Origin of the sequence: Noviherbaspirillum album (assembly GCF_035916955.1) — a bacterium.
In the GTDB taxonomy this organism is placed as follows: domain Bacteria; phylum Pseudomonadota; class Gammaproteobacteria; order Burkholderiales; family Burkholderiaceae_D; genus Noviherbaspirillum; species Noviherbaspirillum album.
Genome location: NZ_JAWIIV010000014.1, coordinates 114,457 through 162,626 on the forward strand (window position 1 = coordinate 114,457; position 48,170 = coordinate 162,626).

Here is a 48,170-nt window from a genome sequence, read left to right on the forward strand (position 1 = left end):
GGCGACGACCTCGACCTGAGGATTGAGTTTGCGCGCATGTTCGATGATCTGCCCGGCTTCCAGTACCTGGGGAATGGCGAGCAGCAGCCAGCGGGCATCCGCCGCATGTGCCGCCTCCAGCATGCCGGGCGCGGCGGCATTGCCGTAAAGGGCTGGAATACCGTCGGCCCGCAGCGCTTTGACGACGTCAGGGTGGTCTTCGATGACAACGAAGGGGCGTTGCTGCTCGGTCAGCGCGGCCGCAATCAGATGTCCGACCCGACCGAAACCGACCAGAACGACATGGTCCCGCAGCGGCGGCCAGGGATTGTCTTCCATGCCGGCCGGAGATGGAAGGCTGCCGCTAGCGACACCCTCTAGCCGTTTGAGCCGGGGCGCCAGGCGATCCAGCACGCCGAACAGCAGCGGATTGAGAAGAATGGATAGAATTGCCCCGGCCAGAATGAGGTCGCGTCCAGTGTTGGACAACAATTCCAGCGACATGCCGAGCGTGGCCAGGATGAATGAAAACTCGCCGATCTGCGCGAGGCTGACGGAAATGGTCAGCGCGGTGCGCCACGGGTGTCCGAAAAAGCGCACGATGGCGGCGGCGGCCACAGATTTGCCGACCACGATCACGAATACGGTGGCGAGGACCAGCAACGGCTCGCGAATCAGGATGGAAGGGTCGAACAGCATGCCGACCGAGACGAAGAACAGGACGGCGAACGCATCCCGCAGCGGCAGGGATTCCTCGGCGGCGCGGTGACTGAGCTCGGATTCGCTCAGGATCATGCCGGCGAAGAAGGCGCCGAGCGCGAATGACACGCCGAAGCCATAGGCCGCGCCGAGTGCGAAGCCGAGCGCAATGGCCAGTACGCCCAGGCGAAACAGCTCCCGGTTGCCGGTGCTGGCTATCCGTTCCAGCACCCATGGAATCAGGCGGCGACCGACGATGAGCATGACCGCGACGAAGGCGGCAACCTTGCCAAGCGTCAGCGCCAGCGTCAATAGCAGCTGCTGCGTGGTGAGTGCTTCGCCCTTGCCGCCGAGCAGGCCGCTCAATGCGGGGATCAGCACCAGGGCCAGCACCATCGCGATATCCTCGACAATCAGCCAGCCTATCGCGATCTGGCCGCGCTTGGTTTCAACCAGGCGGCGTTCCTGCAACGCGGTCAGCAATACCACGGTGCTGGCCACCGACAAGGCCAGGCCGAAGATCAGGCCTTCGCCGATCGGCCAGCCGATGACCCATGCCAGCCCGATGCCCATGATGGTAGCGAGCGTGATCTGGCCGATGGCACCGGGAATCGCAATATTTTTCACCGCCAGCAGGTCGTCCAGGGAAAAATGCAGGCCCACGCCGAACATGAGCAGGATCACGCCAATTTCCGCCAGCTCTGCCGCAAGATCCATATCGCCGACGAAACCGGGCGTAAACGGCCCGATAGCGATACCGGCCACCAGGTAGCCTACCAGCGGCGGCAAGCGTAGTCGATTCGCAAGCGCGCCAAAAATGAAAGCGAGCACGATGCCGGCGACGATGGTGGAAATAAGCGGGGTGTGATGGGGCATGGAACAGCCGTTTCCTTTCAATTGTGTATGGCATTGCGCGGCCTTGGGGATTGCATGCAGGGCAGGCAGGGCGAACGGCCGCGGGTGGTCATTGAACCATGGGTAAGCAGCCCGGCTTATTCTAATGGCAAATGCCTGTCGGTACGCGGCAACGGCGCGCATGCCGCCCTGCCGGTAAGGCAGGGCGGTATCCCGGTTCTCAGCAGATATCGAGACTCAGGAATTTGAAGGGGAGGGTGCGGCGGACGATGTATTCCCGGCCGGTTCGGAGGATTCGGCGGGGACGGCTTGCTGAGGAGACGGTACCGGGTAGGCAACGTCGAAGGCCTCGTCAAACGTCTTGTACGTCATGCCGTTCGCGGTGAACCCGCCCTGCGACTCGGGACGGGCTTCGAGTTGAGCCTTCATGCGCAAGTGACGTTCAGCCGCCGGTTGCAGCAGGCGGACTATGTTTTCCAATTCGGCAATACGCTGAATTTGCGATTCGAGTTGCGCCACGGAGCGTGCCGCTTCGGCCTGGCTGCGATTCGCCTGTTCAGTGAGCTCCGCGTTGCGGGTGCGCAGTTCAGCGATGGTTTGCGCCGCTTTTGCGACCAGTGCCACCAGATCATCGAGCGCAGCGCCGTGGTTGATGGCTTGCTGTTGTGTTTCTTCCATTCTTCTATCCAATTTGTTACTGCATGGAACGTTTAGGCGCAAGGGCTGCAGTTCGGTTCCTCTACAACCATTTGACCTCGCACTTCCATTACGGTTTGCGATTATTGCAGGTTCCTGCAGACGGAGCGATTTCCCGCGCCTGATACTTGCATCAAAACCGCATATTTTGACAGGAAGACAAGCATTTTTCTAATCGTTGTTACCAGCGCCGGCCAGGTGTGTGGCGGTCGGGCGGAAGCGCAGGCCGGGGATGACGGAACGGAAGTCATGGTTCCTTCCTTAAAAGGAATTGATTGAGCCGTGACTCGCGGTCCTTAACATCCGCGCAATAAAGTTTTAATGAATATGAAAATAGCTTCAAGTTCATAGGCTGAACATCACTACGGTACCTAAGACAAAAGGCTACATCAATTAAACCGATTTTAATATCTCGGCTTTACATAAATTTAAGATGAATAATGTGTCGCTTTAATCACAATCAATCAGGTATTGATTTAAAGCCAATCGCACCGTTCATTGAAATCACATTCTTGTACCTCTTCAACGGATAACAAGGAGCGGAACATGAAGAAGAGGTCTGTAGAGCCTGTATTTGCAAAGCCCGTAAGCGCGGCGCTGGCGGCAGTGATAGCGGCTTTCCTCATGACCGCCGCGATGCTCCTGCCCGCGCGGGCGCAGGAATGTCGATGGGACGGCACCTCGCCTTTCTGCGGCGGCGCATGCGGTCCCAATGAAACCGAATTGACGCGACTGGGTGGAATCCCGGACTTCTGGGTGCCTCCCTTCGTCAACCAGAATCCGCCCTTCGGCGCGAACTGCCTGACGGGTACCAAGGCGTTGTGCTGCAAGACGCGCGGACGCAGTTGCCGCTGGGACGGAACCGCGCCGTTCTGCGACGGCGAATGCCGGCAGGGCGAGACGGCATCGACGCCTCCCGCGGGTTCCTCCAGCGGCAGTGCCTGCTGGACCGGGTCCAAGGTCTATTGCTGCAGCAGCACCGGCAGCACCGGGCAGGGCCTCACGGAACGGAACTGCTCGTATGGCCCCGGCACCTGCGTGCAAGGCTTTGTCTGGAGAGAGGCGGCATCGGGAGACCGTGTTTGCGTCACGCCGGAGACGCGCGATCAGACGCGCAGCGACAATGCGCAGGCAGCGCAGCGCCGCAGCCCGGCCGGCGGCGCCCATGGCCCGGATACCTGCGTGCCGGGATTCGTCTGGCGCGAAGCCTTTCCCGGAGACCACGTGTGCGTGACGCCGCAAATGCGTGAACAGGCTTCGCAGGATAACCGCTGGGCAGCAGTCCGCAATGCGTGTCCATGAAGCGCCTGGAAACGTCGGAAGGCAGGGACGCGGTTCGCGAACCGGATGAACCATGGCCACCGGGCCGCCTCTAACTGTTTATCTTCTATACATCAAGTCACAGGACCCGCCATGAAAATGAAACCCGTGAATGCATTCTTCGCAAGCGTCTTCGTACTGGCATCAGCGGCAGCCGGACCGGCAGTCGCGGCCGACACGTCGGCTGCGGCATCCGGCAGCAAGAGCAAGCAGTCTCAGTCTCAGTCGTCAGCCCAGAAAAAATCCTCGCAGCAATCCCATGACGCACATGAGAAGACCACCATGGACAAGGCGCGGCCCGCGACTTCGGGAAGCGGCAGTGCCGGCGGCGAAACCGGCGGGCCGGCGGCCACCGGCGGGCATACCGGCACCACGACCAACAAGTCGAACAGCCCGGGCAAGTGACGCGCCGGGCTGGCCGGAAGAAGCCTTGACCGGTCCCGATCAGCCTTGGTCGGGATTCAGGTGCAATGCCAGTTGCGACGCGCACAGTTCCACCGCAGCATTGGCTTCGTCAATGACCCTGCCCATGGTGATGAAGCCGTGAATCTGCCGCTCGAAGCAAATATGCGTTGCACGGCTGCCGGCTCCGCTGAGCCGCTGCGAATACATCAATCCTTCATCGCGCAGCGGATCATAGCCGGCCGTCAGCACCAGGGCCGGGGGCAGGCGCCCGAGGTCCGGATGCAGCAGCGGCGATGCGCGCCAGTCAAGGTCGTGCGCGGCATCGTCGATGTAATGATCATGGAAGTAGTTGATCGTGTCGCGCGTCAGCAGATAGCCCTGACCGTTGGTGGTATGCGAGGGGGCCGTGCGCCGCATGTCGGTCGCCGGATAGATCAGAAGCTGGAACGCGATCGGCAAGTCGCCCGCGTCGCGCGCCGCGATGGCGACCACGGCTGCGAGATTGCCGCCCGCGCTGTCGCCACCGACGGCAAGTCTAGCCGCATCGATGCCAAGTGCCTGTGCCTGCCGCCGCACCCAGTAGGTCGCCGCAATGCTGTCATCGACGGCCGCGGGAAAGCGATGCTCGGGTCCGAGCCGGTAGTCCACCGACACCACCGCGCAACGCGACGCATTGGCGAGATGGCGGCAAAGCGAGTCGTGGGTATCGCGGTCGCCGATCACCCAGCCTCCGCCGTGGAAGTACACCAGGACGGGCAATGGTCGCTGACCAGACTTTAGCGGGAAGTACATTCGCAGCGGTATCGGACCATTCGGTCCTTCTGCCTGGAGCTCGCGCACTTCCCCGACCTCGGCGGGATCGGGCTGGGTAAAGAAACGCCGCTCGAGATAAAACCTGCGGGCATCCTCGACGCTGAGAGTGTGCGTTGGCGGTACGCCCCGCTGTTCGATCAAATCAAGCAATGCCTTGGCCTGCGGATGCAGCATGTCGTCTCCTTGTCTTTTCGTTTGAACGGGTTTGTCCTGGGCGGATTCATGCATGCGCGGGATCATTCGCCATGAGCCGCGCCGCGATCTGATGTGGATATAACTTGTCGAGTATCTGCAGGGTCATGTTCGCGAGCACGCCGGCAAATGTGTCGGCAAGTGCGCTTCCCGCCTGTGCCTGCATGTCCTGCGAACGGGCCGAGCGCCAGGTGTCGGTCAGCGCTCTTTCATTGCCTGCCACCGCGGCTTCGACTTCGCTGGCCCAGAAGACTGGCGCCTCGTCCTCGGTGAAGTTGCCGCGCCCGCGGCCGAAATGGGCGACGGCCAGATAGCGCAGCAGGGCCCCGGCCGCGAGCGTGCGCATGAAGTCGTCGGAAAACTGCACCTTGGGTTCGTTGCGGTCGGTCGTGGCATTGAAGGTCCAGGCGGCGCCGGTGAAGGTCAGCGCGCCGACCAGTGCACCGACCAGCGCTCCCGCGCCGAAGGTCAGGCCGCCGGCCATGATGTCGGCTGACACGCCGGTGGTGGCACCCGAAATCAGGGCGCCGAGCAATCCCGCCTGCCGGGTGTCGACCGGTGCGCGCACGATCACGTTCTTGCCGACGCGCTCGTTGATGGCCGATGCCGCGCCTGCGTCGAGCCGATGCAGCTTCAACAGTTCAATGGTGGCGTCATGGGTGCTGTCGTTCAGGCGCTTCATCAATGCGTTCATCGCCTTGTTGACGCGCACGTTTTCGCGCTGCTTGCCCATGCCTATCATCTTGAGCAGCGAGCCGAAGGTGGCGTTTCCCGACATGTCGACGGCTTCGCTGTCGCGCGCCGCCGCAAGCAGCTGACCGGCGACTACCTTCATTGCCGCTTGCAGGCGGGCCTGGTTATCGTTTTCCCATGCCTGCAGCAGATGCCGGTATGCATCCTTGCGTTCGTCGGGAACCAGGTCGCCGACGGCTTCGTAGAACACCCGCTCATGCACCCAGCAGCGCGCGAAGGCATCGAGCGCCAGCACCTTGCGCACCACTGGATATTCGGCGAGGTAGTCCTTCCATCGTTTCTGCTCGACCTCTTCCTCGGCGAACGGGCGCGGGCGTCCCATCTGGTTCAGGAGAACGATCACCGGCTTGTTCAGCCATTGCAGGATCTTCATTTCCGGCGCGAGATAGCCGGTGTCGCGCGGATTCTCGGAGGAGTTCACGAGGTAGAGCACGATGTCGGCCTCGTCGCGGGCCGTGCGCATCGCCTGCTGGCTCAGCCAGAAAGGCCGGTCGCGGTATCGGTCGATGATCTCGCGCAGGAACCAGCCGATCGGGTTGTCCGCTATGCTCAGGCGCTTGAGCAGGCGCACCGAGTCGCCGAAGCCAGGCGTGTCCCAGAGCCGGAGTTCTTCGCCGGTCGGCGCGGCAAGCAGGGTGTGCGCTTCGGACAGCGCGGTGACATGCGGCGCGTCGCGCACCTCGCCGATGTCGATTCCGACCAGCGTTCTTGCGAGCGTGGTCTTGCCGGCATTGGTATGCGAAATGAGGGCAAGCTGGATGCGGGGGGAAGCGTCGTTCATTGGGCTCTGTCTAGAGTTGCAAGGGTGGCGAGTCCGCGCTCGATGTCGACCGCGCGCGACTGCGGGTTGAGAAGATTGACGACAATGGCTGGTACCTTGTGCATTTCGCAGAACTGCAGCCAAAGCGCGGCGCGCTCCCGGAGTCTTTGCTCCCCGCCAGCCTGGCCGCCGATCCGTTCCAGGTAGGAAGATTCATCGATCAGGGCCAGGAAGGGCGCGGCACCGGTGGCACCCTTGGCACCCGTACCGCCCGGACGTCCGCGCGCGAGTTCCGCGAGGAATGCACCGTGGTTTTCCTTCTCGGGCGTCGCGTTCATGTTGAATAGCGCGGCGGTAAGGGCAATGTCCTTGTCGGCGGCCGCGTCCTGCGGCAGGTCCCCGTAGGCAGTGGACGGCCTCAGCATCACGCGGCTCTGTTCGCCGATCAGCATCTGCGCCACGGCTGCAAGATTGCGGTCGCGGGTTTCGTCGACGGTGAAGCTGTAGGGAAAGATGCGCAGGATCGAGGCATCGCTGCGGCCGAGGTGTGCGGTCAGCTTGCGGAAATAGGGCTGGCCGATGTCGATGGGAAAGCGGCGCGCCAGTCTTTTCGCCTTCCATCCGGCGGCGAGCGAGAGCAGCGTCCGCGGCAGCACGACGAACAGCAGCAGGGTCGCGGCATACAGGTGAACCCAGCGCGCGCCGCCTGCGGCCGATGCGACCTGAGGTGTCTGCAGGGCCTGAACGTCGGACAGCGTGAATCCTTCGATGCCGAACAGCATTGTCGCCGGTGCGAACAGGTAGCTCAGGATCGCATGCACCTGCGCCGCGTCGAGAAAAGTGCTTTCCCATCCCGCCCGGTATTCGGTGAGCAGCCCTCGCACATACAGCGACAGGATGGCGCCGACGGCAAGGGCGGCCGCGGCCAGATGCATGGTGCGCTTGAAACGGGCGGCGCTCAGCGGCATGCTCAGCCTGGTCCATTCCTCGCCGAAGCGGGCCAGTGCCGTGCCTAGCGCCTGCGGCAGCTTGCGCGGCATGGTCAGCCGGCCGCCGGCAAAGCGCGTAAGCATGCTGCGCCCGCCCGCCTGCCGCCTGCCTGCCAGCGGCAGGAGCAGCAGTCCAAGATAGACCAGCAAGTTCCATCCCAAGATGAACAATAACGGCGGCGAAAGAAGATCGACGCGGTGAGGATCGGCGACGCGGTCGGCAAGGAATCCCGCCAGCACCGCCGCCAGCGGCAGGACGATGCCGAACAGCCGCCAGCCGCCGGGCAAGCCGGTAAAGCGGGAAAATGCCGGATGGCGGTCGGCGACCTTCTTCAAGACCTGTTCGGCCCGCTTGGACAGGAACAGCTCGGCATGCGCATCCGCGGCAAGTCCGGTTCCCTTGCCCGCCTTGTCGGCCAGCTCCCATTGGCTGAGCTCGTTGGCGCTGCGGCTGGCATACGTCCTATCCTCGTCGGAAAGAATGCGCCGCTCCTGGTCCGCATTCTCGATCGCCGACATCAGCACCACGTCCCGTGCCATCCTCTCGTTCATGTTGTTCCTTCCGCGCCTCTCCAATGCATGCGCATCATGTTGACTTTACTGTTGCAGACAGAAAAATTTAATACTGGTTGCGTCGACCGCATGCAAGCTTGCGCAAAGCCGACGGCGGCTAAGCTCGAATGCGGGAAAACGCGGAAAAACGCCGGTTCGGGTCGCAGGCTGCGATGCCTGTGCGCAATCTTCGGCCATGCATGTTATACCAATGTCAAGTCATGACAGGGTATGGCTTGGAATTCGTATAGGTTTCTGACGGATACTCTTGCCATGCCCAGCCTCGGTACGGCTTTCCTGCGTCTCTTCGTGCACATCGTCGAACAAGGTTCGATCGCATCCGCCGCCCCGGAGAAATGATCCGCAGCCGGGCGGTGCAGCGATGCTTCACATACCCTACAAGGGTACCGGACAGGCGGTTGCCTATATAATCGGCGGCAATGTCGACATGAGCTTCGCCACCGCGTCGCCACTGCTGGCGCATATCAGGGCAGGCAAGATGCGCGCGCTCACGGTGGGCGCGCACTACTAGAGCGGATTACGAATGGGTGGTCGGTCGCCTCGGCCTGCCTTGGGCCCACTTCACCATGGCAGCGTTGTTCGTCGCTTGTGTGGCCCGCCACACGGCGCTCCTCTTGCCTTGCCCTGCATCCCAGGACAAATCGATTCTTCCCTACACCCTCCCGCAATCCGCTCTAAGGATTTCGCGATTGCACCATGACATTTCGATTTTCGAATCCGAAAAGCAGAACGGCCTCCAGGNTGCCTTGCCCTGCATCCCAGGACAAATCGATTCTTCCCTACACCCTCCCGCAATCCGCTCTAAGGATTTCGCGATTGCACCATGACATTTCGATTTTCGAATCCGAAAAGCAGAACGGCCTCCAGGGAGGCCGTTCTGCCGCATCTGCTGCATCTACTGCATATGCCGGGAGCCGGCGGACTCTTCATTCAGCCCGCTCGGCTCATTGGATCCATCAATCCACCTTGGCGCCGGAATCCTTGACGACCTTTGCCCATTTCTTGGTCTCGGCCTGGATATGCGCCTGGAACTGCTCCGGCGTATTGCCGACCGGTTCCGCGCCTTGCGCAATCAGCTTTTCCTTGACCGCGGGCGAGGCCAGCGACTTGCTGATCTCCTGCTGGAGCTTGGACACGATCTCTTTCGGCGTGCCGGCCGGTGCCAGGATGCCGAACCAGGAACTTGCGTCATAGCCGGTCAGCGATCCGCCGGCCGATGCGATCGTCGGCACCTGCGGCAGGGCCGCAGAAGGCTTGCTGCTGGTGACGCCGAGAGCGACCAGCCTGCCGGACTTGATATGACTCATCGCGGACGGCAGGTTGTCGAACATCAGTTCCGCCTGGCCGCCGACCAGGTCGGCGATGGCCGGCGAGGAGCCGCGATAAGGGATATGCACCATGAAGGTCTTGGTCATGGTCTTGAAAAGCTCTCCCGCCAGGTGAATGGACGTGCCATTGCCGGCCGACGCCATGTTCAGCTTGCCAGGATTGGCTTTGGCATGGTCGACGAAGCTCTTTATATCGGTGATCTTGTTCTTCTCGGCAAATGCGGTGTTGAGCACCAGCACGTTCGGCACTGCGGCCACCAGCGTGACGGGCGCGAAATCCTTGATCGGATCGTAGGGCAGCTTCGGGTACAGCGACTGATTGATGCCGTGCGTGCCCACCGTGCCCATCAGCAGCGTATAGCCATCCGGCGCGGCGCGCGACACGATCTGGGTGCCGATGTTGCCGCCCGCGCCTGGACGATTGTCGATGATGACCGACTGGCCGAGGGACTTGGTCAGCTCGGCGCCGACGGCGCGTGCCAGGATGTCGGTGGCGCCGCCGGGTGCGAAGGGCACCACGATGGTGATCGGCTTGGTCGGGTAGTTCTGCGCGTGCGCGGCGGACATGCCGGCGACGGAAAGCAGGCTTGCCGTGCCGGCGGTGGTCAGTGCGGCGCCCAGCAGTTGGCAGAGACGGCGGCGCTTGTTGCTGTTGTTGGTATGCATGCTCATGTTTGCTTCGACTTTCGGTTTCAATTACTGGATGGAGAATGGTTGATTAGACCGGGTTTGTCACGGGTGATTCTTCGTGCACCGCCGAGGCCGGCTTATTTCTTCACCAGCGGGCAGGTCGACGCGGACAGCGGCTGGAAGGCCTTGTCCGCAGGAACGACGGCAACTTGCTTATAGTAGTCCCACGGGTATTTTGACTCGGATTTCTTTTTCACTTCGAACAGATACATGTCATGCACCATGCGTCCATCCTCGCGGATGCGGCCGTTCTTGGCGAAGAAGTCGTTGACGGGCATCTGCTTCATGCGCGCCATTACGTCAGCGGTATTGTCGCTGCCGGCGGCTTGCACTGCCTTGAGGTAATGCATGACCGAGGAGTACAGTCCGGCCTGGCTCATGTTCGGCATCTTCTTTGTCTTTTCGAAAAAGCGGCGCGCCCATTTCCGGGTTTCCTCGTCCCGGTCCCAGTAAAACGCGGTGGTCAGCAGCATGCCTTGCGCCGCGTCGAGGCCCAGGGTATGCACGTCGTTGATGTAGACCAGCAAGCCTGCCAGACGCTGCTTGCCGCCGGCGGTCAGCTGGAATTCATGCGCACCCTTGACGGCATTGATGGTATCGCCGCCGGCATTGGCCAGGCCGACCACTTTCGCGCCCGACGACTGCGCGCGCAGCAGGAAGGAGGAAAAGTCGGAGGCGTTGAGCGGATGCCGCACCGCGCCGAGCACCTTGCCGCCGCTGGCATTGATGACATCGGTCGCATCCTTTTCCAGGGTCGAGCCGAAGGTATAGTCTGCGGTCAGGAAAAACCAGGAGTCGCCGCCATTGCCGACTACCGCGCGCGCGGTGGAATTGGCCAGCGCATAGGTATCGTACGCATAATGCACCGTCACCGGCGTGCAGGCATCATTGGTCAGGCGCACCGAACCGGGGCCGCTGAACACCGCGATGCGGTTTTTCTCCTTGGCGATCGGGGCCACCGCCAGCGCCGGGCCGGACGCCGCGACGTCGAGGATGGCATCCACCTTGTCGCGGTCGAACCATTCGCGCGCCTTGTTGGCGGCGATGTCGGCCTTGTTCTGGTGATCGGCGTAGACCAGCTGCACCGGTTTGCCGTTCACCTTGCCGCCGAAATCGTCGATGGCCATCTGCGCCGCAGCCACGCTGCCGGTGCCGGTGATGTCGGCATACAGGCTGGTCATGTCGAGCAACAAGCCGATGCGCACGGCGTCATCGGAAATGGCATTCTGCTGGGCATGCGCCGATGCCGAGCAAAGCAGGGCGCCTAAGGCGGCGATCAATGTCTTTTGCATGCTTGTCTCCTTGTTGATTCTTGCTGTTTGGCTGCCATGAGAGGCTGGCGGTTGTCTTCTGCTTGTGGCGCTTACACGGTGGCGATCGGCGTCACCGGCGAGCCAACCGCACCGGGCAGGCGCAGCGGCGGCGCGGTCAGCATGAAGCGGCTTCGCTTGTTCGCATGCAGCCAGTCCGCAAGCTCGCGCAGGTACCAGAGTTCGCCGAGAGGAATGCCGAGCTTGAACAGGCAGTGATGATGCAGGGGCAGGATGGATTTGCGGCCCTGCATGTCGGTCGCCGGATACGCTTCCACCGCATAGTTATCGGCGCACAGCGCGGCAATGCCGGAATCGCTGATCCACTCGAGCAGGCGCGCGTCGCGCCCGTTCAGGACGCTGCAGGCATGGTGGAGAACCTTGGGGTCGGGATTGCCGGCCATGCGCAGCACCGCTTCCGCGAAGCCGGTGCGCAGCACCAGGACATCGCCGGCCTCGACCTGGACGTCGTCCATCCGCATGACGGCCTGCAGTTCATCGTAGCCGATCAGCTTGCGTTCGTCGCCGAAATGCCGCGCCAGGTCCAGTAGCACGCCGCGGCCCTGCACGCCGTGAACGGCCATGTTCTCGATGCCGAGCGCTTCCGCATGGGAAAGATGCGGACCGTCGCAGCCGCAGGCGCCTTCCTCTCCATGTAAGCCGTACTCCACCGGCCCCTTGATGTCGTGGCCGGCGCGAAAACCGTTGTAGTAGACGATCTCTTCATTGCCGTCGCCGTTGGCGTCGAAACAAGCGCCGACGTGCGCCAGCGAATCCCATTGCGTCGAGTACTGCAGGGTGATGCGCACCTGGTCGTCGGAAATTACATCGACGCTGTCCTGGTCGACGCGCACCATCGGAAAATTCAACACCGGTTTGCCGTCATCGCGATAGGTCGGTTCCAGACGGGGCGGGTGGCGGCGGGGATTAAGGGCGTTTCCACCTGGCAGGTCCAGCGGGAGGGAAAGGCAGAAGCTGCGTCCCTCGCGGATTTCGGCCGCCCCCTTGAGCACTTGTTCGCGGCCGATGAGATTGATTCTGCCAAGCTGATCGTCGGGGCCGAAGTCGCCCCAGTTGGAACCCGGCGGTCGGTTGTTCCAGCGCATGGTGTTGTCTCCTTGTTCGTATTGTTGTTGACTGCGGCCGCCGGTATGTGCCGGGCATCCGGCACGGCGGAAGTGGCTGTCGCTAAACGCTATCGGAACGAGGAGAGTCAGTCAACATTTTCGAAACAATGTTTTGCTATGCGAAACTATCGAGCGCCGGCTCACCTTCTTCAGGCGCCCGGGTTCCTGACGGTTTCATCAGCCATTCATGCCGGATCCATTGTCTTCAGCGGCCGAAGCCGACAATGCCTCGATGCCCTTCGAGAGACTGGAGACGCTGGGATTTTCGACGAACATGCAGCGCGTACCGGTGCGCTTGCAATGTTCCTTGACCCGCCAGTAGGCATTGTGACTGATGCACCCGGTCTGGCAGATCACCAGATCGGCGGCGGCAAGGCTCGTGTCGAGCTGCTTGATATTGTCCTGCCTCCCGCCGTCGTGATGCGAGAATTGACCGCCCACGTCTTCGATCAGCCGCCGGTAGGCGGCAATGTTGCCCTCCCTGCCGCCGACGCAGAGTACGGTTTTGCGTTCGAGCGCAGCGCGCGCCGCCTCGGCATTTTCCTTGGTCGGCATGCCGGAATCTTGCATGACGATGCGTCTTTCCGCGAATGGCACCGGTGCGGCCGCCTCTGGGAACGGAGTCGGAAGGCCGGCGCCGGACATCCTGAACACGGCATTCTGCCGCTCCAGCAATGCAATTCTTTCCTGCAGGCGCATGTTCTGTTCCCGCAGCTGCAGGCGGTTCGGCAGGTCGGGAAGCGATTGCCGCATTTCGTCCAGTTCAGCTTGCAGGCTGCCGATCATCGTATCCTTGGCAATCGATTCTGCACGGGTACGCATCAGCGCTGTTTCCAGCCATTCCAGCTTTTCCGTCTTTTCCGCCTGCATGCGCCTAGCCTTGTCCTGCGCGCGCTGGAATTCTTCGGCCAGCGCCACGTTTTCCTTTTTCAGCAGGGAAACGCGGTTGCGCGTCTCCCGCATGTCTGCGCCTGCCTGGTGCTGCAGCATATGAATGTCGCGGCACATCTGCTCTTCCAGTGCTGGATTGCAATGGCCATGCGTAAGGCCGGCCCAGAATGCGCCAGCGACATCGCCGGCCTGCAATGCCTCCGACCAATGGCGTCCAAGTTCTTCCGCGGATTTGATGTTCCGGTACTGGCGTACGATCAATGCATGGCGCTGATCGAGTTCGCGCTGGAGCGCATTGGAAATCGGATTGCGGGTAGTGCATGCGGCGACCGCACCGGTATGCGACTCGTAGTCGCCGAGGGCGCTGCGGCCGTCGAGGAAACGGGACAGTATCTTGCGCAACGTTCCCAAGGGCAGGCAGACGCCGACGACCGGGCAGTGGCAATGGGTGCACAGATCCCACAATCGGCGCCGTGCGGAGCCGACGGGCTTGTCAAACGATGGCAAGGTGTTGCGGGAAAGCAGGGGCGATGCTGGTGTATTGCACATAGACGGGCTCCATATCGAAACAATGGCGCGACGGCTGCTGCGGCTGATCGCATGAGATGAGGAACAATTATAAATGAGAATAATTCTCATTTGTATAATAAAGTCAGAGCAAAGTCATGCGTTCGCCATGCGTTTCCTCGCCATGCCGTTCCCCATTCTCTCCGGCTCCAATTCCAGAAACGGCAGCTTCATATACGATTCCGGGCCGAGAATCGATTGACGGCAAGTGCCAAAACGATTCCAATCATCGCTGCCGTGCTTCGGCACCCTAAAGTTCTTTCTATGAAACCCAAGTATCCGTTGCTGCCAAGGATCGCCGGCAGCCTGCTATGCCTGCTCAGCCTGTACGTGCTTACAGGATGGACGTTCGAACAGAGCGACATGATCCGGATCGTGCCGGATAGCCCGGCCATGGCCATCAATACGGCGCTCATGTTCCTCCTTTCCGGCAGCTGCCTGCTGCTGGCGGAAAGTCGCGGACTTCTGCTGCGGCTGTACCGGGCCGCCGCGCTTGCCGTCGTCCTGCTGGCCGCAGCCATCCTCAGCCAGTATGTCTTTGGCATCAGCCTGGGCATCGACCTACCCGCCGTGCACGCCGCGCTCGGCGACGGGCATGAGAGGCCCGGCCGTACCGCCCCAAATGCCTGCATCGGATTCATCATGGCCGGCCTGGTTTTCCTGCGACGCACATTTGTTGCAGGCGCGCTGACCGCCACGGCCCGGCGACGCAAGATGCGGTTTGAAGCGGCCTTCGCCGCCGTGACGACGCTCATCGGCGCCACGGCGCTGCTGGTGTATCTGCTCAACCTGGGAGCGATGTACTACTGGGCTTCCTATAACCGCATGGCAACCATGACAGCCCTTGGCATCATGGTCCTGGGAGGTGGGCTATGGGGTCTGTGCCGCATCGAACAAGCGGCTGAAGCCAGGACGGCCGAAGAGCGTGCGCGGAAGATCACCACCCTGGCCGGCGGTTTGCTCACCGTATTCGCCATTGCCGCAGGCCTGGGCAGCTTTGCGCTCCTGCGCCACGGCTTCGAGGAGTCGGCGCGCGACAACCTCGTGGCCGATACCAACACGACCGGCTTCAGCATCGCCTCCTCGCTGGACCACGTGATGCTGCTGTCCGGTGCAATTGCCAGCCAGCCCGCGTTGAGGCAAAGACTGCTGGCGCTCGAACAGGCTGCGTCGGAACAGTCTGCGTCGGAACAGGCTGCGCAGGGAAAGGCGGGCCTGACCGCCATCGCCACTTTCAGGGCTTTCGGTCAGGGTTACATGGATCTGGGATTCAGCTCGGTGCGCATCTTCGGTGCCGGCAGCGAACCGCTGTTTGCTTCGGGGCCGAGCATCGGCGACGACTCGCCGATTGAAATCCGGCTGGGGCCGAACGGCAGCCTGCTCTGGGACGAGGGCCTTCTGCTGAGACTCCGGCATGACATATTGCATGAAGGCCGCCGCGTCGGACAGGTAGTGACCGAACGCCATCTTCACGGCATTACGGCGCTGATCGTCGAGGCGCAAAACAGCGGACGAACCACCGATGTCGTGCTTTGCGGACGTTCCGAAGCAGGCCTGTCATGCTTTCCCGGCCGCTACGAGCGCGAACCGGTGCATTACCGCATCGGCGCAAGCGCGGAAAACGCGCGAACTCATCCCGCGATGCTTGCACTGGAAGGAAAGACCGGGGTCATTACAATCAAGGATGCGCGCGGCGCTGCGCTGCATGCCGGCCATGTGCCGCTGTCCCGGTATGGGCTTGCGCTCGTCACAAGGAAGGAAGTCAGCGAGCTGTACGCGCCGTTGCGTGAGCGGCTGAACTGGCTGTTCGGCTTGCTTGCCTTATTTATCGCCTCCGGCACCTTCCTGATGCGGCGCTGGGTGCAGCCGCTGGTGAAGCACATATTGTCGGAACAGCGCAGGATGAAAGCCATCCTGGATAACTCGAACGATGCATTCATTGCCGTCGGCCCCGACGGCCGCATCTCGGACTGGAACCTCCAGGCCGAACGCACGCTCGGCTGGAACGCAAACGAGGCCATCGGCAGCGATCTCGCGACGCTGATCATCCCCGAGGAACAGCGCCTGCTTCACGACCGGGGCATCCTGAGTTTTGTTTCCACCGGCACGGGTCAGGTGCTCAACCGCCGCATTGAAATGAACGTGCTCGACAGACAGGGAAGGCTGATCCCGGTGGAAGTCTCGATCGCTCCATTCCGAAGCGGGGAGGAATTCGGAGCCAGCGCTTTCCTGCGCGACCTGAGCGAGCAAAAGGAAGCGGAACGCCGGGCCGCGGAACGCACGCGTGAACTCGAAGCGGCGCAAGCTGCGCTGGTGCAGTCGCAGAAGCTGGAAGCAGTGGGCAAGCTCACCGGCGGCGTTGCCCATGATTTCAACAACGTGCTGCAGGTTATCAAGGGCAGCCTTCAACTGATTGAGAGCGAACCGGGACATGCCGGCAAGGCGGCGCGGCGCATCACGGTTGCCATGAGCGCGGTCGACCGCGGAGCGACCCTGGCTGCACAGCTGCTGGCATTCGCGAGGCGACAGCCCTTGCAGCCGAGGGCGATTCATCCCGGCCGCATATTGTGCGGCATGGAGGAATTGCTGCGGCGGGCGCTGGGCGAAGACATCGATATCGACCTGCAGGCGCCGGAAGAGCTGTGGAATATCCTGGCCGATCCGCACCAGCTGGAGAACGTGATTCTCAACCTGGCCATCAATGCCCGCTATGCGATGAAAGGCGGCGGCAGGCTGACCATCGTCGCGGCCAATGTCGAGCAGGATGCGCGCGATGCGGTGCTCGAACCGGAGCTTCAGGCCGGGCAATACGTCGTGCTCGAAATCCGCGATACAGGCACCGGCATGACGGCGGAAACCAGGGAGCGCGCATTCGAGCCATTCTTCACGACCAAGCCCGAGGGCGAGGGTACGGGATTGGGCCTGAGCATGGCGTATGGCTTCGCCAAGCAGAGCGGAGGACACATCTCGCTTCACAGTGAAGTCGGCCGCGGCACCTCGGTGAAAGTGTATCTGCCGCGTTCGTTCGAGCAGGAAGGCGCCGCGCCGGCCACCGCACCGGACTCCGTCATTGAAGGCGGCACCGAAACCATCCTGGTTGTCGAGGATGACCCGGCGGTACGCGCAACGGTGGTGGACATGCTCGGCGGCCTGGGGTATCGGGTGCTGTTGTCCGGCGACGCATCGTCGGCGCTGGATATCCTCAAGGCGGAACCGTCGATCGCGCTCCTGTTCACCGACGTCGTGATGCCCGGACCGTTGCGCAGCACCGAACTGGCCAGGCAGGCAAGCTTGCTGAATCCCGGCATCAAAGTCCTATTCACTTCGGGCTATACGCAGGACGCAATCGTTCATGGTGGCAGGCTCGATCCCGGCGTGCACCTGCTGAGCAAGCCTTACGGGCGCACTCAACTCGCGCACAAGCTGCGCGAACTGCTGTCGGACGGCCCGGTCCGCACGGCGAAGCCAGCAGGAGGGTTCGCGAGTGCCTCAGTCCTCGATGCAGGCACAGGCCTGCGCATAGCGCTGGCGGAAGACAACGACGATTTTCGCGTGATCGCGATGGAAATGCTGAACATGCTCGGCCACAGGACCATCGGCTTCGGCAGGGGCGAAGACGCGCTCGCGGCGATGCACAACAATACGATCGACGTGCTGCTGGCGGATATCTCCCTGCCCGGCATGAGCGGCATCGAACTTGCAAGGGCGGCTCTGGTGATCCAGCCAGCGTTGCGCGTGGTCTTCATATCCGGCCGCGCGGATTTTCACGTCCGGGATTTCGAGTTCCCATGCGACATGCTGGCCAAGCCGTTCACCATGCAGCAGCTCAGGCAGACGCTCGATACGCTGCAGGCCGCATCCGCAGCGGCGGAGTGAGATGATTACTGCCCCATTGCGGCGGTGGCCGCAGGCAGCCGGATATCAGCCGGCTTCCACCAGGTAGCGCCGCACCAGCGGCGCGGTATCGCCGACATGGAAAGCCAGCTTGCGCTCGCGCAGCGCAACGTCCGACGCGGTAACGCGGTCGAAGCGGCGCAGGTGCTCTATCCATGACTCGTCCACGATCTGCTCGACATAGCGGCCCGGGTCGGAAATGTCGTGCAGAAGATCCCACTTGAGCGCGCCCTGCCGCAGCCGGCTGCGCCGGCTTTCCAGCATGATCGCGCGGAATTCCTGTTCATGCCGGGGGTCGATGATGTATTCGATGGTCACCACCACATGGTTGCGCTGCGGCGGCAGGTCGAAGACTGGCGCCTTGAGTTCCCGCGATGGCGTAAGGTCTTCCTCGATGCCGCGGTCCACCACCAGTCGTTCCGCAACCAGCATGGCGAGCGTTCCCGTCACCGCCGCCAGCGCCAGGCTGATCTGGACCGTCTGCAGCGTTGCCACCTGTCCCCATGCCGCCGCGCCGGCTGCGCTCGCACCCATGATGGCCATCTGGTACATCGACATGCCGCGCGCCCTTACCCAGTCCGGCAATCCCAGCTGGGCCGACACGCTCAGGGAGTTGGCCGTCGTGATCCATGCGGTGCCGGCGAAGAACATGGCGGCCACGGCCACATAGACGTTCGGTGCGAAGGCGACCACGAGTGTGGCGAGGGATTGCAGCATGGTGCCCCGCACCACCAGCACGTCGCGCGTCATCCTCCGGCGCAGCCGTGGCAGGAACATCGCGGCGGCAATGGCGCCCGATCCCATCGAAGCCAGCAGCAGGGTGAAGGTGCCGGCGTCCCCGCCTTCCAGCCCGCGTGCAACCAGCGGCAGCAAGGCGAGCAGCGCTGTCGAATGAAAGAAGAATAGTGAAATGCGCAGCAGCACCGCCTTCAGCCTCGCCGATTGCCTCACGAATTGCACGCCCACGCGCATGGCGCTGACCAGCCGTTCGCGTCCAAGCGGATTGGGTGGGCGTTCGTAGCGCCAGCGCATGATCACGAAGGCGCACGCCAGCGACAGCAAAGCGTTGAGCGCGAACACATAGACGCTGCCGGCGCTTGCAATCAGCGCACCCGCGATCAGTGGACCGACGATGCGCGATGCATTCATCGCTATGCCGTTGAGCGCAAGGGCGAGCGGCAATTCGTTGCGCGGCACCAGTTCCGGGACAATGGCGGCAAACACCGGCCACCGCATCGCCAGGCCGATACCGTTGGCGAAGGTCAGCAGGAGCAGCAGCCAAGGCGTCATTACGCCTGCAACAATGGCGACTGAAAGGATCACGGAGACTGCGGCCACCCAGAACTGGGTCAGGATGAAATAGCGACGGCGATCGAGAATGTCGGCAAATGCGCCGCTCGGCAAGCCAAGCAGGAATACCGGCAGGGTGGACGCCGTCTGCACCAGCGCCACCCAGATCGGCGAAGCCGTCAGCGAAGTCATCATCCATGCCGACGCAACGTCATTCATCCACATGCAGATGTTGGCGGTCAGCCATACGCTCCAGAGCATCCGGAAAACCGGGCGTTTCAGAGGCAGGAAGGGGGACAGCGAATCAGTGGCCGCACTGGGCGGCAGGCTTTGTTCGGGCGAGGAATCTGGTGAAGGCTGGGGTTGCATCAGGGAATCGAGGCGGACGGTTATGCTCGCTTCGAGTATTCCACAATTCTCCGAAACGGACTGTACTTGCCTCAACCGTGCAGGAACAAGTCCGAATGGCGGCGCCGAATCATCGCCTGCATTCACGACGACGGGATTCCTGGCCGCTGTCGATATGGCTCGTCAAACTGCTGAGCAAGCAACTGTCAACTAACGGTTGCCATTGCGTAAACGGCAAGTGTGAATTTAGCGACAAGTCGACACAAATTCTTTCCTTTCGGAATTCAAATCCCATCGCGTTCGATAAAATACCGGCATGCATAAAGCTCTCCGCAACGGGAGCGGAAGCTAGTCTCGCTGACGCATCGGAATCGAAGAAGCCATGGGTATCACGAACATACATAATGCGGCCTCCTTCCAGGAGGAAGTTCTTGCTTCTCTGAAGGAACTGGATCGCCTCAATCAACGCAAGACCTCGACCCTCGCCACGCTGGCCAAGCATTTCTCGCAATTGCTGAACGAGAAACTGGTGCCAGGCGCGGTGATCGATCTCAGGGATTTCAACGGCGGCGCTTACAAGGCCAAGGTAATCAACGGCACGCATGTACAGAACACGCCGTTCTTCCGCGTCGACCAGGCGCCGGTCATCGCCGTGGACGACAGGCCGCTCAACTCATCGTGGACGATGGTGGCCACGCCGCTGCGGCCGGCCGACATGAAGCCTTATTTCAGTGCGGTCACGCTCCAGGGCTATGTGTTCCAGGGACGCGCCGAGATCGACTTCAACGCTCCGGACAACGACAACATCCTTCATCATCTCGACACCTGGGAACGCGCGCAGCGCTCCAAGGCATCCTGAGCGCCCTGATTGCGCCGGGCGGCGCAGTCGCACTTGCCAGTGCCGTTGCAATTGCCGTCGCCGAAGAGCGCGGCCATGTCCAGCATGTCGGCCATGGCCTTGTACCCGGCGTCGCCCGGATGGAGATGATCTCCGGAGTCGAACGCCGGACTCAGGCGCGCGGGACGATCGGGATCGCGCATCAGTGCATCGAAATCCGCAATCGCATCGAATTCGCCGGCGCTGCGTATCCAGTGGTTGACGGCCTGGCGCAGTCTTTCCTTTTCAATACTGTAATGCCCTTCGAGGGGCGTGCCGCGCAATGCGCCCTCGAACGGGAGCAGTGTGGCGCCCACGATGCGGATATCGTGCATTCGCGCCTGGGCGATCAGCTGGCGATAACCGGCGATCAGCTCGTCTGCCGTCACCGGAGCTTCATGCGGCGCGAAGGGGCCGCCAGGCCAGCCGATGTCGTTGATGCCCATCAGCAGAACCACCGTGCGCACACCCGGCTGCCCCAATACGTCGTGTCCGAAACGCGCCAACGCATTCTCGCCCATGCCGTTGGTAAGCAGGCGGGCACCCGATATGCCGGCATTGGCGACGGCGACCCCGGCGCCGGCGAATCGCTCGGCGAGGAAATCCGGCCACCTGCGGTTGCGGTCGGGCGTGGAACCATTGCCGTCGGTGATGGAATCGCCGAAGACGACCACGGTGCGCGTTTCTGGTGCCGCATCGACCAGCACGCCCGTGAGAAACATCCTGCCCTTGAGCAGGCGCTGCGCGTCGATACGCGGCGAACCCGTGGCATTGCCGGCGGCGATATAGCCGATCTGCTGGTCACCCCAATGAAATGTCTCGGGGCTCGTCGGCCGCGGGAAGTAGCTCGACACCGCCAGGCGAGACAGCGGCCGGACTTCCAGGTCAACCGGATCGCTCACTACCGTGGCGCCGGGCGGCACGGTGACGGAATGTCTCCCGCCGAAGCTCAGCCGCCTGTCCGATCCTTCGACGATAGCCGAGCCGTCGCCGGCTTCGGCCACATGGACTTCGCCGAACAGTACCGGCGCCTTGCCGTAGCTGTTTGACAGCGAAACGCGAAGGCGGCCGCCGCCGCTGCTGATCCTCACCGTCTCCCTTACCGTCTGCTCATGCAGCAGTTCCGGCAGCTGCGTCGGCAGCGGGAAATCCTTCCGCCATACCGGCTGCGGACTGGCATACCAGGATGTCACCCAATGGCTTTTCTTCGCGCCTTCGGCGGCGAGCGTACTTGCCGTCGCGGAGAGCAGCATCGCCGCGACATACAGTCGATGAAATTTCATGTCTTGCTCCTTGTCGATATGTCCAGCCCAACGATAGGTTATGCGGGAAACTTGCGGAAGATGGTTAAACTGACTAGGCTTTATTCCAAACTGGAATAAGGGAAGGCGATGGACTCACTCCGTTCCATGAAATACCTGGTGCGCGCGATTGAACTCGGCAGCCTGTCCGCAGTAGCCCGCGAGCAGGGAACGACGCAACCGACGGTATCGAAGATGCTGGATGCGCTCGAGAGGAGCCTTGGCGTCCGCTTGCTGGAGCGCAGCACCAGCGGACTGGCGCCAACCGACCAAGGAATGCGTTTTTATGAACGCGCCAAGATCGTGCTGGAGGAATTCGACAACGCGGTGGCCGATGCACGGGGGCTGACTGAAAAACCGGCAGGGCTGCTACGCATCAACGCGCCTGTCGCGTTTGGCCAGTTTCGCCTTAATGCAATGGTGCAGCAATTCCTGACGCTCCACCCCGACATCGACATCGAGCTGATACTCAACGACCGCTTCGTCGACCTGGTCGAGGAAGGTGTTGATATTGCCCTGCGCCTCGGGGATTTCCTGCCGCCAAACGTCGTCGCGCGAAGAATCGCGACATCCGAGCGTCTCCTGGTGGCGGCGCCGGACTATCTGAAGCGACGGGGCAATCTTCGCCAGCCCGACGATTTCGACCGGCATGACTACATACGCTTTGCCTGGGCGCCAGCCGGCGACACGATCCAGCTGCACGGCCCGGGAGGCATGGTCGAGGTCAAGACCCGCGGCCGCTACCGGGTCAACAATGCGATCGCCATCCGCGAGAGCCTGGCAATGGGCGCGGGAATAGGACTGTGTCCCGCTTGGCTGGTGCATGATCTGTTACAGTCGCGCCAGCTGGTTCGCGTGCTGCCGGATTGGAGCGCCGCGCCGCAGGAACTATTCATGCTGATTCCTTCGCGGCGATATTTTCCGCTGCGCGGCAAGCTGTTCATGGAATTCATTGAATCACAGCTCGGTCAACTGCCGGGTTTCAGAACCGCAGACAAAAGAACGCTTCCCTGAACCCTCTTTCAAGCAACTTCCACCGCACGCAATGGTCAGTTCTACAACAAATCAATTAGCGAAATGCAATGTTAAAAAATGAATCGGGTGCGGGTGAGAATGCAGGCGCGGAGGCGGACAAGGAGGCGGCCGGGCAGGCAGTCCTGCTTCAACTGGAACAGTACAGGTTCCTGGCCGAACTCGATGATGCAATCCGTCCCCTGGTCGATCCCGACGAGATAACCCATACCGCCGCCACCGTGCTGGGGCGCCACCTCGATGTAAATCGATGCGCCTATGCCCATGTCGATGCCGATATGGGCAGATTCACGGTCACCGGCAACTATATCAACGGCGTTTCCAGCATTAAAGGTGAATACCAGAGCGCGGCATTTGGCGCCGAATTCGTGCGCTTGAGCCAGCTGGGCATACCTTATGTCGTGGAAGACACTGAAACCGATGAGCGGGTCCGTGACATTCGGGAAGCCTATCGGCAGACCGGCATCCGCGCCGTTATCAGCGTGCCTATCCTGAAAGCCGGCAAGTTTGTCGCCGGCATGGCGGTACACCAGGCAGCCGCGAGGCGCTGGCGCGACGATGAAATCAAGCTGCTGACCATCGTAGCCAACCGCTGCTGGGAATCGATCGAGCGAAGCCGCATGGCCGACGAGCTGCGCGGTGCCGAGGAGCGCATTCGAAGCAGCCGCGACTATCTGCGCTTGCTGATCAACTGCACCGAAGAAGGGTTCTACTCCGTCGATCGCGAAGGCGTGACGATCATGTGCAATACCGCGTTCCTGAGGATGCTCGGTTTCGAGCGCGAGGAAGACGCAGTAGGAAAGAAACTGCACGACGTCATTCACCACTCCCGGCATGACGGATCGCATTATCCGGTGGACAGTTGCCCCATCTACCTGGCCGCGAAGCACGGCCGGCCTGCGCACGTGCAGGATGAACTCTTCTTCCGGCAGGACGGCTCAAGCTTCCTTGTCGAATACCGTGTGCAGCCGGTGTGGCGCAACGGCCAGCTGGAAGGAGCGGTGTGCACCTTTGTCGACTTGACCAACCGGAGGAATACGGAAAGGGCGCTGCAGAAAAGCCAGGCGCATCTGCAGTCCTTGTTTGAACAGACCGCGGCCGGTCATTGCGAGACCGATCTCACCGGAAAAATCTTGCGCGTCAACGACCGGTACTGCCAAATCGTTGCGCGTACCCGCGAAGAATTGCTCACCCTTCGCATGCAGGACATCACGCATCCCGACGATCTTGTCGGGAATATTCCGTTGTTCAAAAGAGCGGTCATGCACGGCGAAGCGTTTGAAATTGAAAAGCGCTACGTGCGGCCGGACGGCACCTCCGTCTGGGTCAACAATTCCGTCAGCCTCATCCGGAGCGCGGGTGACGACGCTGATTCAACGATTCTGGCGGTCACTCTGGACATCAGCGCGCGCAAACGCGCCGAAGAAGCGCTGCGCGAAGCGGACCGGCGCAAGGATGAATTTCTTGCCATGCTGGCGCATGAACTGAGGAACCCGATGGCGCCCATCCTCGCCGCGGCCGAGCTGATGGAAGTGGCCCAGCTGGATGCGGCGCGGGTGAGGCAAACCAGCAGGATCATCTCGCGCCAGGTCCGGCACATGACCGGGCTTGTCGACGACCTGCTGGACGTGTCGCGAGTCACGCGCGGCCTGGTCAAGCTGGTGATGGCGGACCTCGATGTCAAGGATGTCATCGCCAGCGCCATCGAGCAGGTCCGCCCGCTGCTCGAAGAGAAGCGCCACCGCCTAAGCCTGGAATTGGACGCGGAGCCGGCCCATGTAATGGGCGACCAGAAGCGCCTGGTCCAGATCTTGACGAATCTGCTGAACAACGCCGCCAAGTTCACGCAGGAAGGCGGCAGCCTGCGCCTGGCCATGCAGGCGTCCGACCGCCATGTCATCCTGCGTGTGGCAGACAATGGGACCGGAATCGGTCCGGACCTGCAGCCGCGCATCTTCGATCTGTTCACGCAGGGCGAGCGCAGCTCGGACCGCTCCCAGGGCGGCCTGGGCATCGGACTTGCACTGGTTAAAAGCCTGGTGGAAATGCATGGCGGTACGGTCGCGTCGCACAGCGAAGGCGTGGGAAGGGGCAGCGAGTTTACCGTTTCCCTGCCGCGCATCCGTAGCCGGGATACGTCGGCCGCGAAGCGGCATGAAATGACGAGGATCATCGCGACGGGCCGCAAGAGGCGCATTCTCGTTGTCGACGACAATGCCGATGCCGCGCAGATGCTGGCCATGTATCTCGAAGTCGCGGGGCACGAGGTCCTGGTCGAGAATAGCTCGGTGCGAGGCCTGGAGCGTGCCAGGATTGAATTGCCCGATGTATGCATCCTCGACATCGGTTTGCCGGAAATGAATGGCAATGAACTCGCATTGCACCTCAGGGCGCACACTGGAACGGCCAGGACCTTGCTGATCGCGGTGACCGGCTATGCTCAGGAGCAGGACCGCGAGAGAGCCATGGCATCAGGATTCGATCATTATCTGGCCAAGCCGGTGGATGCGGGAAAGCTCCTCATGCTGCTTTCCTGAGGAAGGCGAAAGGTCCCTGGATCCCTGGAGACAGGCCAGGATTCCGGAAATCTCTGCGATTTCCGCGATCTCCGCAATCTCCGAGACACCGCTGATTCATTCTTCCAACATGTTCAGATAGTCGGCAATCCTGTCCGCCACGATGCGTACCGAAGGCAGTTGGCCGCGGCGATGCGGCATCAGCAGCGTCGTGGTCACGGACCCGGCGGTCCAGTCGTTCAGCACGCGCACCAGGCGTCCGTCGCGCAGGGCGGCGGCGCACAGGCGCCAGGGCAGGCACGCCACTCCGAGTCCCGCGCAGGCGGCGTCCAGCAGAAAGCTTGACTCATCGGCCGACATGACTGCAACCGGGCGGACTTCGATTTCCTCCTTTTGCTCATTCCGCAGGCGCCAGGTGCTTCCAGCGCCATGCACCATGAGCCCGTCGTGCATCGCCAGGTCGGAAGGATGGATCGCCGTTCCGCGACGGGCGACGTACTCCGGAGAGGCAACCAGGTGAATGTCGTCGGCGCCTATCCGGCGCTGGACGAGGCCCGAGTCGGGAAGAGTCGCAAAATGGTCGCGCACCGCGATATCGAACCCTTCCTGCACCACGTCGACGAAACGGTCGGAGGCATGAAGCGCGATGTGGATTTTCGGGAATTCCCTGGCGAGTTCTACCAGCGGCTTGCGCAAGGCGTTCTGCGCCGTAGGAATGGATGCCGTAATCCTGACCATTCCGCTGGGTTCCGCGAGCCTGCCCCTGACCACATCTTCCGCGGCTTCCGCTTCGATCACCATCGCCATGGCATGACGATAGAACTCCTGTCCTAGTTCCGTGACGGTGAAGCGTCGCGAGGAGCGTTGAATCAGCCGCACCTTGAGTTCGCTCTCGAGTTCGGAGACCCGCTTGGCCAGCGTGGATTTCGGTATGCCAAGGCGGCGCGAAGCCGCGGCGAATCCGCCGTGGTCGACGACGCGCACGAAATAGTGAAGATCATTAAGGTTCAACATGAGCACTATCGTCCATATTTGGAGACGATGATTCTACATTTACCCATATTTCGCTTCAACGTCCATGCAGCTACGATGACAACCCATGGATGACTTTACTTGCACACTCAACCCATCTTGAAAGGAATCAGCAATGGAACCCGTTTTGTTTTATGGCGTACCCAGCGGATGCTCGTTGGCGAGCATCATCGCTCTGGAATGGCTGGGGCGGCCGTATCGATTAAGCCGCGTGGAAATGATGGAGCAGCCCTGGCCATCTGCTTTCGCGCGCATCAATCCGAAAATGAAGACGCCCGCGCTCGTGCTCGGGGACGGCGATACGCTGACCGAAAGCCTGGCGATACTGATGCATATCGCCCGCCGAGGGCAAGAAGGCAGCGGAACCACTGAAAGGATACCGTCGCGTGCCGCCGGCGCGAAAAGTCCGGACGATGGGCTTGCCGAAATGCTGGCATACCTGACCACGGATTTCTTCAATGCCTTCGGGCCGCTGTGGCTGGCCTATGAATCCGGCGAGCTTGACGCCGGCAGCAAGGCCATGCTGCGCAAGCTTGGCGAAACGGACGTCAGGCGCGAGTTCGCATACCTGAACCGGCATTTGGCGAAGAAGGACTGGCTGCTCGGCGGTGAAGTCCCGACGGTCGCCGACGCCTATCTGTATGCGGTTGCCCGATGGGCGGATTATCACGACATCTTCAACTTGGAACGGGAGTATCCGGAAGTTTTCAGATTGCTCTCGAAACTGCGGCAAGAGCCTGCGGTGCAATTTGCGGTTGCGATTGAAAACGGCGAAGACGTGCGCGGCAACGGCGCGTTCCTGGGGCATGTGACGCTGCAGGATGCACTGAAATGAAATGAGATGAATGAGATGAAATGAGAGCAGGCATCAGCCAGATGGCCGCGGCTGCCGGCATGATGCCCCAATGCCCCGATGTCAATGCGCGATGAAATTGCCGCTCGCTTCGCGCACCCAATCAGCCGGTCAGCCGGTCAGGCCGTGGACCCGACTATCGGCCTGACAGCGCAGCACAATGTCAGGACGGATGCCCGGCATGATTGCCTGCATCGGATGCAAGGGCAGGCATGCCAGGCCGGGGCAAAGACGATATGCGCGATCGCGTTTCCCGCAACGACAGATCAATGGTGATGGCCGTGGGGGCCATGCACGTGCCCGTGCGAGATTTCTTCCGTGGTGGCTGCACGCACATCCGTGACGTTGAGGTCGAAGCGCAGCGAAAGACCCGCGAGCGGATGGTTTCCATCCAGGGTCACTTGCTCGTCGTCGAATTCGGTCAGGGTGAACACAACACGTTGAGCATCGTCCCCGGCCTCTACCATCCCTTCGAACTGCATGCCGACCTCAAGCTGCTCCGGCAGACGATTACGAGGCTCGACCTTTACCAGCTCTTCATCGTAGTGTCCGAACGCATCGGAGGGCTCTACTGCAACCGTCGCCGTATAGCCTGTCTCCTGGCCTTCCAGCGCAGCTTCGATCTTTGGCAGAGTATTGCCGTATCCGCCATGAAGGTACACCATGGGCTGCTTGCTCTTGTCAATCTGGTTGCCGTCTGCATCGGATAAGGTGTAGTGGAGCGAGACCACGGTATCTTTCGCTATCTTCATATTGAAGCCCTTTCGTTGTGAGGCATCTATTGTAACGCCGGCCGTGGCGGCGCCTGATGTTGACGCAACGTAAGCAAGCGCACGTCTGGAAATGGCTTGAATGGCGGGAATAGTGCAAAGATGACCACATCCGAACATGTTAAAGCGGAGTGATATGCAAGCTACATGACATAGTATCTTGAGCATTGATCGCATGCCCAGTAAGTTAAAGACCGTCTTCTTGCGTACATAATTCGATATCGGCACTTCAATTTTAAGCAAGCCGTTAGGCTAAAATAAGAAATCCGGCTAGTCGGGTTCTACAACGCCAGCCCATTTTTAGAGCTCCCATGCGCACTGCTAGAACTTGGCATCTCCGACAACTATTGATTCTTCTCGCGGCCATCGCATTGCTGCCCGTCCTACTGGCGAGCGGTTGGGCGGTCCGGATCACAATGGAGCAGCACCGCGCGGAAGTCGAGCGTTCAGCGCTCGATCTTTCCCGCGCTCTCGCAACGTCGGTCGGCACCGAACTCGAAGCGACAATTGCTTCCTTGCGGACTCTTTCGCAATCGCCGGCACTCGTTGATGACAATCTGCCTGCGTTCTATCAGACCGCGCTGACGGCTCGGCGGTCTCACCCGTCATGGCAATCGGTGATCCTTGCCGATGCACAGGGACGGCTGTTGTTCAACACGGCCCGGCCCTACGGCGACAGGTCCGCTCGCATCGTCGACTCCGAAAGCCTTCGCAAAGCCCTGGAGACTGGCCAACCGGCGGTAGGGAGTGCCCTCGTCGGCCCGCTTGGAATTCTGGCGTTTCCCGTGCGCGTACCCGTTCATCGCGACTCGGAGGTTAGCTACGTGCTCAGCGCCGCCGTCGTTCCGGAGCGTATTCTCGAGATCCTGCGTCAGCAGAAGGTGCCCGACGATTGGGTGATTGCGGTGTTCGACGCTTCGGGGCAGCGTGTGGCGCGAACAAAGGAACACAATAGCAATGCTCCATCGCCTTCACTCTCGAAACTCCTGGCCAGTGCGAAAACCGAAGGAGTCGGAATCACGACAACCCTGGAAGGCAAGGAGTCGGTCACAGCCTTCACTCGCGTTCATGGACACAGCTGGTCTGTTGCGGTCGGCATTCCTGCATCGGGTTTTGGTGAACAATTCTTCCGCGGCGCCTACCTGTATCTAGCCGGTGTCCTTGCTTCGCTGGCCGCCTGGGTGGTCGCCGCGTCCTGGCTTTCCAGCCGGATTGCCGGCGCCGTGGACCAGTTACAGAAGCGCGCGACAAAACTGGGCCGTGAGGGAGAAGTTCTGTCGCCGGCAAACAGCCAGATCCATGAGATAGATAAAGCTGACGCGGCACTGATTGCGCTGTCCCGGGAACGGGCGCAAGTCGAGCTGGAGCGGGAACGACTGCTTGCATCGCTGAATTCGGCGCTCGAAGCCTCGCGGCTGGCATTGTCGCAAGCCGAGGAAGCCGGACGGGCCAAGGATAACTTCCTCGCCATGCTTGGCCATGAAATGCGCAATCCGCTTGCTCCGATTGTTTCCGCGCTTGAGCTGCTGGATCTTCGCGGCGATGAAAGAAGCGCCAAGGAGAGGGCGATCATGCGCCGGCAGGTCGACCGTCTGCATCGTCTGGTTGACGACCTTTTGGATGTGTCGCGCATCGTCCAGGGCAAGTTGCAGATCCGCAAGGAAAAAGTGGACCTCAGGCAGATCGCAGTGAGCGCGCAGGAATCCGTTCGTCATGCGGCGGAGGCGGCAGGTACGCGTCTCGAGCTCGATCTTGCAGACCTGCCGCTGACGGTCGAGGGGGATCCGGGAAGACTGGAGCAGGCTGTCACCAATCTATTGTCCAATGCAATAGGCTTTGCCGCGGGCGAAACGGTAAGGCTGAGGGTTACGCGCGAGGGCATGGACGCCATCCTGGTAGTCGAGGATAGCGGAGCAGGAATGGATGCGGCGACGCTGGCGCAGATATTCCAGCCTTTTTTCCAGGCGCCGCAATCACTGGCTCGCTCACGAGGCGGCCTCGGCCTCGGGCTGACGATTGTCAGCACCATCGTTGAACTGCATAACGGCCGGATCGAGGCAAGCAGCCGTGGAATTGGTTTGGGGAGCCGTTTCGAGATACGCCTGCCAGTCGCATCGCTGGAACAGGGGCCGGCGTGCGACCTGGCGGAGGCCTGCATGAAAGTGGGCCGCAGGGTGCTCGTCGTCGACGATAACATAGATGCCGCCGAGTTGATTGCGGCCGGGCTCATCGCGGCAGGCCATGAAGTACGTATGACGCATTCGGGTCGGGATGCGCTCGCACTGATCAGTACCTTCCAGCTTGAGGTCGCGATCCTGGACATCGGCATGCCGGAACTCGATGGCTACCAGCTGGCTCGCATGATGCGCAGCGATGACATTGCCTGGAACGGCCATCTGATCGCGTTGAGCGGTTACGGGCAAGCTCAGGACAAGGAGCGAGCCCGAGCCGCGGGGTTCGACCATCATTTCACCAAGCCTGTCCGCCTTGACGAGCTGGACCGGGTCATCTCCACGCTGTTGAGGGTATAGGCGAATTGCGGATCGAGCCGGCTTAGGCGCGTCGCATGGCTGTCGTCAGTACCGAACGGATAGCGCCGGCACCCGGTTTGGCCGGCTTGTTCATGTGGCCTCGGCTCAGTTGGAGCTGGTCTGGTCCATTCCGGAAGGCCTCGTCAATCCTTGGGGTCCATTCCCGATGATTGCGAGTGATGCACCCATGCCGGCCGCGAAATATTGCGGCAGGATAACGACGGCTGCCCGTGCCGGACGCAGCAGGTTCTTTGAAGACCGTTCAAGATATCGAAACACTCCTTGTACCTTCGCCGTCGCTAAAAGACACTTTCCGCATCTACATACAAGGAACAGACATGACAGCGACTCGCTCGGGCACATCGGCGGCCTCCGGGCCTCTTTCCGGCATACGCATCCTCGACATGGCGACGGTCCTCGCGGCGCCTTTCAGCGCAACGCTCTGTGGCGACATGGGAGCCGAGGTCATCAAGCTCGAGCTTCCGGATGGCAGCGACTCGCTGCGCACGCTTGCCCCCGTCGACCTTTTCTGGAAGGTGACCAATCGCGGCAAGAAAGGCATCACTCTCGACGTGCGCAAGCCGGAAGGCAAGGCCGTGTTCCTGAGGCTGATCGCAACCGTCGACGTGCTGGTCGAAAATTTTCGCACCGGGACGCTGGACAAGTGGGGACTTGATATTGCCACGCTGCATCGAGCCAACCCGAAGCTGATCGTCCTGCGCCTGACGGGTTTTGGCCAGACGGGACCATATGCATCCCGTCCGGGCTTCGCAAGAATTTTCGAGGCGATGAGCGGTTTCGCCAACCTGACCGGAGACGCTCAGAGCGGCCCGCAGCACATGAATTATCCACTCGGCGATGTCGTCTCCGGCCTGTTCGGCGCCTTTTCCATCGCCACCGCGATCGCGCAGCGCGCAAGGGATCCGCACCAGAAGGGCATCGAGATCGATCTGTCGGCGACCGAGGCGATGATGCGCCTGCTGGACCCGCTCGCGGCCGAGTACGAAAAGGAAGGCGTCGTGCGGCAGCGGGCGGGCAACCGCGCCACCTATACCGCGCCGTCGAACATGTACCGCACCGGCGACGGCGCCTACGTCACGGTGGTGGGATCCTCCGCCGTCATATTCCGGCGGCTGTGCGATGCGATGAAGCAGCCCGAACTCGCCGACGATGAACGGTTTTGTTCCAATCCGGCCCGCATGAAGCATGTCGATGAACTCGACGGCATGATCGCGGCCTGGTGCCTGTCGCAGGATTTTGCGGACGTGGCGGCGGCGCTCGACGAACACGGCGTCCCCTACAGCAAGATTTATTCGATTGCCGACGTCGCGGCCGATCCGCATTATCGGGAGCGGCAGGCATTGATCAGGCTGCCCGACGGCGAGCACGGTTCGCTGCCCGCGCCGTGCATCGTGCCGCGCATGAAGGGCTTCGAGCCCGAACCGCCGCGCACCGGTCCGGCCGTCGGCGAGCACAACGCCGAGGTCCTGGCGGCTCTGGGCCTGACCGATTCCCAGATCGAAGGCTTGCGGACCGCGGGCATCATCTGACCCATCTAGCCTATCTGATCCGCTCGTGGGCGGCCGGCTATACTGTGTTCATGCAGCACCAACATCGCAGGAGCCGTACCAATGAAGGCTGACGAGCCGGCCATGGAAAAGGATCCGCAATTCGCCACCACGCTTGCGCGCGGCATCGATATCCTGCTCAGCTATCGCGTGGGCGAATCGGTGCTCGGCAACCGGGAATTCGTGCAGCGTACCGGGCTGTCGAAAACCACGGTGGCCCGCCTCACGCATACGCTGACGAACCTGGGATACCTGCGTCACGACGCCGGCCTGGAAAAGTACCGGCTGGGACCCGCCGTGCTTTCCATGGGTTATCCCTTGCTGGCGAACATGCAGATCCGGCAGATTGCGCGGCCCCTGATGCGCGAACTCTCCGAACAGACCGGGGGCGCGGTGTCGCTTGGCATCCGCGACCGCATCAACATGATCTACGTGGAAACGTCCCGCTCTACCGACAAGCTGGTGATGACGCCGGACATCGGAGCGCCGCTGCCCATCCTGACCACGGCAATCGGACGGGCATGGCTGTCGCAGGCGCCAGCCGACGAACGCAAGGCGGTGCTCAACCAGATCCGGGTGAAGGATCCGGAACACTACCGCCGCTTCCACCAGGCCGCCATGCAGGCGATGAAAAGCTATGAGCAGCGCCGTTACTGCGGCAACCGCGGTGAATGGCGCAGCGACGTCTACGGGTTTGCGGTTCCGCTGTCGCGGCCGGTCGAGTCGAATCTGTTCGTGTTCAACTGCGGCATCCCTTCCGCCACCGGCTCCTATGCGGCCGTCGAGCGCGAGGTGGCGCCCAAGCTGGTATCGCTGGTACGCAGCGTCGAGGTGATGCTCGGCTTTACCTGAATGCTCATGCAATCCACGGGATTCGCGGCTTCACAGGTGCGGTCTCAAAGGTGCGGTCTCAAAGGTGCGGCGGAAACAGGGCCGTCTCGACCTGCCGCACCATGTCGATCAGGCCCGGCGCCAGCTTGCCTTCGATGGTGTCGCCCTTGAGGCGGCCGGTCAGCACGCCGCAATTGAAGACCAAAATTTCGCCGTCGACCGGAGTTCGCATCGGCACCGCGATCGCATGCACGTCCTGCTGCCATTCGCCGCGTGATATGCAGTATCCCTTCCCGGCCAGGTCGGCTCTGGCGTCCGCGGCGATCTTGGCATTCGCAGCGTGCCGCTCGGGATGGGTCCGGCTGATCTCATCGAGCAGCCGCGCGCATTCATCCAAAGGTGCCTGGGCCAGCCATGCGCGGCCCATCGCGCTGCTCATGACCGGCAGCGATGCACCGATATCGGGACGAAAGGCCAGCGCATCGTGTCCCCGGCTGGTCTCGACATACACCATGTTGGTCCTGTCGCGTATGCCGAGCGATACCGAGCCGCCGGCATGGTCAGCCAGCGCCTTCATCAGCGGCCGCGCGATCTGCCTCACCCGCAGGCTGGCCAGCAGCGGATAGCCCAGCGACAGGGCGGTGGGCCCGAGCTGGTAGCGGCGCAGATGTCCATCGTAGGTAAGGAGGCCGCGCGCCATCAGCGTGTAGGTCAGGCGCGAGACGGTCGCCTTCGACAGGCCGCTCCGTTCGGCCAGCTCCTTGTTGCTGAGCCTGGGCGATCCTACGCCGAAGCATTGCAGCAGGCTCAGGCCATGGGCGAGAGTGGTCGCGAAATTGGGATCGGGATGGTGGGCAGGGCTGCGCATGAGGGACCGGGGCGTCGACGGAACATGCCGGCAATCTTACCTCTCCTGAGCGGATCGGATTCGGATTGGCGTTCAAGATATCGAAACAATGGTTTCACATTGCCGGGGTTCTGGCTAGTCTGGGACCTGACACATCACAATTGATCGGCAAGCGGTGCGGATATTCCGCGGACGCGTCGACGCGCCGACGCGCGGTAGTGCCACGCAGACCAATGGAGCGACATACATGATCAGGGACCCGGAAGGCTTCGACATATTTCTCGGCAACTTGCGCCGTTTCGTCAGGGAGAGGCTGGTCCCGCACGAGAAGTCGGTGATGGAAAACGATGAAGTGCCGGAGGGCATTGTGCGCGAAATGGCGGAGCAGGGTATGTTCGGCTATTCGATACCGGAAGAGTACGGCGGCGCGGGCATGACCACCGAAGAACTCGTGCTCGCTGCGCTGGAGTTGTCGCAATGCTCGGTGGCGTTCCGCGCCCGGGTCGGCACCAATACCGGCATCGGTTCCGAAGCCCTGGTCGCCGACGGCACGCCGGAGCAGAAGAAGAAATATCTGCCCTTGCTTGCCAGCGGCGCGCTTACCGGGTCTTTCGCGTTGACGGAGCCGGAGGCCGGATCGGAGGCGACCGCGCTCAAGTCGACCGCGCGCCGCGAAGGCGATGTCTACATTCTCAACGGCACCAAGTGTTTCATCACCAATGCGCCCATTGCCGGCCTGTTCACCGTGATGGCGCGGACCAATCCGGATGCTCCCGGCGCGGCGGGCATCTCCGCCTTCATCGTCGAGAGAGATACGCCTGGCCTGTCGACAGGCAAGCCGTATCGCAAGATGGGCCAGGAAGGCTCGCCGGTGTCGGAAGTGCATTTCCAGGATTGCCGGGTGCCGGCCGTGAACCTGATCGGCGGCCAGGAAGGCATGGGCTTCCGCACGGCGATGAAGGTCTTGAACAAGCAGCGCATTCATCTCGCGGCCCTGTGCACCGGTCCCGCCATCAGGATGCTGGACGAAGCGATCCGCTTCGTCACCGAGCGTCGCCAATTCGGCCAGCCGCTCGCCGACTTTCAGCTGATCCAGGCAATGATCGCGGACTGCCAGACCGAAATCCATGCCGCGCGCGCGCTCATACTCGAAACCGCGCGCCAGCGGGACCGCGGCGAGGATGTGGCGCTTGCGGCGTCGATGTGCAAGTACTTCGCTTCCGAAATGTGCGGCCGCGTCGCCGACCGCTGCGTGCAGATGTTCGGCGGATACGGCTACATCGCCGACCATGGCATCGAGCGCTTTTATCGCGACGTGCGCCTGTTCCGCCTTTATGAAGGCACCAGCCAGATCCACCAGCTCAACATCGCCAAGCGTACGCTGGCGGCGCATGGATACCGGGAAGGCCAGTAACTGTCGTACCGGAATTACCAGGATTACCAGTATTACCCGAAGGCCTACCAAGGAAAGACAAGGAGACAGCATGTTGAAGACCCTGATAACAAGCGCAGCATTGGCTGCCGTAGCATTGCAGCCCGCCATGGCCGAACCCGGCTATCCGTCGAAGCCGATCCGGATGATCGTACCCTTTGCCCCTGGAGGCTCGACCGACGTGGTGGCGCGCATCCTCGGCGCCGAGCTCAAGAACGAACTCGGGCAAGCCGTCATCGTTGAGAACAAGCCCGGCGCCGGCGGCAATATCGGCGGCGACGCGGCAGCCAAGGCCACGCCCGACGGCTATACCATTCTGATGGCCGCGGCAGGCCCGACCGTCATCAACCCTAGCCTGTACAGCAAGATGCCCTATGACCCGATCAAGGACCTGGCGCCGGTGACCATGCTCGTCCGTGAACACAACCTGATGGCAATCAATCCATCCATTCCGGCCAAGACACTGCAGGAATTCATCTCATACGCCAAGTCCAAGCCGAATGAAGTCAATTTCGGCTCTCCCGGCAACGGCAGCCCGGCCCAGCTTGCCGGCCAGCTGATGAACCAGACCGCCGGCCTGAAGATGGTGCATGTCGCCTATAAGGGAAGCGGTCCCGCGGTGGTCGACCTGGTGGCCGGACATATCAGCATGATGATCGACAACATGCCGGCGCTGCTGCCGCATGTGCAAAGCGGCAAGCTTCGCGCGCTTGCCATACCGAGCGAGAGCCGGGCCTCGGCCATGCCGGATGTTCCGACCTTTGCCGAAGCCGGCATGAAGGATTTCGTGATCACCGCATGGAAGGGCGTCATGGTGCCCGCCGGCACGCCGCCCGCAGTGGTGAACAAGCTGCAGGCGAGCATCGCCAAGATCATGGCAAAGCCGGACATCAAGAAGCGGATGATCGAAATGGGTGCCGAGCCCGTGGCGAATACGCCGGAACAGTTTGGCGACATTATCAAAAAGGAGTCCAAATGGTGGGCAGCGCTGGTGAAGTCAACCGGCACCAAGCTCGAATGAGCCCGCATGCAGCTGTCCGTCCGACCGCCCCAATCTGTCAACTCCTTGTGGAGAGCCCATGAACGTTCGCCCTGACAGTCGCCAAGCCGACATTGGCTCGCTTCGGGAGCGCCTGAAGCATTTCATCGACACCGAAGCGATTCCCCGCGAGCATCCCGCGCTGGCGCACGACGTCGAGGGGCTCGACGCCGTGATTCGAGAACTGCGGCAAAAGGCGCGTGCGGCCGGCTTATATGCGCCGCAGCTGCCGATCGAGTTGGGCGGACTTGGCCTTGGCTGGCAGGACCGGGCCGGCATTCTGGAAGAGGCTGGGCGCAGCTTTCTCGGTCCGGGCGCGCTCAACTGCGCGCCGCCCGACCAGCCGAACATGATCAATCTGGTGCGCAACGGCACGCCGGAACAGCGGCGGCGCTATCTGGAGCCCCTGATCGAGGGCAGATTGCGCTCGTGCTTTGCTATGACCGAGCCCGCGCCTGGCGCCGGTTCCGATCCCGGCATGCTGAAGACGTGCGCTGTCAGGATCGGCAAGCGCTGGCGCATCAATGGGCACAAATGGTTCATCAGCGGCGCGGTCGGCGCGGCATTCGCCATCGTCCTGGCGCAGACGGAGGAAGGCGCCACGCTGTTCATCGTCGACGCAGGCCAGCCCGGCTATGAAGTGGTGCGCAATATCGGCAGCATGGATGGCTACCAGATCGGCGGACACGGCGAACTCCGTTTCATCGATTGCGAGGTGGGAGAGGAGGCCGTGCTGGGCGAGGTGGGGAAGGGGTTCGAATACGCGCAGGAACGTCTCGAGCCCGCGCGCCTGTCGCATTGCATGCGTTTCATCGGACGCGCCTCCCGCGCAATGGAAATCGCCCAGGATTACGCGGCGGGCCGCACGTCGTTCGGCAAGCCGCTGTCGGAACTGCAGCAGGTGCAGGCAATGGTTGCCGATTCCCATATCGACCTGCATGCAAGCCGGCTGATGAGCCTGCACTGCGCAGGCCGGATGGATGCCGGAGAATCGGTAAAGCATGAATCGGCGATGACCAAGATATTCGTGTCGGAAGCCGTGTATCGCGTCGCCGACCGGGCCGTGCAGATCATGGGAGCGCTGGGAATCTCGGATGACACGCCGGTGTCGATGATACTGCGCGAACTTCGGCCGTTCCGGATCTATGACGGCGCAAGCGAATTGCACCGCGCAACCATCGCCCGCCGCGTGTTCCGGGAAGGGCTGCGGCCCTGATGTAAAGCGGATGTGAAGCTGATGGAAACCTGACGCCAACCTGGCGCCAGTCGGACTCAACCAGCACAAGAGCAGGTGCGGGGCACGTCGCGGCTTTATGCATTGCCGTGGCCGGCAACAGGGTTGCCGGCATCCGCATTATCGGTACGCTCCGGGAATTCGGATGACGTGCGGCGCCCGTTCCCGCCCGACGCTTCCAACGTGATCCCGAAGCAGCCAAGGAGCATTGCAACCGCGTACAGAAGCAGGAGGCATAGGGTTCCGAAGATGGCATCAAACACGTATTCCACAGCGTCACCGATTCGTTTCACAGCAATCTCCCTCTTCCGGTTATAGCCAATGTAATGTCGCATGGAAACCCGAGTTTGATATGCAACAAGCTTGAATCAGGCAGCTTCGACAAGCGCTGAAGAGAGGCGCACGCTTCGTCATCTCATGAACGAGTCGGAGTTGGTGCGGCCATGGCGGCACTGTCCATAGACCGATCTAAGTTTTCTATATTTCATCCGCCGAATTTAAAGGTATAACAATGCGGTCTCTTGCCGGAGATGCGTTCGCGGACCGGAATCATCCTCAAGCGGCGTCACCGGCGGGAGCCTTATGGCGCAGCGGTCGTCCTTCGGCGCCCCCGTCATGAGCATTGATGTTGAAACCTGTTATCGGTTCCAGGAGCGCCCATGAACATTTCGGAAGTGATGCTTGATGCGGGAATTCGGAAAGCCACTGAAGCCGGGCTGCTGGCCCGGGATGCGACGGATTCGGAAAAGGCATTCAATCGCGCCCTCATTCGCGCAGTACTGGAGGCTGCGCTTGGCGAGCAGCATGGCGGCAATTCCAGTTGCGCCGCGCAGTCGGCGTTACGCGCGCGGGACAGATGGTCGTTTTTCTCCAGCAAGTAAATCCTCTTCGTTTACGCTGAAACGGCCGCCATGGAGGCTGCCCACATACATCCTGCCTGTCTATGTGTACTGTAGACATTGCGCCAACTTCATGCCCCCCTAAAATTAGATGACGTCGAGTCAACCCGGAGCATTGCCTTTTCAAGCATGGCATTGCGGGAAAGGTTTGGCTCCGGACGCGAACGGTGCTCATGGGCACCCAAAAAATCTAATGGAGACAACATGAAAGAGCAAGGATCTACGTTTCGGCTGCCGTACTCGGCCTTCGCGGTAGTGGCGCTGGCGGCATGCGGCGGTGGAAGCGGCGGGGATTCCGCGCAAACCGGTTCGACGAATACGTCCACCGCGCTTCCGCTGGTGTGCTCGCAACTCCCCAACACCGTCATTCCAGCGTCCGCTATCGGCCTGCCAACCTCGGGTGGCGTCGTCACGGCCGCTTCGGTCGTGCCGGCAAGCGGAACCGGAGCCGCCGCCGTCCCGGAACACTGTCTGGTTACGGGCAGCATTGCGCCGGTTGACAAGAGCGCACCCAATATCCTGTTCCGGGTCGCGCTGCCGTCGGCATGGAATTCGAAGGTGGTCATGTTCGGCGGCGGCGGGTTCGACGGCAGCATACCCAATGTCGCCGCAAACGTGCCGGCCGGTCCCACCGACAAGCAAACACCGCTCGGCCGCGGCTATGCGACCTTCGCGAGCGACTCGGGACACCAGTCGAATGCATTCGGCTCGCAGGACGGATCATTCGCCCTGAACGAGGAAGCGGCCCGCAACTTTGGCGGCGATGCCCTCAAGAAAACCCGCGATGCCGCCATTCACCTGATCAAGGCAAGATATGCGGTGGAGAAAGTGCAGAAGGCCTATTTTGCCGGCGGCTCGACCGGAGGACGGGAGGCGCTGGCCGCCATCACCCGCTGGCCCGCCGACTGGGATGGCGCCATCGCCTGGTACCCGGCCTGGAATGACGCGGCCGCGCTGCTTGGAGGCCACAGGATGAGCCGGGCGCTGGCACAGCCCGGCGCCTATCCGAATACGGCCAAGCGCGACCTGATCTACAAGGCGGCCATCGCGGCATGCGATGGCCTGGATGGCGTGGCGGACGGCCTCATCAGCAACCAGCAGCGATGCAATGCAACTTTCGATCCGTCGACCGCGGTCTTCAACGGCAGGCCGGTGCGCTGCGAAGCCGGCGCGGATACCGGAGATACCTGCCTGTCCGACGCACAGATCGGCGCGCTGAAAACGATCAACACGGATACCCGCTTCAACTTCTCTCTCGCAAGCGGAGAAACTCACTACTCGGGTTACAACGTATGGGGTGCGGATCTCGGCATCACCACCAACCCCTCGCCGCTGCAGCCGACCGTCACTTTCCTCGCGCTGGGAACATCGCAGCCGGCAATGCCCATGCCGAGGACGGCGCCGTACATCAGCGTGCTGACGGACCAGTGGATCAAGTATTCCGTGACACGGGACCCCAACTTCAATTCATTGACGCTCGATCCCGAAAACCCCGGACCCTGGGCAGGGCGGATCAGCGAACTCAGCACTCTGCTCGATACGAAGGTGGACCTGAATGCGTTCGCAGCCAAGGGAGGAAAGCTGCTGCTGGCGCACGGCTTGTCGGACGTTCTGGTCAGCAGTCGCGCCACCGAAGAGTATTACCAGCGGCTGCAAAGCCAGATGGGCCCATCGGAAGTGAGCAAGTTCGCGCGCTACTACGAAGTGCCTGGATACGGACATGCGCTCAGCACGAGTTTCAACGCCGCCTGGGACTCGCTCACCTCGCTTGAGAAATGGGCTGAAAACGGTACGAGCCCCGCCAACGAAGTTGTCGCGGATACCGCCGGGGTTCCAGGCCGTACCCGGCCGCTGTGTGACTATCCGAAGTGGCCGAGGTACAACGGTACAGGCGACGTGAACAGCGCATCCTCGTACACCTGCTCGAATTAATCCTGCAACATGATGGAATCCGGTGCGGAATTTCCCGTGCCGGATTCCATCCCACGTATAAGCCTTGCAACGACCTACCGCAAAGAGATTTTGAATGGATAAAAAGAAAGATATCGTGATAGTCAGCGCCGTGCGAACGGCCATCGGCAGCTTCGGCGGCTCGCTCAAGGACTTCTCCAGTCCGGATCTTGCGACGATCGTCGTCAGGGAAGCATTCGAGCGGGCCGGGGTCGACCCGGCATCGGCCCAGCACATCGTCATCGGCAACGTCATACAGTGCGCCCCCCAAGACATGTATGTGTCACGCGTGGCCGGCCTGAATGCGGGGATGGCGAAACAGTCCGCCGCGCTGACGCTGAACCGGTTGTGCGGCTCCGGCCTGCAGGCCATTGTTACCGCGGCAAATGCCATTCAGCTTGGCGATGCCGATGTCGCTGTCGGCGGCGGCGTAGAAACCATGAGCCGTGCGCCCCACGTCATGCAGACCGCACGCTGGGGAAACCGGATGGGCGATGCCAGGCTGCTGGACATGTTGCTTGGAGCATTGAATGATCCGTTCGGCGCCGGGCACATGGGTGTCACTGCCGAAAACATTGCGGATCACTACCAGATATCGCGCGAAGACCAGGATGCATTCGCCGCGGAAAGCCAGCGCAAGGCGACGGCCGCTATCGAAGCCGGCCGCTTCAAGTCGCAGATCGTGCCGGTGGAAGTCAGGAGCCGCAATGGAACCGTCTGCTTCGACACGGACGAGCATCCGAAGCACGGCACGACGGCCGCCGCCCTGGCCCAGCTGAAGCCGGCATTCAGAAAGGAAAACGGCAGCGTCACGGCAGGCAATGCTTCCGGGCTGAACGACGGCGCCGCCGCTTGCATCCTGATGAGTGCTGAAACCGCCTCGCGCACCAATGCGACACCGCTGGCGCGCCTGGTTTCCTATGCGGTTGCCGGCGTCGAACCCTCCATGATGGGCCTGGGACCGATCCCCGCCGTCCAGCTCGCCCTCGGGCGCGCCGGGCTATCGCTGCAGGACATGGACGTCATCGAATCAAACGAGGCCTTCGCCGCACAGGCGCTGGGGGTATGCCGCGGGCTGGATCTCGACCCGCACAGGACCAATCCGAACGGCGGCGCAATCGCACTGGGCCATCCCCTGGGAGCCAGCGGCACGGTCATTACCGTCAAGTGCCTGCATGAACTGATCCGCACGCGCACGCGTTACGGCTTGGTGACCATGTGTATTGGCGGCGGGCAGGGCATCGCGGCTGTCTTCGAGCGCCTGTAGGCCGTCATGTCATTGCGTCGAGCTGCCGTTCGCATCTTTGCCCGGAAGGTACGGCAGGCTCGGCAAGCTCGACAGACTCCAGAGGCGAAGCGCCACATGAATCTCGAGCGCACGGTTGGGACTGCTCCAGTGGCCCAGCAGTTCATCGACGTTTGCCAGGCGCTGGCGCACCGTATTGACATGAATTTTCAGGCTTGAGGCCGTGGACTTCGCGTTCTGATTATTGTCCAGGTATTTCAGCAGCGTATCTGCGATCTGCGTGCCGCGCCTCAGGTCATGCGCTATGACGGGACCGATGCAAGCGTTGATGAATGCCTTCAGGCTGTCCCGATCATGGGACTCGAACAGCACGGAGTACAGTGCCATCTGGTTCTGGTCGATGACCTGCCCGCCGATGCCGATGCGGTGAAGAATCGATAAGCCGCGGCGCAGCGCCCCGTAGATTGTCTTGACCGCCTCGGTCATATAGATGGGTTTCGACAGGATTCCGCGAAAGCCTCCGCCGAACTCGCGCCTGGCGATGGCGCAGAATTCCCTGACGGTGTCCTGGGCTCCGGTCGTAGGGCAGACGATGGCCAGCGCCCCATCGATTTCATCGAAAACGAGGTTGGAAAACAGGCCTTCGGCGCGCAGGCGGCGGGCCACGGTTTCCGGCTTCGGCTGTTCGGTGTCGACAAGGATCAGCGAGAACGGCTGCGACAGGTCCAGGCCCAGGCGCCTGGACCGCTCCAGCAGCGACGCCCGGTCCTCCGCCTCGGTCTCGACCAGCGAACGCAGCAGCCTGGAGACATCCCGGCTCTTGCTTGCTTCCATGCGTTCCTGCGACAGCAGCACGATCGCCATGACGCTTGCACTTCTCTCGAAGGTGCGAACCGAAATTTCATCCAGGCCGGCGTGCCGATACAGCAGCACCGCGCCGAGCAGGTCGCTGCCTCCTATCACGGCGGCTACCCGGCATATTTCGCCGTTCTCTTCATATGCGATAACCGAACGTCCTCCCTGCCTGCTTTCGCGAATGGCTTGCGTGACGGCAGTGCTGGGCGGGCTGTGCGGCTGGTAGGCATCGCTAGAAGTCCCGGTGTATTCGGGCGAGGTCGCGCGACTGATCACCTGGAACGCTTCGTCCAGGACCAGGACGCTGCCGCCCAGCAGCTGCGCGACAGTCTGGGTAAGCGTACCCAGCGATGCGCCCCTGGCGAGGAGCGAAGTCAGCTGTTCATGCGCCTCCGCCGCCTTCTGCACATCGCGTGCATGCCGTTCGAGTTCGGCGCGGGCATGATCCGCCTTCTCCAGTGCGATCTTGGCCTGTTCGAAGGCCTTGGCGTTATTGATTGCCACCGCGGCGTGCGTCGCCAGGGTGCCGAGAATGGCGATACTGAGCGCGGTGTGCGAGCGCTGGTAGCGGTCGGCGACGAACAGCAGGCCGATGACATTGTCATCGGACAGCAGGGGCACGCCGGCCATTGCCGCCACGCCTTCATTGCGGAAGGTATTGTCCAGCACCGGGTCGTGCGGAAAGCGGTTATCGAGCAGATAGTTGGTGGTATAGAACGGCAGGCGTGTCGACATCACCATGCCGGCAATGCCGTGCCTCCTGTTGGCGGTCATTTTCGTCGTGTCGATGGAAATCGCTCCGTCGGTGGCCAGCACCCGGAATTCCTCCGCCTCCGCATCATAGACCGTGAGCCAAGCCAGGTGGGATCCGAGAAGCGTCCTCGCGCGGGTCACGATCGCATTGAGCAGGCTTGTCAGATCCAGGCGGCTGGAGAGGTCTTTCGCGGAATCGATCATGGCAAGCAAGCCTTGCTCGCTGGACTGGTGCTGCTCCAGCTGATGCTTTATCGCCATTGCCATTCTTATGGTTTCAAGGGCGTCCGGTTTTCCGGCATCCTCGTTCGGAAGCTTTTCCGCGGACGCAAGGCGGGCATTGAAATCGTCTATCGATGCGTCCCGATAAAGCAGGCCAATAAGCTCGAGGGCGATTCTTCCCGCTACATGGTTTGCATCCATGATCATCTCCCTGGTCAATGTTCGATATGCACCGGATCGGCGCGACCTTTTGGCATTAGCGGCAGGCCGATCCACCGACTCAGACTTTACGCGTTTGCGTCCATGGTCACGATGTGGCAAGTGCACATCGGGCGCCCCGTAAAGATGTCCAATATTACATAGATTCCCAGGGTGCGGTTTGAGAGACTGAACGCCGTTGGCCGAAGCAGTTGCCAAAGCAGTTGCCGTGGCAATTGCAGGCTTTGCCCGCCGGGCAAGCGGACACAGCGTCGTGCAAAACGATGCGAGCAACGATAAATCGAGGAGGTTGTGCAATGAGAAAGTATCTGGAGGGACGAGTCGCCATTGTCACCGGTGCGGGCAGCGGCCTGGGCCGCGCGCACGCATTCGCCCTGGCAAGGCAGGGCGCGATGGTCGTCGTCAATGACATCAACGGGCGTCACCAGGGTTCGCCCGGGCGCGAAGTTGCCGACCAGATCGTCCGCGAAGGCGGGTCGGCGATCGCGGACGCGGGCGATGTCAGGGAGTTGGAACAGATGGAAGCCATGGTATCGCGCGCCATCGGGGAGTGGGGCCGCGTCGACATCCTTGTGAACAACGCAGGCATATTGCGCGACAAGAGTTTTTCAAAAATGTCCCTCGACGATTTCCGCCTCGTCATCGACGTTCACCTGATGGGCTCCGTCAATTGCACCAAGGCAGTCTGGGAGCATATGCGTACCCAGGGTTACGGGCGCATCGTCATGACCTCATCATCGTCCGGACTCTATGGAAATTTCGGCCAGTCGAACTACGGCGCAGCGAAAATGGCCGTGGTGGGGCTCATGCAAACCCTGGCCCTCGAAGGCGAGAAATACAACATCCGCGTCAATTGCCTGGCCCCCAGCGCGGCGACGGCCATGACCGAGGGCGTGCTCTCGCCCGAAGACCTCGAAGGACTAAGCCCCGAGGCTGTCAGCCCGGGCGTGGTTGCGCTCGTATCGGAGCATGCTCCCTCGAGAATGATCCTGCTGGCGGGAGCGGGCAGCTTCGAGGCCGCCAACATCACCATGACCCGCGGAATCCATATCGGGAACTCCGGCGATGCCGTCACCCAGATTCTCCAGCGGCTTGGAGAAATCAGGGACCGGCGGGATGAAGTGGTCCCGGATGCGGGCTGGGATCAGTACCGGCTGGAGCTGTCGAAGGCGGGAATGCCGTCGTAGCGACCTGAGTACGTTGCGTGCCGCACAGGGATCAGCGCGACAGCAGCGCAGCAGCAGCCAGCGGAAGAAGGTTGAGCGGCGCAGTGTTTTGAAGACATCAGGCAGGCGATTTCGTGTGTCTCTGCACATAGCATTCCGCACTCGCATGAATGACACTGTTTTCACCGGCCCCGGCTTGATCCTTGTACCGCAGTAGTCCGGATCGTTGTGCTGCCGCAGCGCTGCGGCCCGGCTCGCTTATCTGGTTTAAGACTTTAATCATAACGGCCCGAGGGCCGAATTTCTGGTTCCCTGCAAATGACATCGGACAATTTTCACGACTTGCCCAAAAGCCCGACCATGGGGCAGATGATGAACCAGCCCATGCTGATTTCCAGCATCATCGAACATGCCGACCGCCATTTCGGCAACAGGGAAATCGTATCCCGGCGCGTGGAAGGCGACATTCATCGCTATACCTATCGCGATTGCCACAAGCGTGCGCGCCAGATGGCCAATGCGCTCGGCAAGCTCGGCGTGGCAATGGGAGACCGGGTCGCCACGCTGGCCTGGAACGGCTACCGGCACCTGGAGCTCTACTACGCCATTTCAGGAAGCGGCGCGGTACTCCATACGATCAACCCGCGCCTGCACGCGGAGCAGATTGCCTATATTGCCGACCATGCGGAGGATACCTACGTCTTTTTCGACCTGACCTTCCTGAATCTCGTGGAAACGCTTGCCGGGCATTGCACGTCGGTGAAGGGCTATATCGCCATGACCGACCGCGCCAGGATGCCGGCGGAAACGTCGATTCCCAACCTGATGTGCTACGAGGACCTGATCGAAAGCAACTCCGACCGGTACGCATGGCCTGTATTCGATGAAAACTCCGCGTCGACGCTTTGCTATACATCGGGAACCACTGGCCATCCGAAGGGCGTGCTCTACTCGCATCGGTCGACGGTCCTGCATGCCTACGCGTCTTCCCTCCCCGACGCGCTCAATGTATCGGGAAGGGAAGTGCTCATGCCGGTGGTGCCGATGTTTCATGTCAACGCCTGGGGCTTCCCGTACTCGGCCCCGCTGTCGGGTGCGAAACTCGTTCTGCCGGGATCGATGCTGGATGGCCATTCGCTATATGAGTTGATCGAGCAGGAAAACGTAACTGCCTCCGCCGGCGTGCCGACGGTATGGCTCGGACTGCTCAACCATGTGGAAAGGAACTCGCTGGGATTCACAAGCTTTCGGCGGATCGTGATCGGCGGTTCCGCATGCCCGCCGGCGATGATGAAATCCTTCCGGGAAAAATACGAAGTCCAGCTGCTCCATACCTGGGGTATGACCGAAATGTCGCCGCTAGGCACCGTCTGCACGCTTCAGAGCCATCACGCATTGCTGCCGCAATCCGAACAGGACGCGATATTGGAAAAGCAGGGTCATGCGATCTATGGCGTGGATATGAAGATCGTGGACGACGAGGGCACGGAGCTAGCATGGGACGGCGTTGCCTGCGGCCACCTGCTCGTGCGCGGGCCGTGGGTCGTCGCAAGCTATTTCAAGGGCGAGGCCGGCGCCGCGTTGCAGGACGGCTGGTTCCCCACCGGGGATGTCGCCACCATCGACCCCGAGGGCTACATGCAGATTACCGACCGCAGCAAGGACGTGATCAAGTCCGGCGGCGAATGGATCGGATCCATCGAGATCGAGAATGTCGCGATGGCCCATCCGGCGGTCCACCAGGCAGCCTGTATCGGCGTGTTTCATCCGAAATGGGATGAACGTCCATTGCTGGTTGTCGTCAGGAAGGCTGACGCAAGGGTCACCAGGGATGAATTGATCCAGTCCTACACAGGAAAAGTCGCCAAATGGTGGACGCCGGATGACGTCGTGTTCGTGGACGCGCTGCCGGTGGGGGCGACGGGAAAAATTCTGAAGAACGAAATCCGCAAGCAACTCAGGCACCACAAGCTGCCGTCCGTATAGAAAACCCGAGCACTGCACAACTACTTCAACAAGGAGACCTCAAATGACATTCCAACTTCGCCCCATGATGATGGCTGCCGCAATCGCCGCGGCGTTTGCCGCCCCGCTGGCCGCGCATGCCGACAACGTGAAGATCGCCTTCATCGATCCGCTGTCCGGCCCCTTCGCGCCGGTTGGCCAGAATATCCTGAAAAGCTGGCAGTATGTCGCCGACATGGCCAACAAGGAAAAATGGGCAGGCAACCATACCATCGAAGTGGTCGGTTTCGACAACAAGGGCAGCCCGCAGGAATCGCTGACCGTCCTGAAAACCGTCGCAGACCAGGGCTACCGCTACATCATCCAGGGAAACGGTTCGGGCGTTGCGCTGGCGCTGGTGGACGCGGTCAACAAGCATAATGAGCGCAATCCCGGCAAGGAAATTGTTTACCTGAACTATGCCGCCGTCGATCCCGACCTGACCAACAGCAAGTGCAGTTTCTGGCATTTCCGGCTCGACGCCAATTCCGACATGAAGATGGAAGCCATGACGTCCCTGATGGAAAAGGAAAAGGATGTCAAGAAGGTCTACATCATCGGCCAGAACTATGCGTTCGGCCACCAGGTGACGAAAGCCGCGAAGGAATATCTGAAGCGCAAGCGCCCCGATGTGCAGATCGTCGGCGACGATCTGCACCCGATCGGCCAGGTAAAGGATTTTTCGCCATACGTCGCCAAGATCAAGGCATCGGGAGCGGACACCGTCATCACGGGCAACTGGGGCGCCGACCTCGCGCTGCTGATCAAGGCGGCCAAGGAGGCGGGGTTGACCGCAAACTTCTACACCTATTATGCGGGCACCACCGGCGTGCCCACCGCGATGGGCGCAGCGGGCGAGGGCCGCGTGAAAACCGTAAGCTACTGGAACCCCAACGGTCCCGGGTCGACCGGCCAGAACATCGTCGAAGGATTCAAGAAGAAATTCAACGACGATTACACCGTCATGGCGACTTACACCGGCATCAGCCTGCTCGCGAAGGCATTCAAGGACAGCGGTTCGACCGAGCCGCTGAAGGTAGCGCGGGCCATGGAAGGCATGAAGCTGACCAGCCTTAACGGCGATGTGGAAATGCGCAAGGCCGATCACCAGCTGCAGCAGCCGCTCTACATCACCACATGGACCAAGGTGAATGCCAAGGACGTCAAGTACGACCAGGAAAACACCGGCTATGGCTGGAAGACCGACAGGAAGGTGGATACCTACGTGGCTTCGCAGCCCTCGTCCTGCCAGATGAAGCGCCCCGACTAAGTCAGATCCGCACCGGAGTGCGTCTTCCTGCCGCACTCCGGCCTCGGTCTACAGCCTCCGGCCTGCCATGGCGTGCCGCCGCGTAAAGATTACTGTATCCATTCCAGGGGTTAAGTGTGGAGTTTGTCGCTATTACATTACTTAACGGCTTGAGCTACGGGCTCCTGCTGTTCATGCTGTCTTCCGGCCTGACGCTGATCTTCAGCATGATGGGCGTGCTCAACTTCGCGCATGCCAGCTTCTA

General features: G+C 61.6%; 35 protein-coding genes and 1 pseudogene (1 of these 36 running past the window's edge). 21 read left to right on the top strand and 15 right to left on the bottom strand.

The genetic code is table 11. The annotated features are described in order from the left end of the window. Both ybaL and RY831_RS17375 read right to left on the bottom strand, forming a co-directional pair. Positions 1–1,554, bottom strand: the 5' portion of a protein-coding gene (gene ybaL, locus RY831_RS17370) for a YbaL family putative K(+) efflux transporter (RefSeq protein WP_326507640.1). 135 nt of this gene lie to the left of the window's left edge; the window shows 1,554 of its 1,689 coding nt (coding positions 1–1,554); the start codon lies at positions 1,552–1,554; the stop codon falls past the left edge of the window. Positions 1,555–1,770: 216 nt separating this feature from the next. After that, positions 1,771–2,211, bottom strand: a complete 441-nt coding sequence (locus RY831_RS17375; protein ID WP_326507641.1) for a hypothetical protein — start codon at positions 2,209–2,211, stop codon at positions 1,771–1,773. A 564-nt stretch (positions 2,212–2,775) separates the two neighbouring features. Between RY831_RS17375 and RY831_RS17380 the strand changes: the two genes are divergently transcribed. Further along, positions 2,776–3,531, top strand: coding sequence for a hypothetical protein (locus RY831_RS17380; RefSeq protein ID WP_326507642.1), 756 nt, complete (start codon positions 2,776–2,778; stop codon positions 3,529–3,531). Positions 3,532–3,642: 111 nt separating this feature from the next. After that, entirely contained in the window at positions 3,643–3,954 is a 312-nt protein-coding gene (locus RY831_RS17385) for a hypothetical protein (protein ID WP_326507643.1), read from the top strand. A 39-nt stretch (positions 3,955–3,993) separates the two neighbouring features. Here RY831_RS17385 and lipP1 read toward each other — a convergent pair whose 3' ends face one another. Genes lipP1 through RY831_RS17400 form a run of 3 tightly spaced genes read right to left on the bottom strand, consistent with a single transcriptional unit; the run spans position 3,994 to position 8,013 of the window. Further along, positions 3,994–4,941, bottom strand: coding sequence for a LipP1 family hormone-sensitive lipase (gene lipP1 / locus RY831_RS17390; protein ID WP_326507644.1), 948 nt, complete (start codon positions 4,939–4,941; stop codon positions 3,994–3,996). 46 nt (positions 4,942–4,987) lie between these two features. Then, positions 4,988–6,493 carry a DUF3482 domain-containing protein gene (locus RY831_RS17395; protein ID WP_326507645.1) on the bottom strand — a complete coding sequence of 502 codons (1,506 nt, stop codon included), beginning with the start codon at positions 6,491–6,493 and terminating at the stop codon, positions 4,988–4,990. Further along, positions 6,490–8,013 carry a DUF2868 domain-containing protein gene (locus tag RY831_RS17400; RefSeq protein WP_326507646.1) on the bottom strand — a complete coding sequence of 508 codons (1,524 nt, stop codon included), beginning with the start codon at positions 8,011–8,013 and terminating at the stop codon, positions 6,490–6,492. Before RY831_RS17400 ends, RY831_RS17395 begins: the two co-directional genes overlap by 4 nt. 382 nt (positions 8,014–8,395) lie before the next feature. Between RY831_RS17400 and RY831_RS17405 the strand changes: the two genes are divergently transcribed. Next, positions 8,396–8,545 (top strand): tripartite tricarboxylate transporter substrate-binding protein, encoded by a 150-nt coding sequence (locus RY831_RS17405; protein WP_326507647.1) that lies wholly within the window; start codon positions 8,396–8,398, stop codon positions 8,543–8,545. A 445-nt stretch (positions 8,546–8,990) separates the two neighbouring features. On the opposite strand, the gene RY831_RS17410 is transcribed toward RY831_RS17405, so the two are convergent. The 4 genes from RY831_RS17410 to RY831_RS17425 form a co-directional block, all read right to left on the bottom strand. Next, positions 8,991–10,028 carry a Bug family tripartite tricarboxylate transporter substrate binding protein gene (locus RY831_RS17410; protein ID WP_437126286.1) on the bottom strand — a complete coding sequence of 346 codons (1,038 nt, stop codon included), beginning with the start codon at positions 10,026–10,028 and terminating at the stop codon, positions 8,991–8,993. 101 nt (positions 10,029–10,129) lie between these two features. After that, positions 10,130–11,344 carry an ABC transporter substrate-binding protein gene (locus RY831_RS17415; protein ID WP_326507648.1) on the bottom strand — a complete coding sequence of 405 codons (1,215 nt, stop codon included), beginning with the start codon at positions 11,342–11,344 and terminating at the stop codon, positions 10,130–10,132. 71 nt (positions 11,345–11,415) lie between these two features. After that, complete coding sequence (locus tag RY831_RS17420; protein ID WP_326507649.1) at positions 11,416–12,468, bottom strand: cyclase family protein; 1,053 nt, start codon at positions 12,466–12,468, stop codon at positions 11,416–11,418. A 198-nt stretch (positions 12,469–12,666) separates the two neighbouring features. Then, on the bottom strand, positions 12,667–13,929 hold the full coding sequence (locus RY831_RS17425; protein ID WP_326507650.1) for a DUF2325 domain-containing protein: 1,263 nt from the start codon (positions 13,927–13,929) through the stop codon (positions 12,667–12,669). A 282-nt stretch (positions 13,930–14,211) separates the two neighbouring features. Here RY831_RS17425 and RY831_RS17430 point away from each other — a divergent pair, with 282 nt between their 5' ends. Further along, complete coding sequence (locus RY831_RS17430; protein ID WP_326507651.1) at positions 14,212–17,823, top strand: response regulator; 3,612 nt, start codon at positions 14,212–14,214, stop codon at positions 17,821–17,823. A gap of 45 nt (positions 17,824–17,868) precedes the next feature. Here the strand turns inward: RY831_RS17430 and RY831_RS17435 are convergent, their stop codons facing one another. Beyond that, positions 17,869–19,500 (bottom strand): MFS transporter, encoded by a 1,632-nt coding sequence (locus RY831_RS17435; protein ID WP_326507652.1) that lies wholly within the window; start codon positions 19,498–19,500, stop codon positions 17,869–17,871. A gap of 361 nt (positions 19,501–19,861) precedes the next feature. Here RY831_RS17435 and RY831_RS17440 point away from each other — a divergent pair, with 361 nt between their 5' ends. Next, positions 19,862–20,338 carry a hypothetical protein gene (locus tag RY831_RS17440; RefSeq protein ID WP_326507653.1) on the top strand — a complete coding sequence of 159 codons (477 nt, stop codon included), beginning with the start codon at positions 19,862–19,864 and terminating at the stop codon, positions 20,336–20,338. On the opposite strand, the gene RY831_RS17445 is transcribed toward RY831_RS17440, so the two are convergent. After that, positions 20,293–21,639 carry an SGNH/GDSL hydrolase family protein gene (locus RY831_RS17445; RefSeq protein ID WP_326507654.1) on the bottom strand — a complete coding sequence of 449 codons (1,347 nt, stop codon included), beginning with the start codon at positions 21,637–21,639 and terminating at the stop codon, positions 20,293–20,295. The two genes, RY831_RS17440 and RY831_RS17445, sit on opposite strands and share 46 nt — an antisense overlap. A gap of 108 nt (positions 21,640–21,747) precedes the next feature. Between RY831_RS17445 and RY831_RS17450 the strand changes: the two genes are divergently transcribed. Both RY831_RS17450 and RY831_RS17455 read left to right on the top strand, forming a co-directional pair. Continuing rightward, entirely contained in the window at positions 21,748–22,671 is a 924-nt protein-coding gene (locus RY831_RS17450; protein WP_326507655.1) for a LysR family transcriptional regulator, read from the top strand. A 68-nt stretch (positions 22,672–22,739) separates the two neighbouring features. After that, complete coding sequence (locus RY831_RS17455; protein ID WP_326507656.1) at positions 22,740–25,226, top strand: hybrid sensor histidine kinase/response regulator; 2,487 nt, start codon at positions 22,740–22,742, stop codon at positions 25,224–25,226. Positions 25,227–25,322: 96 nt separating this feature from the next. Here the strand turns inward: RY831_RS17455 and RY831_RS17460 are convergent, their stop codons facing one another. After that, entirely contained in the window at positions 25,323–26,219 is an 897-nt protein-coding gene (locus tag RY831_RS17460) for a LysR substrate-binding domain-containing protein (protein ID WP_326507657.1), read from the bottom strand. A gap of 133 nt (positions 26,220–26,352) precedes the next feature. On the opposite strand from RY831_RS17460, the gene RY831_RS17465 reads away from it, so the two are divergent. Next, positions 26,353–27,072, top strand: coding sequence for a glutathione S-transferase family protein (locus RY831_RS17465; protein ID WP_326507658.1), 720 nt, complete (start codon positions 26,353–26,355; stop codon positions 27,070–27,072). A gap of 284 nt (positions 27,073–27,356) precedes the next feature. On the opposite strand, the gene RY831_RS17470 is transcribed toward RY831_RS17465, so the two are convergent. Beyond that, positions 27,357–27,842: an FKBP-type peptidyl-prolyl cis-trans isomerase gene (locus tag RY831_RS17470; protein WP_326507659.1), complete on the bottom strand. Its 486-nt coding sequence runs from the start codon at positions 27,840–27,842 to the stop codon at positions 27,357–27,359. A 434-nt stretch (positions 27,843–28,276) separates the two neighbouring features. On the opposite strand from RY831_RS17470, the gene RY831_RS17475 reads away from it, so the two are divergent. From RY831_RS17475 to RY831_RS17485, 3 genes are all read left to right on the top strand, one after another. Beyond that, positions 28,277–30,391, top strand: a complete 2,115-nt coding sequence (locus RY831_RS17475; RefSeq protein WP_326507660.1) for an ATP-binding protein — start codon at positions 28,277–28,279, stop codon at positions 30,389–30,391. Between the two features lie 338 nt (positions 30,392–30,729). Continuing rightward, positions 30,730–31,941: a CaiB/BaiF CoA transferase family protein gene (locus RY831_RS17480; protein ID WP_326507661.1), complete on the top strand. Its 1,212-nt coding sequence runs from the start codon at positions 30,730–30,732 to the stop codon at positions 31,939–31,941. An 81-nt stretch (positions 31,942–32,022) separates the two neighbouring features. Beyond that, positions 32,023–32,811 (top strand): IclR family transcriptional regulator, encoded by a 789-nt coding sequence (locus RY831_RS17485; RefSeq protein ID WP_326507662.1) that lies wholly within the window; start codon positions 32,023–32,025, stop codon positions 32,809–32,811. 58 nt (positions 32,812–32,869) lie between these two features. Here the strand turns inward: RY831_RS17485 and RY831_RS17490 are convergent, their stop codons facing one another. Next, on the bottom strand, positions 32,870–33,658 hold the full coding sequence (locus RY831_RS17490; RefSeq protein ID WP_326507663.1) for an IclR family transcriptional regulator: 789 nt from the start codon (positions 33,656–33,658) through the stop codon (positions 32,870–32,872). A 226-nt stretch (positions 33,659–33,884) separates the two neighbouring features. On the opposite strand from RY831_RS17490, the gene RY831_RS17495 reads away from it, so the two are divergent. The 6 genes from RY831_RS17495 to RY831_RS17520 all read left to right on the top strand — a co-directional run bounded on the left by RY831_RS17495 (position 33,885) and on the right by RY831_RS17520 (position 41,458). Further along, on the top strand, positions 33,885–35,051 hold the full coding sequence (locus RY831_RS17495; protein WP_326507664.1) for an acyl-CoA dehydrogenase family protein: 1,167 nt from the start codon (positions 33,885–33,887) through the stop codon (positions 35,049–35,051). Between the two features lie 70 nt (positions 35,052–35,121). Further along, positions 35,122–36,090, top strand: coding sequence for a Bug family tripartite tricarboxylate transporter substrate binding protein (locus tag RY831_RS17500; protein WP_326507665.1), 969 nt, complete (start codon positions 35,122–35,124; stop codon positions 36,088–36,090). Between the two features lie 58 nt (positions 36,091–36,148). Then, positions 36,149–37,324: an acyl-CoA dehydrogenase family protein gene (locus RY831_RS17505; RefSeq protein WP_326507666.1), complete on the top strand. Its 1,176-nt coding sequence runs from the start codon at positions 36,149–36,151 to the stop codon at positions 37,322–37,324. Positions 37,325–38,001: 677 nt separating this feature from the next. Then, positions 38,002–38,223, top strand: a complete 222-nt coding sequence (locus RY831_RS17510; protein WP_326507667.1) for a hypothetical protein — start codon at positions 38,002–38,004, stop codon at positions 38,221–38,223. Between the two features lie 222 nt (positions 38,224–38,445). Beyond that, on the top strand, positions 38,446–40,173 hold the full coding sequence (locus tag RY831_RS17515) for a tannase/feruloyl esterase family alpha/beta hydrolase (RefSeq protein WP_326507668.1): 1,728 nt from the start codon (positions 38,446–38,448) through the stop codon (positions 40,171–40,173). A 94-nt stretch (positions 40,174–40,267) separates the two neighbouring features. Beyond that, positions 40,268–41,458, top strand: a complete 1,191-nt coding sequence (locus RY831_RS17520; RefSeq protein WP_326507669.1) for an acetyl-CoA C-acyltransferase family protein — start codon at positions 40,268–40,270, stop codon at positions 41,456–41,458. A 9-nt stretch (positions 41,459–41,467) separates the two neighbouring features. Here the strand turns inward: RY831_RS17520 and RY831_RS17525 are convergent, their stop codons facing one another. Beyond that, on the bottom strand, positions 41,468–43,468 hold the full coding sequence (locus RY831_RS17525; RefSeq protein WP_326507670.1) for a helix-turn-helix domain-containing protein: 2,001 nt from the start codon (positions 43,466–43,468) through the stop codon (positions 41,468–41,470). Between the two features lie 314 nt (positions 43,469–43,782). Between RY831_RS17525 and RY831_RS17530 the strand changes: the two genes are divergently transcribed. From RY831_RS17530 to RY831_RS17545, 4 genes and pseudogenes are all read left to right on the top strand, one after another. Continuing rightward, positions 43,783–44,673, top strand: coding sequence for an SDR family NAD(P)-dependent oxidoreductase (locus tag RY831_RS17530; RefSeq protein ID WP_326507671.1), 891 nt, complete (start codon positions 43,783–43,785; stop codon positions 44,671–44,673). 297 nt (positions 44,674–44,970) lie between these two features. Then, the gene (locus RY831_RS17535; RefSeq protein ID WP_326507672.1) at positions 44,971–46,638 is read left to right on the top strand and encodes a 3-(methylthio)propionyl-CoA ligase; all 1,668 of its coding nucleotides are present in this window, start codon (positions 44,971–44,973) and stop codon (positions 46,636–46,638) included. Positions 46,639–46,681: 43 nt separating this feature from the next. Continuing rightward, positions 46,682–47,926 carry a branched-chain amino acid ABC transporter substrate-binding protein gene (locus RY831_RS17540; protein ID WP_326507673.1) on the top strand — a complete coding sequence of 415 codons (1,245 nt, stop codon included), beginning with the start codon at positions 46,682–46,684 and terminating at the stop codon, positions 47,924–47,926. Positions 47,927–48,018: 92 nt separating this feature from the next. After that, positions 48,019–48,170 (top strand): annotated as a pseudogene (locus RY831_RS17545) (branched-chain amino acid ABC transporter permease); the annotation flags it as partial.

Excerpts from the sequence above, each read along its gene's own strand:
- RY831_RS17465 (WP_326507658.1), top strand. The coding sequence starts at position 26,353 with ATGGAACCCGTTTTGTTTTATGGCGTACCCAGCGGATGCTCGTTGGCG.
- RY831_RS17505 (WP_326507666.1), top strand. The coding sequence starts at position 36,149 with ATGAACGTTCGCCCTGACAGTCGCCAAGCCGACATTGGCTCGCTTCGG.
- RY831_RS17535 (WP_326507672.1), top strand. The coding sequence starts at position 44,971 with ATGACATCGGACAATTTTCACGACTTGCCCAAAAGCCCGACCATGGGG.
- RY831_RS17440 (WP_326507653.1), top strand. The coding sequence starts at position 19,862 with ATGGGTATCACGAACATACATAATGCGGCCTCCTTCCAGGAGGAAGTT.
- RY831_RS17400 (WP_326507646.1), bottom strand. The coding sequence starts at position 8,013 with ATGAACGAGAGGATGGCACGGGACGTGGTGCTGATGTCGGCGATCGAG.
- RY831_RS17485 (WP_326507662.1), top strand. The coding sequence starts at position 32,023 with ATGAAGGCTGACGAGCCGGCCATGGAAAAGGATCCGCAATTCGCCACC.
- RY831_RS17495 (WP_326507664.1), top strand. The coding sequence starts at position 33,885 with ATGATCAGGGACCCGGAAGGCTTCGACATATTTCTCGGCAACTTGCGC.
- RY831_RS17375 (WP_326507641.1), bottom strand. The coding sequence starts at position 2,211 with ATGGAAGAAACACAACAGCAAGCCATCAACCACGGCGCTGCGCTCGAT.
- RY831_RS17460 (WP_326507657.1), bottom strand. The coding sequence starts at position 26,219 with ATGTTGAACCTTAATGATCTTCACTATTTCGTGCGCGTCGTCGACCAC.
- RY831_RS17395 (WP_326507645.1), bottom strand. The coding sequence starts at position 6,493 with ATGAACGACGCTTCCCCCCGCATCCAGCTTGCCCTCATTTCGCATACC.
- RY831_RS17480 (WP_326507661.1), top strand. The coding sequence starts at position 30,730 with ATGACAGCGACTCGCTCGGGCACATCGGCGGCCTCCGGGCCTCTTTCC.
- RY831_RS17530 (WP_326507671.1), top strand. The coding sequence starts at position 43,783 with ATGAGAAAGTATCTGGAGGGACGAGTCGCCATTGTCACCGGTGCGGGC.
- RY831_RS17525 (WP_326507670.1), bottom strand. The coding sequence starts at position 43,468 with ATGGATGCAAACCATGTAGCGGGAAGAATCGCCCTCGAGCTTATTGGC.
- RY831_RS17470 (WP_326507659.1), bottom strand. The coding sequence starts at position 27,842 with ATGAAGATAGCGAAAGATACCGTGGTCTCGCTCCACTACACCTTATCC.
- RY831_RS17510 (WP_326507667.1), top strand. The coding sequence starts at position 38,002 with ATGAACATTTCGGAAGTGATGCTTGATGCGGGAATTCGGAAAGCCACT.
- RY831_RS17520 (WP_326507669.1), top strand. The coding sequence starts at position 40,268 with ATGGATAAAAAGAAAGATATCGTGATAGTCAGCGCCGTGCGAACGGCC.
- RY831_RS17500 (WP_326507665.1), top strand. The coding sequence starts at position 35,122 with ATGTTGAAGACCCTGATAACAAGCGCAGCATTGGCTGCCGTAGCATTG.
- lipP1 (WP_326507644.1), bottom strand. The coding sequence starts at position 4,941 with ATGCTGCATCCGCAGGCCAAGGCATTGCTTGATTTGATCGAACAGCGG.
- RY831_RS17430 (WP_326507651.1), top strand. The coding sequence starts at position 14,212 with ATGAAACCCAAGTATCCGTTGCTGCCAAGGATCGCCGGCAGCCTGCTA.
- RY831_RS17405 (WP_326507647.1), top strand. The coding sequence starts at position 8,396 with ATGCTTCACATACCCTACAAGGGTACCGGACAGGCGGTTGCCTATATA.
- RY831_RS17540 (WP_326507673.1), top strand. The coding sequence starts at position 46,682 with ATGACATTCCAACTTCGCCCCATGATGATGGCTGCCGCAATCGCCGCG.
- RY831_RS17380 (WP_326507642.1), top strand. The coding sequence starts at position 2,776 with ATGAAGAAGAGGTCTGTAGAGCCTGTATTTGCAAAGCCCGTAAGCGCG.
- RY831_RS17415 (WP_326507648.1), bottom strand. The coding sequence starts at position 11,344 with ATGCAAAAGACATTGATCGCCGCCTTAGGCGCCCTGCTTTGCTCGGCA.
- RY831_RS17385 (WP_326507643.1), top strand. The coding sequence starts at position 3,643 with ATGAAAATGAAACCCGTGAATGCATTCTTCGCAAGCGTCTTCGTACTG.
- RY831_RS17490 (WP_326507663.1), bottom strand. The coding sequence starts at position 33,658 with ATGCGCAGCCCTGCCCACCATCCCGATCCCAATTTCGCGACCACTCTC.
- RY831_RS17425 (WP_326507650.1), bottom strand. The coding sequence starts at position 13,929 with ATGTGCAATACACCAGCATCGCCCCTGCTTTCCCGCAACACCTTGCCA.
- RY831_RS17450 (WP_326507655.1), top strand. The coding sequence starts at position 21,748 with ATGGACTCACTCCGTTCCATGAAATACCTGGTGCGCGCGATTGAACTC.
- RY831_RS17475 (WP_326507660.1), top strand. The coding sequence starts at position 28,277 with ATGGAGCAGCACCGCGCGGAAGTCGAGCGTTCAGCGCTCGATCTTTCC.
- RY831_RS17515 (WP_326507668.1), top strand. The coding sequence starts at position 38,446 with ATGAAAGAGCAAGGATCTACGTTTCGGCTGCCGTACTCGGCCTTCGCG.
- RY831_RS17445 (WP_326507654.1), bottom strand. The coding sequence starts at position 21,639 with ATGAAATTTCATCGACTGTATGTCGCGGCGATGCTGCTCTCCGCGACG.
- RY831_RS17410 (WP_437126286.1), bottom strand. The coding sequence starts at position 10,028 with ATGCATACCAACAACAGCAACAAGCGCCGCCGTCTCTGCCAACTGCTG.
- RY831_RS17435 (WP_326507652.1), bottom strand. The coding sequence starts at position 19,500 with ATGCAACCCCAGCCTTCACCAGATTCCTCGCCCGAACAAAGCCTGCCG.
- RY831_RS17420 (WP_326507649.1), bottom strand. The coding sequence starts at position 12,468 with ATGCGCTGGAACAACCGACCGCCGGGTTCCAACTGGGGCGACTTCGGC.
- RY831_RS17455 (WP_326507656.1), top strand. The coding sequence starts at position 22,740 with ATGTTAAAAAATGAATCGGGTGCGGGTGAGAATGCAGGCGCGGAGGCG.